The sequence below is a fragment of the Pantoea sp. USMM079 genome (assembly GCF_037153115.1).
GTDB classification, from domain to species: Bacteria; Pseudomonadota; Gammaproteobacteria; order Enterobacterales; family Enterobacteriaceae; genus Pantoea; species Pantoea communis.
The window spans coordinates 1-56,448 of sequence record NZ_JBBCKX010000015.1; the positions used below are offsets into that span (position 1 = coordinate 1).

General features: G+C 52.3%; 62 protein-coding genes and 1 pseudogene (1 of these 63 only partly in view). 46 read left to right on the forward strand and 17 right to left on the reverse strand.

The annotated features are described in order from the left end of the window. The 14 genes from WFP70_RS17730 to WFP70_RS17795 form a co-directional block, all read right to left on the reverse strand. On the reverse strand, positions 1-351 hold a 351-nt coding region (locus tag WFP70_RS17730), incomplete at its 3' end, for a MarR family transcriptional regulator (protein WP_337023961.1). A 174-nt stretch (positions 352-525) separates the two neighbouring features. Continuing rightward, entirely contained in the window at positions 526-1,788 is a 1,263-nt protein-coding gene (gene fabF, locus WFP70_RS17735; RefSeq protein WP_337023962.1) for a beta-ketoacyl-ACP synthase II, read from the reverse strand. A gap of 9 nt (positions 1,789-1,797) precedes the next feature. Next, positions 1,798-3,354 (reverse strand): DHA2 family efflux MFS transporter permease subunit, encoded by a 1,557-nt coding sequence (locus WFP70_RS17740; protein ID WP_337023963.1) that lies wholly within the window; start codon positions 3,352-3,354, stop codon positions 1,798-1,800. Continuing rightward, the gene (locus WFP70_RS17745; RefSeq protein WP_337023964.1) at positions 3,351-4,391 is read right to left on the reverse strand and encodes an HlyD family secretion protein; all 1,041 of its coding nucleotides are present in this window, start codon (positions 4,389-4,391) and stop codon (positions 3,351-3,353) included. The genes WFP70_RS17740 and WFP70_RS17745 overlap by 4 nt, the downstream gene beginning before the upstream one ends. Further along, a complete protein-coding gene (locus tag WFP70_RS17750) occupies positions 4,388-4,930 on the reverse strand; it encodes a winged helix-turn-helix transcriptional regulator (RefSeq protein ID WP_337023965.1) in 543 nt (180 codons plus the stop codon). The genes WFP70_RS17745 and WFP70_RS17750 overlap by 4 nt, the downstream gene beginning before the upstream one ends. A gap of 223 nt (positions 4,931-5,153) precedes the next feature. After that, positions 5,154-5,846, reverse strand: a complete 693-nt coding sequence (locus tag WFP70_RS17755; protein ID WP_034823323.1) for an amino acid ABC transporter permease — start codon at positions 5,844-5,846, stop codon at positions 5,154-5,156. Positions 5,847-5,862: 16 nt separating this feature from the next. Further along, a complete protein-coding gene (locus tag WFP70_RS17760; RefSeq protein WP_197080186.1) occupies positions 5,863-6,552 on the reverse strand; it encodes an amino acid ABC transporter permease in 690 nt (229 codons plus the stop codon). A 79-nt stretch (positions 6,553-6,631) separates the two neighbouring features. Next, complete coding sequence (locus WFP70_RS17765; protein WP_034823325.1) at positions 6,632-7,447, reverse strand: transporter substrate-binding domain-containing protein; 816 nt, start codon at positions 7,445-7,447, stop codon at positions 6,632-6,634. Between the two features lie 20 nt (positions 7,448-7,467). After that, the gene (locus WFP70_RS17770) at positions 7,468-8,205 is read right to left on the reverse strand and encodes an amino acid ABC transporter ATP-binding protein (RefSeq protein ID WP_097118092.1); all 738 of its coding nucleotides are present in this window, start codon (positions 8,203-8,205) and stop codon (positions 7,468-7,470) included. A gap of 12 nt (positions 8,206-8,217) precedes the next feature. Further along, positions 8,218-8,784, reverse strand: coding sequence for a peroxidase-related enzyme (locus WFP70_RS17775; protein WP_045814738.1), 567 nt, complete (start codon positions 8,782-8,784; stop codon positions 8,218-8,220). Further along, positions 8,781-9,263: a CMD domain-containing protein gene (locus WFP70_RS17780; RefSeq protein ID WP_337023966.1), complete on the reverse strand. Its 483-nt coding sequence runs from the start codon at positions 9,261-9,263 to the stop codon at positions 8,781-8,783. Before WFP70_RS17780 ends, WFP70_RS17775 begins: the two co-directional genes overlap by 4 nt. Then, positions 9,260-10,714, reverse strand: a complete 1,455-nt coding sequence (locus WFP70_RS17785; RefSeq protein ID WP_337023967.1) for an NAD(P)/FAD-dependent oxidoreductase — start codon at positions 10,712-10,714, stop codon at positions 9,260-9,262. The genes WFP70_RS17780 and WFP70_RS17785 overlap by 4 nt, the downstream gene beginning before the upstream one ends. Before the next feature lie 412 nt (positions 10,715-11,126). Next, a complete protein-coding gene (locus tag WFP70_RS17790; RefSeq protein ID WP_337023968.1) occupies positions 11,127-12,089 on the reverse strand; it encodes a LysR family transcriptional regulator in 963 nt (320 codons plus the stop codon). A 160-nt stretch (positions 12,090-12,249) separates the two neighbouring features. Continuing rightward, complete coding sequence (locus tag WFP70_RS17795) at positions 12,250-13,158, reverse strand: LysR family transcriptional regulator (RefSeq protein WP_337023969.1); 909 nt, start codon at positions 13,156-13,158, stop codon at positions 12,250-12,252. 130 nt (positions 13,159-13,288) lie between these two features. Between WFP70_RS17795 and WFP70_RS17800 the strand changes: the two genes are divergently transcribed. The 13 genes from WFP70_RS17800 to WFP70_RS17860 all read left to right on the forward strand — a co-directional run bounded on the left by WFP70_RS17800 (position 13,289) and on the right by WFP70_RS17860 (position 26,183). Next, positions 13,289-14,599: an MFS transporter gene (locus WFP70_RS17800; protein ID WP_337023970.1), complete on the forward strand. Its 1,311-nt coding sequence runs from the start codon at positions 13,289-13,291 to the stop codon at positions 14,597-14,599. A 14-nt stretch (positions 14,600-14,613) separates the two neighbouring features. Continuing rightward, positions 14,614-15,708, forward strand: coding sequence for a tartrate dehydrogenase (locus WFP70_RS17805; RefSeq protein WP_337023971.1), 1,095 nt, complete (start codon positions 14,614-14,616; stop codon positions 15,706-15,708). 460 nt (positions 15,709-16,168) lie between these two features. Further along, on the forward strand, positions 16,169-16,948 hold the full coding sequence (locus tag WFP70_RS17810) for an MrpH family fimbial adhesin (protein WP_337023972.1): 780 nt from the start codon (positions 16,169-16,171) through the stop codon (positions 16,946-16,948). Between the two features lie 154 nt (positions 16,949-17,102). Then, the gene (locus tag WFP70_RS17815; protein ID WP_337023973.1) at positions 17,103-18,497 is read left to right on the forward strand and encodes an MFS transporter; all 1,395 of its coding nucleotides are present in this window, start codon (positions 17,103-17,105) and stop codon (positions 18,495-18,497) included. 540 nt (positions 18,498-19,037) lie between these two features. Beyond that, positions 19,038-19,577: a fimbrial protein gene (locus tag WFP70_RS17820; RefSeq protein WP_337023974.1), complete on the forward strand. Its 540-nt coding sequence runs from the start codon at positions 19,038-19,040 to the stop codon at positions 19,575-19,577. A gap of 72 nt (positions 19,578-19,649) precedes the next feature. Continuing rightward, on the forward strand, positions 19,650-20,201 hold the full coding sequence (locus WFP70_RS17825; protein ID WP_337023975.1) for a fimbrial protein: 552 nt from the start codon (positions 19,650-19,652) through the stop codon (positions 20,199-20,201). 14 nt (positions 20,202-20,215) lie between these two features. Then, positions 20,216-22,738, forward strand: a complete 2,523-nt coding sequence (locus WFP70_RS17830; RefSeq protein WP_337023976.1) for an outer membrane usher protein — start codon at positions 20,216-20,218, stop codon at positions 22,736-22,738. A 36-nt stretch (positions 22,739-22,774) separates the two neighbouring features. Further along, complete coding sequence (locus WFP70_RS17835) at positions 22,775-23,551, forward strand: fimbria/pilus periplasmic chaperone (protein ID WP_160832999.1); 777 nt, start codon at positions 22,775-22,777, stop codon at positions 23,549-23,551. Positions 23,552-23,566: 15 nt separating this feature from the next. Continuing rightward, positions 23,567-24,187 (forward strand): fimbrial protein, encoded by a 621-nt coding sequence (locus WFP70_RS17840; RefSeq protein WP_337023977.1) that lies wholly within the window; start codon positions 23,567-23,569, stop codon positions 24,185-24,187. Then, positions 24,180-24,698 (forward strand): fimbrial protein, encoded by a 519-nt coding sequence (locus WFP70_RS17845; protein ID WP_337023978.1) that lies wholly within the window; start codon positions 24,180-24,182, stop codon positions 24,696-24,698. Before WFP70_RS17840 ends, WFP70_RS17845 begins: the two co-directional genes overlap by 8 nt. Positions 24,699-24,707: 9 nt before the next feature. Beyond that, on the forward strand, positions 24,708-25,193 hold the full coding sequence (locus WFP70_RS17850) for a fimbrial protein (RefSeq protein WP_337023979.1): 486 nt from the start codon (positions 24,708-24,710) through the stop codon (positions 25,191-25,193). A gap of 8 nt (positions 25,194-25,201) precedes the next feature. Further along, positions 25,202-25,741 carry a fimbrial protein gene (locus WFP70_RS17855; protein ID WP_337023980.1) on the forward strand — a complete coding sequence of 180 codons (540 nt, stop codon included), beginning with the start codon at positions 25,202-25,204 and terminating at the stop codon, positions 25,739-25,741. A 118-nt stretch (positions 25,742-25,859) separates the two neighbouring features. Continuing rightward, entirely contained in the window at positions 25,860-26,183 is a 324-nt protein-coding gene (locus WFP70_RS17860) for a gamma-glutamylcyclotransferase family protein (RefSeq protein WP_337023981.1), read from the forward strand. Here WFP70_RS17860 and WFP70_RS17865 read toward each other — a convergent pair. Then, positions 26,175-27,128 carry a MurR/RpiR family transcriptional regulator gene (locus WFP70_RS17865; protein ID WP_337023982.1) on the reverse strand — a complete coding sequence of 318 codons (954 nt, stop codon included), beginning with the start codon at positions 27,126-27,128 and terminating at the stop codon, positions 26,175-26,177. The two genes, WFP70_RS17860 and WFP70_RS17865, sit on opposite strands and share 9 nt — an antisense overlap. Before the next feature lie 292 nt (positions 27,129-27,420). On the opposite strand from WFP70_RS17865, the gene WFP70_RS17870 reads away from it, so the two are divergent. The 7 genes from WFP70_RS17870 to WFP70_RS17900 all read left to right on the forward strand — a co-directional run bounded on the left by WFP70_RS17870 (position 27,421) and on the right by WFP70_RS17900 (position 34,304). Next, a complete protein-coding gene (locus WFP70_RS17870) occupies positions 27,421-27,726 on the forward strand; it encodes a PTS sugar transporter subunit IIB (protein ID WP_160832993.1) in 306 nt (101 codons plus the stop codon). Positions 27,727-27,787: 61 nt separating this feature from the next. After that, positions 27,788-28,129 carry a PTS lactose/cellobiose transporter subunit IIA gene (locus WFP70_RS17875; protein WP_337023983.1) on the forward strand — a complete coding sequence of 114 codons (342 nt, stop codon included), beginning with the start codon at positions 27,788-27,790 and terminating at the stop codon, positions 28,127-28,129. Next, positions 28,122-29,438 carry a 6-phospho-beta-glucosidase gene (locus tag WFP70_RS17880; RefSeq protein ID WP_337023984.1) on the forward strand — a complete coding sequence of 439 codons (1,317 nt, stop codon included), beginning with the start codon at positions 28,122-28,124 and terminating at the stop codon, positions 29,436-29,438. Before WFP70_RS17875 ends, WFP70_RS17880 begins: the two co-directional genes overlap by 8 nt. A gap of 193 nt (positions 29,439-29,631) precedes the next feature. Further along, a complete protein-coding gene (gene celB, locus WFP70_RS17885) occupies positions 29,632-30,984 on the forward strand; it encodes a PTS cellobiose transporter subunit IIC (RefSeq protein ID WP_337023985.1) in 1,353 nt (450 codons plus the stop codon). A 222-nt stretch (positions 30,985-31,206) separates the two neighbouring features. Continuing rightward, positions 31,207-31,824 (forward strand): glutathione S-transferase family protein, encoded by a 618-nt coding sequence (locus WFP70_RS17890; protein WP_337023998.1) that lies wholly within the window; start codon positions 31,207-31,209, stop codon positions 31,822-31,824. Between the two features lie 10 nt (positions 31,825-31,834). Beyond that, on the forward strand, positions 31,835-33,877 hold the full coding sequence (locus WFP70_RS17895; RefSeq protein ID WP_337023986.1) for an FAD-binding oxidoreductase: 2,043 nt from the start codon (positions 31,835-31,837) through the stop codon (positions 33,875-33,877). A gap of 85 nt (positions 33,878-33,962) precedes the next feature. Further along, the gene (locus WFP70_RS17900) at positions 33,963-34,304 is read left to right on the forward strand and encodes a hypothetical protein (protein WP_337023987.1); all 342 of its coding nucleotides are present in this window, start codon (positions 33,963-33,965) and stop codon (positions 34,302-34,304) included. Positions 34,305-34,435: 131 nt separating this feature from the next. On the opposite strand, the gene WFP70_RS17905 is transcribed toward WFP70_RS17900, so the two are convergent. Continuing rightward, positions 34,436-34,603 (reverse strand): DUF4223 family protein, encoded by a 168-nt coding sequence (locus WFP70_RS17905; RefSeq protein WP_072050557.1) that lies wholly within the window; start codon positions 34,601-34,603, stop codon positions 34,436-34,438. A 634-nt stretch (positions 34,604-35,237) separates the two neighbouring features. Between WFP70_RS17905 and WFP70_RS17910 the strand changes: the two genes are divergently transcribed. The 9 genes and pseudogenes from WFP70_RS17910 (at position 35,238) to WFP70_RS17950 (ending at position 42,727) form a co-directional block, all read left to right on the forward strand. Next, positions 35,238-35,501 carry a hypothetical protein gene (locus tag WFP70_RS17910; RefSeq protein WP_337023988.1) on the forward strand — a complete coding sequence of 88 codons (264 nt, stop codon included), beginning with the start codon at positions 35,238-35,240 and terminating at the stop codon, positions 35,499-35,501. Position 35,502: 1 nt separating this feature from the next. Next, positions 35,503-35,631: pseudogene (locus WFP70_RS17915) on the forward strand (type VI secretion system tube protein Hcp); the annotation flags it as partial. A gap of 334 nt (positions 35,632-35,965) precedes the next feature. Next, positions 35,966-36,850 carry a ParA family protein gene (locus WFP70_RS17920; RefSeq protein ID WP_058959274.1) on the forward strand — a complete coding sequence of 295 codons (885 nt, stop codon included), beginning with the start codon at positions 35,966-35,968 and terminating at the stop codon, positions 36,848-36,850. Next, positions 36,843-38,222, forward strand: coding sequence for an SPI-7-type island replicative DNA helicase (gene dnaB-PI / locus WFP70_RS17925; RefSeq protein ID WP_058959273.1), 1,380 nt, complete (start codon positions 36,843-36,845; stop codon positions 38,220-38,222). Before WFP70_RS17920 ends, dnaB-PI begins: the two co-directional genes overlap by 8 nt. After that, entirely contained in the window at positions 38,219-39,745 is a 1,527-nt protein-coding gene (locus tag WFP70_RS17930) for a ParB family protein (RefSeq protein WP_072226480.1), read from the forward strand. The genes dnaB-PI and WFP70_RS17930 overlap by 4 nt, the downstream gene beginning before the upstream one ends. A gap of 48 nt (positions 39,746-39,793) precedes the next feature. Next, complete coding sequence (locus tag WFP70_RS17935) at positions 39,794-40,378, forward strand: DUF2857 domain-containing protein (protein WP_058959346.1); 585 nt, start codon at positions 39,794-39,796, stop codon at positions 40,376-40,378. Continuing rightward, entirely contained in the window at positions 40,375-40,629 is a 255-nt protein-coding gene (locus WFP70_RS17940; protein ID WP_058959271.1) for a ParE family toxin-like protein, read from the forward strand. Before WFP70_RS17935 ends, WFP70_RS17940 begins: the two co-directional genes overlap by 4 nt. 90 nt (positions 40,630-40,719) lie before the next feature. Beyond that, positions 40,720-41,904: an STY4528 family pathogenicity island replication protein gene (locus WFP70_RS17945; RefSeq protein WP_058959270.1), complete on the forward strand. Its 1,185-nt coding sequence runs from the start codon at positions 40,720-40,722 to the stop codon at positions 41,902-41,904. Positions 41,905-42,004: 100 nt separating this feature from the next. Beyond that, a complete protein-coding gene (locus tag WFP70_RS17950) occupies positions 42,005-42,727 on the forward strand; it encodes a PFL_4669 family integrating conjugative element protein (RefSeq protein WP_082678094.1) in 723 nt (240 codons plus the stop codon). Between the two features lie 297 nt (positions 42,728-43,024). On the opposite strand, the gene WFP70_RS17955 is transcribed toward WFP70_RS17950, so the two are convergent. Beyond that, positions 43,025-43,315 carry a hypothetical protein gene (locus tag WFP70_RS17955; protein ID WP_153012252.1) on the reverse strand — a complete coding sequence of 97 codons (291 nt, stop codon included), beginning with the start codon at positions 43,313-43,315 and terminating at the stop codon, positions 43,025-43,027. Between the two features lie 26 nt (positions 43,316-43,341). On the opposite strand from WFP70_RS17955, the gene WFP70_RS17960 reads away from it, so the two are divergent. The 17 genes from WFP70_RS17960 to WFP70_RS18040 form a co-directional block, all read left to right on the forward strand. Then, positions 43,342-43,833 (forward strand): STY4534 family ICE replication protein, encoded by a 492-nt coding sequence (locus tag WFP70_RS17960; RefSeq protein WP_058959268.1) that lies wholly within the window; start codon positions 43,342-43,344, stop codon positions 43,831-43,833. Positions 43,834-43,975: 142 nt separating this feature from the next. Then, positions 43,976-45,067, forward strand: a complete 1,092-nt coding sequence (locus WFP70_RS17965; protein ID WP_058959345.1) for a nucleoid-associated protein — start codon at positions 43,976-43,978, stop codon at positions 45,065-45,067. Beyond that, positions 45,060-46,343 carry a hypothetical protein gene (locus WFP70_RS17970; RefSeq protein ID WP_058959267.1) on the forward strand — a complete coding sequence of 428 codons (1,284 nt, stop codon included), beginning with the start codon at positions 45,060-45,062 and terminating at the stop codon, positions 46,341-46,343. Before WFP70_RS17965 ends, WFP70_RS17970 begins: the two co-directional genes overlap by 8 nt. A 140-nt stretch (positions 46,344-46,483) precedes the next feature. Beyond that, entirely contained in the window at positions 46,484-47,185 is a 702-nt protein-coding gene (locus tag WFP70_RS17975; protein ID WP_058959266.1) for a TIGR03759 family integrating conjugative element protein, read from the forward strand. Then, complete coding sequence (locus WFP70_RS17980; protein ID WP_058959265.1) at positions 47,164-47,799, forward strand: transglycosylase SLT domain-containing protein; 636 nt, start codon at positions 47,164-47,166, stop codon at positions 47,797-47,799. The genes WFP70_RS17975 and WFP70_RS17980 overlap by 22 nt, the downstream gene beginning before the upstream one ends. Beyond that, positions 47,796-48,302: an integrating conjugative element protein gene (locus WFP70_RS17985; RefSeq protein WP_337023989.1), complete on the forward strand. Its 507-nt coding sequence runs from the start codon at positions 47,796-47,798 to the stop codon at positions 48,300-48,302. The genes WFP70_RS17980 and WFP70_RS17985 overlap by 4 nt, the downstream gene beginning before the upstream one ends. A 161-nt stretch (positions 48,303-48,463) precedes the next feature. After that, positions 48,464-50,548: a type IV conjugative transfer system coupling protein TraD gene (traD, locus tag WFP70_RS17990; RefSeq protein ID WP_058959263.1), complete on the forward strand. Its 2,085-nt coding sequence runs from the start codon at positions 48,464-48,466 to the stop codon at positions 50,546-50,548. Continuing rightward, a complete protein-coding gene (locus tag WFP70_RS17995; protein WP_058959262.1) occupies positions 50,548-51,309 on the forward strand; it encodes a TIGR03747 family integrating conjugative element membrane protein in 762 nt (253 codons plus the stop codon). The genes traD and WFP70_RS17995 overlap by 1 nt, the downstream gene beginning before the upstream one ends. Before the next feature lie 213 nt (positions 51,310-51,522). Further along, positions 51,523-52,695 (forward strand): AAA family ATPase, encoded by a 1,173-nt coding sequence (locus tag WFP70_RS18000; protein ID WP_072226478.1) that lies wholly within the window; start codon positions 51,523-51,525, stop codon positions 52,693-52,695. Then, a complete protein-coding gene (locus tag WFP70_RS18005) occupies positions 52,695-53,321 on the forward strand; it encodes an HNH endonuclease (RefSeq protein ID WP_337023990.1) in 627 nt (208 codons plus the stop codon). The genes WFP70_RS18000 and WFP70_RS18005 overlap by 1 nt, the downstream gene beginning before the upstream one ends. 139 nt (positions 53,322-53,460) lie before the next feature. Beyond that, complete coding sequence (locus tag WFP70_RS18010) at positions 53,461-53,793, forward strand: integrative conjugative element protein, RAQPRD family (protein WP_058959259.1); 333 nt, start codon at positions 53,461-53,463, stop codon at positions 53,791-53,793. Beyond that, complete coding sequence (locus WFP70_RS18015; protein ID WP_008107119.1) at positions 53,784-54,026, forward strand: TIGR03758 family integrating conjugative element protein; 243 nt, start codon at positions 53,784-53,786, stop codon at positions 54,024-54,026. The genes WFP70_RS18010 and WFP70_RS18015 overlap by 10 nt, the downstream gene beginning before the upstream one ends. 46 nt (positions 54,027-54,072) lie before the next feature. Next, positions 54,073-54,450, forward strand: coding sequence for a TIGR03745 family integrating conjugative element membrane protein (locus tag WFP70_RS18020; protein ID WP_337023991.1), 378 nt, complete (start codon positions 54,073-54,075; stop codon positions 54,448-54,450). 10 nt (positions 54,451-54,460) lie between these two features. Then, a complete protein-coding gene (locus WFP70_RS18025; RefSeq protein WP_034892368.1) occupies positions 54,461-54,823 on the forward strand; it encodes a TIGR03750 family conjugal transfer protein in 363 nt (120 codons plus the stop codon). Next, positions 54,820-55,476 carry a PFL_4703 family integrating conjugative element protein gene (locus WFP70_RS18030; protein ID WP_058959258.1) on the forward strand — a complete coding sequence of 219 codons (657 nt, stop codon included), beginning with the start codon at positions 54,820-54,822 and terminating at the stop codon, positions 55,474-55,476. Before WFP70_RS18025 ends, WFP70_RS18030 begins: the two co-directional genes overlap by 4 nt. Further along, positions 55,476-56,339, forward strand: coding sequence for a TIGR03749 family integrating conjugative element protein (locus WFP70_RS18035; RefSeq protein ID WP_058959257.1), 864 nt, complete (start codon positions 55,476-55,478; stop codon positions 56,337-56,339). The genes WFP70_RS18030 and WFP70_RS18035 overlap by 1 nt, the downstream gene beginning before the upstream one ends. Next, a protein-coding gene (locus tag WFP70_RS18040; RefSeq protein WP_058959256.1) for a TIGR03752 family integrating conjugative element protein crosses the window boundary here: on the forward strand, positions 56,329-56,448 show its 5' end (the start). It continues 1,371 nt past the right edge of the window; the window shows 120 of its 1,491 coding nt (coding positions 1-120); its start codon is at positions 56,329-56,331; its stop codon lies off the right edge, out of view. The genes WFP70_RS18035 and WFP70_RS18040 overlap by 11 nt, the downstream gene beginning before the upstream one ends.

Consider the following 56,448-nt stretch of genomic DNA (forward strand, 5'->3'; position numbering starts at 1 on the left):
GGTGTGATGAGAAAGCTGGTGCATATCTGCTTCGGTGTGCTGATGAAACAGCAGAGATATGACGAGAATTACGCAGTAGCGGCTTGACGTGCAAGACGGTAGCTGCGGGCTCTTTTCCCGCAACACCATGCCCTGCTGCTCCAACTCGTTGATCACCAAACGCATGCTCTGATGCTTCACGCCGCGCAAGCGTGCGAGATCGGCGATGGAGAGCGCCTGATGGGTATCCAGCAGATCGAGGGTTTCATGCTGTGAAGTGCGCGCCGTGGCGGTAGCAACACGTACATTGCGCACAAAGGCGCTGACAACCTGGCGCAGTTCATCAGCCAGCTGTTGGGTTTCCGAGGTCAAAGAGACGGCTCCAAAGGGGAAATAGAGAGGGCACAGTATATAAAGTTTTGCCGTTGCATCCAGTTACCCATTTCATTTGTCTGGGCGTGCAGGCCATCGTAACGATGGCCTACTCCATCATGCCCTTTATAACAAACATGCACTCAAGCTCATGAGCAGTCTGGGGCCTGTAGGTTATGCCCAGCCCTTAAACAGCAAGCTGGCATTGACGCCGCCGAAGCCAAAGCCGTTGGACAGCACATACTGCATCGCCATCGGCAGGGGTTTTAGCGCCACCAGATTGAGCCCCGCTGCGGCTTCATCGGGATGCAGCAGATTGAGCGTGGGCGGTGCGATTTGATCGCGCAGTGCCAGGATCGATAAGATCGCCTCCACGCCGCCCGCGGCACCCAGCAGATGCCCGGTGGCGGATTTGGTCGAGGTGATCGCCACATTGCTGTCCGCAAACAGCGTGCGAATGGCCGCCAGCTCGCCTTTATCGCCCACCGGCGTGGAGGTGGCATGAGCGTTGATATGCTGCACCTCGGCTGGGGTGATGCCCGCCTGCGCCAGCGCGGTTTCCATCGCACGACGCGCACCCTCACCGGTTTCCGGTCCGGCGGTGAGATGGTAGGCATCGGCACTGGTGCCATAGCCGACCAGCTCCGCCAGCGGTGTCGCACCGCGTGCCTGTGCATGTTCCAGAGATTCAATCACCAGCAGACCCGCGCCCTCACCCATTACAAAGCCATCGCGGTCACGATCAAACGGACGAGATGCCTGTTCAGGATGATCGTTAAATCCGCCTGACATCGCTTTCGCAGCCGCAAAGCCCGCCAGACTGACGCGATGGATCGCCGCCTCGGTGCCGCCGCACAGCGCGATGTCTGCCTCGCCGCTGCGGATCAATCGTGCCGCATCGCCAATCGCCTGCGCACCCGCCGCGCACGCCGTGACAGGGGCGCCAATCGGGCCGCGAAAACCGTGGGCAATCGACACATGTCCTGCCGCCAAATTGGCGAGGAAAGAGGGAATGGTAAACGGCGATAAACGACGCGGGCCGCGATTGGCGGTGGTTTCAACCGCGTTGGCAATCTCGTTGAAACCACCAATGCCAGTGGCGATCACCGTCGCGGTGCGCTGGCGATCCGCCTCATCCTGCGGGAACCAGTTGGCTTGCGTCAGCGCTTCATGCGCCGCCACCAGCGCAAACTCAATAAAGCGATCCATTTTCTTGCGATCTTTTGGCACGATCACGCGCTCGGGATCGAAGCCATGCTGTGGATCTTGCTCCAGCGTGGGCACTTGACCCGCCACTTTGCAGCTGATGTCCTGCACCATCTCGTCCGGTAAGGCGCTGATGCCGGATTTCCCTGCCAGCAGTGATTGCCACACCGCTTCTGTACCGCAGCCGAGCGGGGAAACCATCCCCATACCTGTAATCACAATACGTTTCATCGATAACTCCTAAGCTGCGGGCTTTTTCATCAAAGGCACCAGCAGCGCAGCGATACAAAATCCGACCATGATCAGCCAGAATGCGTCCGAAAAAGCCTGCGTGCGCGCCTCGCGCAGGGTGAGTGAAGCCAGCGATTGCAGCGCCGCCGTGTGCGCCGCATCCGGGCTGAGTCCGTTAAACATCAGGGCTGCGGTGCGCGATTGCAGATAGTCGCCGAGCGACAAACTGGCGCTGTTGAGGTGATCGGCCAGGCGGCTGAAGTGCAGATTGGTGCGGTCATTCAGCACAGTGCCGCACAGCGCAATGCCGATGGCACCACCGAGATTACGCATCAGATTAAACAGTCCTGAGGCTAATTTTAGTCGCGCGGGTGGCAAGCTGCCGAGCGTCAGCGTCACGGTGGGCGCCACCGCAAACTGCTGCGCCATGCCGCGAAACGCCTGCGGAAACAGCAGCTCTTTTGCGCCCCAGTCATGGGTAATCGGCACAAAGAAAAACATCGATACACCAAAACTCATCAGGCCAAACGCCAGCAAAATGCGCAGATCGACGCGGTTCGCCAGCCAGGCATAAAGCGGGATCGACAGGATCTGAAAAATGCCGGTGGAGAAGATCGCTAACCCGATCTCCAGCGCACTAAAGCCACGCACCTGGCTGAGAAACAGCGGCGTGAGATAGATGGTGGCGAAGATCCCCACGCCAGCCATAAACGAGAAATAACAGCCGAGGCTAAAGCCTGGATCTTTTAACGCGCGCAGATCCATGATCGGCTTGGCGTGGTTTAGCGTGCGGAAGATAAACAGCACGCCGCACAGCAATGCGATCCAGCCCGTGGTGGTGATGGTGCTATCGTCAAACCAACCCCAGCGCGGCCCCTCTTCCAGAGTGTACTCCAGACAGCCCAATGATAGCGCCAGCAAAACAATGCTGAAGTAATCCGCACCGCGCAGTAACTCGGGATTCGGCGAATCGATCCTGACCAACAGCGGCACCGCGATGGCGATGTAAATACCGGGAATGATGTTGATGTAAAACAGCCAGTGCCAGCTGAAGTTATCGGTGATCCAACCGCCGACCGTGGGCCCTAGCGTCGGGGCTAATGAGGCCAGCGCACCCACGGTGGCGGCCGCAATCACCCGCTGCTTACCCTGGAAAAAGGCAAAGGCGGTGGTGAACACCAGCGGAATCATCGAGCCGCCCGCCAATCCCTGCAAGGCGCGAAAGGCGATCATGCTCTGAATATTCCACGCCCAGGCGCACAGCAAGCTCATTACCGTGAAGCCGCAGGCGGAGACGGCAAACAGCCAGCGTGTAGACATCACGCTCGCCAGCCAACCGGAAAGCGGGATGATGATGATTTCCGCGATCAGGTAGCTGGTTTGCACCCACACGGTTTCATCATCTCCCGCCGACAAACCGCCGCCGATATCCCGCAATGAGGCGGAGACAATCTGAATATCCAGCAAGGCGATGAACATGCCGATGCACATGGTGGCAAAGGCGAACACCTTCTTGCTGACCGGCATCTCCGCCGGTGCCACCAGCGGTGCAGCCAGGCTGCTCATCGCGCGCTTCTCTCATCCACCGTCACCGTGACGGAAAGACCAGGGCGTAACAGACCCAGCACCGCCGCGTCGCCGTCCAGCACAATGCGCACCGGCACGCGCTGGACAATTTTGGTGAAGTTGCCAGTGGCGTTTTCTGCCGGAAGAATGCTGAAGCGTGAACCGGTGGCTGGCGACAGGCTGCCAACGTGGCCATTAAACGTGCGACCGGGTAACACGTCCGCGACGATGCGAGCCACCTGCCCCGGCTTCATATTGGCCAGCTGGCTCTCTTTGAAGTTGGCATCGATCCACAGCCCTTGCGCCGGCACCAGCGACAGTAGCTGCGCGCCGCTGCTGACATAAGAACCTGCCCAGGCGCGACGATTGCCCACCACACCATCAAAGGGGGCGCGGATTTCAGTGTATTCAAGATTGAGCTTCGCCATCGCCAGCCCCGCTTGTGCCTGAGTTAAGGCGGCTTTGGCCTGCTGCTCACGGGCATCCAGCACCTGCAACTGGCGCTCGGCAACGGTTTTGTCGGCGCGGGTTTTGCTCTCTTCCGCCATCGCCTGATGGTAATCGGCCTGAGCATGATCGCGGATCTGCTGTGACACCGCGGAGCTGCTGGCCAGCGCACTGTAACGGCGCTGATCGGAGGTGGTTTTCAGTGTCACCGCCTGCGCTGCCAGCAGAGAGGCGTGCGTGCCCGCAATAGTGGCAAGTTGCAGCTGGCGCGTGGCGGCGATATCGCTTAACGCGGCTTGCTGTGCTGCCACTTCACCCGTTGCCTGATCCACCGCCGCCAGATAATCACGGTTATCCAACTGCACCAGCAGATCGCCTTTTTTCACCTGTGCGTTGTCCTGTACCGCCAGCGTGTGAATGTAACCGGAGACTTTGGCGGAGATGGCGCTGATATCTGCCCCGACATAGGCATCATCGGTGGAAGGCATAAAGCGCGCGGTGTGCCACCAATAGTAGCCGTAACCTGCCGCCGCTAAACCGCCGATCGCCACTGCCAGCAGCAGAGCGGATTTTCTACGCGTGCGGGTCATGGCTGTTTCTCTGTAACAGGGGGAGAAAACTTCAGCGTGCCGTCACCCGCACGTTTTTTCTGCAAATAATCATGGCGATAGTGCATGATCGGCGCCGCTGCCGGGCCGGGCACCATTTGGTATTTATCGCTGGTGAGTGGTTGGCCGTTTTCGCTATCGACGAGCTGCGGTTTCACTGGACGCTGGGTGGCGGTTTCCACCAGCTGCATCTGCCTTCCTTCCGGCGAGAAGTGGGTGCTGCCCCACTCGGCCAGCGCCAGGATAACGCCACGCAAATCACGTCCGGCGGGCGTAAGGTGATATTCGAAGCGCATCGGCGTAGTGCTGTAACACACCTTTTCCAGCAAACCGTCTTCCACCAGCTCTTTCAGGCGGCGCGACAGGATGTTCGGCGCCACGCCGCTGTTTTTCTGGAATTCGTCAAAACGGGTAAAACCGGCCAGCGCATCGCGCATGATTAGCATGCTCCAGCCATCGCCGACGCGGCCAAGGCTGCGCGCAATCGGGCAGGCCATTTGATAAAGCGGTTCGTTTTTCATGGTGGGTATTCCGCAAAGGATCTTATGCGGCATAATGTTGCAGAGTGACTATCATTTTGCAAGTGACTTGCATAATGATAGCAAGGAGTGTTCATTGTGAAGCGTAATGAATTGCGCCGCTACCCAACCCGTGCGGGCCTGTAGCAGCAAGATTTATCGCGCAAATTTGCCAAAAAAAACGGCAGCCACACTGGGCTGCCGTTTCATCACAACTTAGCCATCTCTAGGTGCGCACGCGTAGCGCCGCCTCAATCTTGTCGGCGATCTTAGTGACCACATAAGCAATCACCATGTAGAACACCACCGCAATCAGGAAGGCTTCGAGGTAGTAGAAATTCAGCGCCGCCGTCAACTGCGCCTGGGCAAAGATATCCACCACTTCAATCGCAAACGCCAGCGACAGCGCTTTCATGATCACCATAAACGCATTCGCCAGATCGGGGATCGCCGCCACGATAATCTGCGGGAACATCACCCGACGGAACAGCTGTCCACCGCTGTAGCCGAGCGACAAAGCGGCATCGGATTGTCCACTGTCGAACGAGTTCAGCGCGCCTTTCCACACTTCGGCCTGGAATGCCGCGACACAGGCACTCAGTGCCACAATGATGATCACCCAGTTCGGCAGTGAATGGGCATTCACCTCGACGCCAAACAGCGTGGCAACAAAGTGCAGCGCCGGTGGCAAGCCGTAATAGGCGAGGAAAATCACCACCACCATCGGCACGCCTTTGAAGGCGATTTTGTAAGTGATCACCAACTGGCGCAGCACTGGAATGCGGCGATGTTCGATAAAGGCAAACAACCCGCCCAACAGCGTCGAACAGATAAACACCGTCACCGCCATCAGCAGCGTCACCGGTACCGCATCGAGAATGCTCCAGAAGTCCGGCAGCAAAACCTCAGCATCAAACATGGTTTGTCTCCCCGACTCAGACGCTGGTGGTGAACTTCACGCGCGGTGCAGACTTAGAGCTGTACTTCGCATGACGTTGTTCAAAGAAGCGGATAACCAGCCACGCCACACCGCACAGCAGTGAATAGAGTACGGCCAACACCAGATAGGTGCCGAACTGATACTGGTTGTAATCGCGTTCCATAATCAGGTGCGCGGTCGCCATCACATCTGCCGCACCGATGTACATCACCAGCGCCACGTTGTGAATCAGATAGATAATCGCATTGCCGTAACCCGGCAGCGCAAAGTGCACCGCCTGCGGGCCAATCACCCGCAGCATTTTCTGGCGGAAGCTGTAGCCAAGGCTGTCGGTGGCATCGTGCTGACCCCGTTCCACCGCAAGGTATGCCGGGCGCATCACTTCCGACAGATAACCGCCGTGATACAGGCTCAGGCCGATCATCGCCGCCACATTGGCGGTAAAGAAGTCACCAAAGCCGAAATTATCGGTGATCAGCGGCATGCCGTAGAAGGCCACAAACAGCTGCAGCACCACGGGCACGCTGCGCGCATAGGAAACATAGAGATCGGCCAGCTGGCTGATCACGGGAATACGGCGCACGCGAAAAACGGTGGCGATCAGCGCCAGAAAGAACCCGGCAATCATCGCGACAAACATGATGCCGAGCGTCAGTGGCAGCGCCGACAGCAGTTCTGGAATCATGGAGGATAGATTCACGGTGAAACACTCCTGCTAAAAAGGACAGCATGCGCCCGGCTCAGCACCGGGCGCAGTGAATCTCTTACTTCATGTACTTAGTGACTTCTTCGCCAAACCACTTCTGCGCCAGCTTATCCAGCGTGCCGTCGTCTTTCAGTTCTTTCAGCGCTTTGTTCACGTCATCGTTCAGGGCCTGGTTTTCGGCAGAGCGGTGGATCAGCACATAGGTATTGTTGATCACCACTGGCTCACTGGCTTTGATCGCCAGCTTCTGGTTGTCGATCACCGTCTGCTCACCGAGGTTTGAAGGCAGGATCAGCGCATCGTATTTCCCGTTCTGCACTTCTTTCAGGCGATCCGGGTAAGGCACGCCCGCGCTGGACGCTTTGATGGTGATTTTGTCGTTCGGGTTATCCTGCTGCCACTGAGTGACGAATTTATACACGCCGCCGCCTGCGGTCACCGGCACGATATTCTTGCCGACCAGATCCTTCATGCCGTTGATATTGCTATCGCTGCGGCTGTAGATCTTCATCAGGCTGGCACCGATCGGTGCATCCGGAATCAGGAACTGTTTGCTGCGCGCAGGCGCTTTGTAGTAACCGCCGGTCGCCATGTCGTACTTGCCGGTCACCAGGCCCGTTTCCTGTGCGATATCCGCCGCGCCTTCCATCACAAACTTGTACTGTGGCAGTTTGGCGTTGATGGCTTTCAGCACGTCCGGCTCGTAACCCTCAGGTTCGTGACCGATCGCGCCCCATGACAGCGGTTTGGATTCCGCAGCGGTGGCGATTTTGATGGTGCGTACCGCGTCAGCAAAGCTGTTACCGCTGATCAGAGCCAGGGCGATGATGCCAGGCGCGGCCAGGCGACGTAATGTGGTTTTGATTGCAGGCATGTCTTTGATTCCTTTAATTATTAGAATGCTCGTTCTGAACTGAGGAACTGTGCAAGGCGCGGCAGGGTTGGGTTATCAAACATCTCTGTCGGACTGCCCTGCGCGGCCACGACACCCTGATCCATAAACACGATGCGATTCGAAATGCTCTTCGCGAACTGCATCTCATGCGTCACCAGCAGCGAGGTAATGCCGGATGACGCCACGTCTTTAATCACTTTCAGCACTTCACCCACCAGCTCAGGATCGAGCGATGAGGTCGGTTCATCAAACAGCATCACATCCGGACGCACCGCCAAAGCACGGGCGATACCGGTACGCTGTAACTGGCCGCCAGACAGCTGCGACGGATAGTGATCGAGCTTGGCACCCAGACCCACACGCTCCAGCTCCTGCACGGCGATGTCGCGCGCTTGCTGTTTGGTTTTACGCTGGATGACGATCAGCGGATCCATCACGTTTTCCAGCACTGTCATGTTTTTGAACACGTTAAACTGCTGGAACACCATGGCGGTGCGCAAGCGGATCGCCTGGATCGCCGCTTTATCCGGTGACTGATAATCCATGCGGATCTGATCCAGCTGAATGGTCCCGGCTGACGGCTTAGCCAGATAGTTAATGCAGCGCAGCAGCGTGGTTTTACCGGTGCCGCTTGGCCCGATGATCGACACCACATCGCCGCGTTTTACCGACAGATCAACCCCTTTCAGGATCGGATTGCTGCCGTAAGCGAGCGTAATATTGTTGAGTTCTAACATCCGGTGCAGCCCTTATTTGTTCAGGTCAGCATGGCCGAGCACATGCATCAGACGGTTGGCCCAGCCGAAAATGGCGATGGCGTGGATCAGATCGATAATCTCCTGATCGTTCATGCCGACGGCACGCAGTGCCGCCACATCTTCCGGCGTGGCCTCAGAAGGCGTAACCGATAAACGGCGGGCAAAGCGGTAGATCGCCGCATCGCGTTCACCTAATACATCCGCTCTATCAAAATAGATGGCACTGACCACGGCGTCACTGTCAGCTAACTGTGCATGACGTCGCGCATGCACCACCGCGCAATAACGGCAGCCGTTGACGATCGAAGCCCCCAGCGCGCCCAGCTCACGATCGGCACGATCGAGGCCACCTTCAACATACATAATGGCGTTGAACAGCCCGGTACGTGCGGTGTAACTCTCGGGATCGTGCACCAGCGTGCGCACGTATTCTGAGATCTTCTTGTTGGACGGCGTGACTTTCATCGCATCGAGCTGCGCCGGTGTCGCCTGTTCAACATCGACTGGCGTGATGTATGGATGCCAGTGCAGCGGCTTGAGATTTACCGACGGAATCATGCGGACCTCATCAAACGTAAGCCAGCCGCCACGCGCGTCTGGAAGTTAACAAAGGCGATCAGCTCAGAGAGCGCAACAATTTGCGGGTTGCTCAAACCGGCCTGCTCCAGCAAGCGTATATGCTGTTCGGTAGCCTGAATGGGCTGCTGCGTGGCCATGTCAGCATGGCGCGCAATCGTGGCCAGCGGCTCTTCCGCTACGGCGCAACCTGAGGCCAGCGCCAGCAAGGCTTCAGACGGATTTAACGCCGCCAGCTGCGCCTGGTAATCACGTTGCAGCGGCGCATCGTAGTTCAACACCGCCATACGCTGCGCCAGTGCCAGACGCAGATCCGCAGGTAAACCCTGATCCTCTTCTGGCGTGAGTACTGACACACGGCACGCTTCCGCGCCCTCAACAAATTCGGGACGCAGGCGGCGCGTCTGATACAGCGCCTCTTCTGGTGTTAATCCGGCTGCTTGATCAATAGCGTCGCTCACAACGCGTTCTCCTGTTTTAGTAACGGGGTTGAATCCACCCATTCATCGCCCTGTAATTCAGGGGTGTCAAAAGCTTGTAAGTTGGCGTAGTGCTGCTCGACGTCCTCGGCAAACAGCGAGGCGGTAATACCGCGCACCAGGCGATCGGCCCCCGCGCTCACCGCAGGAATGTCGCCGGAGACTTTGCCGTGCGTCAGCATGGCGGCATCGTTGAAGCAGTGGATGTGTGCCAGCATCGGGCAGGCATCAGGCGTCAGTTCGCGGAACTCGAATGAAGGGCCGAGATCCGGCGCTTCCAGCAGGCTGTGGCGCGGATTGCCCATCTCAGGCTGATAGCGACCATCGGACCAGCTGCGAATATGCGGCGCAATGGCGGCAAACTCCGGACGACCGTGGAAATCGTTGGTAAAGCCGGTGGCAGCGATCAGGAAGTCGTAGCGCAGTGCACCCTGGGTGGTTTCAATCAGCAGGCCGTTTTCTTCCTGTTTGACGACGTTGATGCCGCAATCGAGGAAGAAGCGTGCATTGTCATGACGGGACACGCGCAAGGTTGAAGAGCGCGGCGGCGGGGTTTGCGTTGCGGCGGTGTAATCGACAAATTTCCATTTCCACGCATCCGGCAACTGATGCATGCCGTGCACCACGCCCTGACTGCCAATGCCGGTCATCTTGTTGATGCGCGGCATTTCTTTGCGGCGAATCAGCAGATCGACGGCAGCAGCGCCCTGTTCCAGCGCGGTGGCCGCGTTATCCATCGACGAGGCGCCTGCACCAATCACCGCAATGCGCTTGCCTTTTAAGGCCGTGAAATCGATGTCATCAGCGGAGTGTGCCCAGAACTGGCGATCAATGCCCCGCAGGAAATCCGGCACGGCGAAGCCACCGAGGCCAGAACGTCCGGTGGCCAGCACCAAACGGCGCGTGTAAACACGATCGGTTTCGGCACCTTCCAAATCCAGCGCAATTAAATCCCCGGCCTGCGCAATGCTGGTGACACGCACGTTGTTCTGTACAGGCAGATTCAATACCTTGCGGTACCAAATCAGGTAATCCATCCACTGCGCTTTAGGGATTTTGTCCAGCGCCTGCCACGCCTCTTTGCCCCACTGCGCCGTGAACCAGGCGCGGAAGGTCAGTTGCGCGAGGCCGAGAGCCGGGCCGTGCAGCGTTTTTGGTGAGCGCAGGGTTTCCATACGCGCAAAAGTGATCCACGGCCCCTCCAGCCCAGCGGGTGCGGCGTCATAAGCCACCGCATTGCTGATGCCGGTGAACTGTAATTTGGCGAGTGCCGCCAGACCGCACATGCCCGCACCGATCACCACCACATCACGGACCGGCGCACTCTGGAAGGTGCGTTCCGGTACCCAGGATTTGGCGGGCAGTTCCAGAAATTCCAGATCCTGCTGAAGCTGAGCTTCTAATGCAGCAAGACCTTTGGCGGCATACGTCATAGAGAGATTTCCCTGGTGTCAGCGATCGCGTTGAGAGCGAGCGAAAACGATGAAAACACGCCGATGATCCTACCTTTTTAATTATCTATAAAACGCATAATAGGTAGCTAACAATCATCAATACGCATAATAGGAGCTAAGTTTTCGCATAATCCTCTTGCCCTAAATGTGAGTCAAGATTTTCGCTCAGGATTTGACCAATGGATTTCTTATATCTTATGCCGAAAAAGTTATAAGCGTTGAAAATGAAGGGATTCATCGCGCATGATAAGTCAGGAAGCCGCGGTACTTTATCCTGCCGCTGTAGTGTAATAGGGCTATTGCGTGCCTAATGCATTCGGTTCAGATGCGTAGCGATGTGCTTCATCTATAATTGAAGCGCTAATGCTGTTGGATGAACTCAATCGCCTCGCTACGACTCCTGGTTTATCACTCGCATGATGCGCGGATGTTCACTGGCGGGCAGGCGTTCAAATCCTGGCAGCAGCTGAGCAGCGGCGTCTGCCAGCGCTTCTACCAGCGCCTGCGCGGCGCTGGAAATCTGGCGGCCTTGCGGCGTGATCACGCCAAAGAAGTAAGGAATATCTTCCTGAATCGGACGGATCGCGACACCGGCCAGCGGCATGCCCCAGCCGGTGACCGGTTCGAGGATCGCCACGCCCAATCCAGCACGCACGCAGCCCAGAATATTTGCCGATGAGTTGGTTTCGATGGTTTCCAGCAGCGGCGCTTTGACTTTCTTCAGCGCTTTTTCGTAACGACTACGCAGGCGTTGCGGACTCCACGGTGCAATCAAACGGCGGCCAGCAAGCTGGCTCAGCGAAAGCGAACTGTGTGCCGCCAGTTCATCCTCTTCCGGTAGCGCAATTACGCACTGTGATTGCCCAATCCAGTGCAACTCCACCGCATGATGCTCCAGCGGCAAGCTGCACAAACCGATGTCTGCTTCAGCGGTAATCACCGCATGTGCCGTCTGTACGGCGGACTCACTGATGATTTGCACTTTGTTCTGTAAATTGAGTGCGGCCAGTGCCTGCGGCAATAACCCGGCGGCCAGCGCGGGCGTGGCGGCAATACTGAGCGGACGATGCTGCTGATGGGCGATCTCTTGTGCACGGAGTCGGATCTGTTGCAGCGACAGCAGCGCTTTCTGCACATACTGATGCAGCTGCAGCGCCTCTTCCGAGGGATGAATACGCGGACCATTGCGGATAAACAGCGGATAACCCAGCGACTGCTCCAGCTCCTGAATCAGGCGGGAAACGGCGGGCTGCGAGCGGTTTAGTGCTTTGGCGGCCGCCGTCACGCTGCCGGCTGAAATTACCGCCGAGAAGGCTTCCAGCTGACGCAGATCGAGGTCGTTTAATGGAGTCATCGCGTGGTTACTTCCCTAAGTCATTGATCGTTCCCGACAATCATCCGGGAAAAAATCCATCATAGAGAGAGTCTGTGTAATTCGCTACTATGGCGAGGGTAATATCAGAACGCGGTGAGTTTGGTACCTCACCTCAAAATGGGCACTGAGCAATTGATGATCATAGTTTATCCGTTAGCTCGCGCTTGTTGTCATTTAGCAGGCGCAGCATCTCACGCAAACAATCATCTTCATTGCCTTTTTGCCAGGCAATACTCAGTGGCAGGCCCTTTATTTGCTCCGGCAGATCCAGTGCAATATAGCTGACGCTGTCGCTGTTCATGGTGCGATAAGAGGCTGGCACCACCGCCAGGCCTAGTCCCGCGCTGACCAGACTCAAAATGGTCTGCTTCTCTTCGGCGAATTGTGCGATATGCGGCGTTAATCCGGCGAGTTTAAACAAGCTCATAGTGAGTTCATGGCTGTGTGGCCGAGTGCGGCGATCGGGAATAATCATTGCCTCGTGCTGAAAGTCGCTTACCGCCACCTGCGATCTGCCCGCCAGTGGATGATTAAGCGGCACCGCCAGCACGCAGCTTTCTCGGGTAATAAAGCGAATTGCCAATGATGCATCCATCACCTGTGGCGCACGAATTATAATCATATCCAGCCAGCCTGATTTTAACTTCGGAATCAGATTTATGGTCTTATCTTCAATAATATGAATATCACTGGTGGGATAAAGGGGAACAAATAAGTTTAACAAGGCGGGCACTAATCCACGCGCCGCACTATCAATTGCGCCAATACGTAATGTACGACGCTCATCTTTTAACCCTGATTTAAATCTACGCGCCAGGGCATCAAATTGATCAATAAGTTTACTGGCTTCATCAAAAAATATCGCCCCTTCCGCTGTTAATGAAACATTGCGCGTTGATCGGTTCAATAAGCGCACGCCCAGGTCCTCTTCGAGTATTCGGATAAAGCGAGAAAGTGACGCAGGCATCATTTCCAGTCTTTGGGCCGCCCGGCCGAAATGGAGTTCTTTACCCACTGTCACAAAACAACGCAGTTGATTTATATCCACATTTTCCTCGCCATTCGATTATTCAAATACTTTATATAATCCACGATTAATGATTCGCCAAGTCAAAACTGCATACTGAACTCGATGACAAAAAAATAACACTACCCTACACAATCTGGAGCACTTTAATATGAACTCTCACCTCGAAAAAAGGGTGATGCGTAAAGTGACGTTACGCATTGTGCCCTTCATCATGCTGCTCTATTTCATCGCATTTCTCGATCGCGTCAACATTGGTTTTGCCGCGTTAACCATGAATCAGGATTTAGGATTCTCACCCACGGTATTTGGTTTGGGCGCCGGGATCTTTTTCCTCGGTTATTTTTTATTTGAAGTCCCCTCGAACTTAATTTTGCATAAAGTGGGTGCGCGTATCTGGATTGCCCGTGTGATGATCACCTGGGGATTGGTCTCCGGCTGCATGGCCTTCGTGCAAGGCACCACCAGTTTCTACATCCTGCGGTTCCTGCTCGGTGTGGCAGAAGCCGGTTTCTTCCCCGGCATCATCCTCTATCTCAGCTACTGGTTCCCGGCAGCAAAACGGGCGCAGGTCACGGCCATTTTCATGGCCGCGGCGCCACTCTCGACCGCGCTGGGATCGCCGATTTCCGCTGCCTTGCTGGAAATGCATGGCTTCCTGGGCTACGCAGGCTGGCAGTGGATGTTTGTGCTGGAAGCCATCCCCGCCCTGGTGCTCGGCGTGGTGGTGCTGTTCTTCCTCACCGACCGTCCGGCCAAAGCCAAATGGCTGACTGATGAAGAGCGCGCGTGGCTGGAGAACACCATGCAGGCTGAAGAGCATGCGCGGGCGGCTAAACAGAGTCACAGCAGCGCATGGCGTGGGCTGGCCGATAAGCGTGTGCTGGCTCTGGCGCTGGTCTACTTCGGCACCTCCGCCGGGTTGTATACGCTCGGCATTTGGTCACCGCAAATCATTCGCAGCTTTGGCGCTTCCTCGCTGGAGATAGGTTTCCTCAACGCCTTCCCGGCCGTGATCGGCGTCATCGCCATGATCCTGTGGGCACGTCATTCCGACCGCACCAAAGAGCGCAGTTGGCACGTGATGGGTGCCTGTCTACTGGCCGCAGTCGGGCTGATTTACGCCGGTAACGTCAGCACGCTGTTTACCGTGATTATCGCCCTGACGCTGGTGACCGTGGGAATCAGCGCATCGAAACCGCCGTTATGGAGTATGCCAACGCTGTTCCTCAGTGGCCCGGCAGCGGCAGCGGGTATCGCTACCATTAACTCCATTGGCAACCTCGGCGGTTTTGTCGGCCCGATGATGATTGGTGTCATCCGTCAGCAAACCGGTAGCTACACCTGGGGGTTGTACTTTGTCGCCGGATTACTGGCGCTCTCCGCCCTCGTGGTCCTGATTCTTTCTGCCGGGGCGAATAAGCCGCAAACGGCAGAGATTCCTCATCCTCATACTCATTGACTGGAGAAATAACCATGCGTAATTACAAAATTGCTGCCATTCCCGCTGACGGTATCGGTCCGGAAGTGATTTCGGCAGGCGTGGAAGTGTTGCACGCTGTAGCGCGCCACGATGAACAACTGAAGTTTGAGATTGAAACTTTTGACTGGGGTTCGGATTACTACAAGCAACATGGCGTGATGATGCCTGAAGACGGCCTGAACACGCTGAAAAAATTCGATGCGATTTACTTCGGCGCGGTAGGTGCACCGGATGTGCCAGACCACATCACCTTGTGGGGCCTGCGTCTGCCGATTTGCCAGGGCTTCGACCAGTACGCCAACGTGCGTCCAACTAAGATCCTGCCGGGCGTGACCTCGCCGCTGCGCAATCGCGGTCCGGGCGATCTCGATTGGGTTATCGTGCGTGAAAACTCTGAGGGCGAATACTCTGGCAACGGCGGCCGTGCGCATCGTGGCTTGCCGGAAGAAGTGGGCACCGAAGTGGCGATCTTCACGCGCGTTGGTGTCACCCGCATCATGCGTTATGCCTTTAAACTGGCGCAGTCGCGTCCGCGCAAACTGCTGACCGTGGTGACCAAATCCAACGCCCAGCGTCACGGCATGGTGATGTGGGATGAGATTGCCGCTGAAGTGGCGCTGGAGTTCCCGGATGTGGAGTGGGACAAGATGCTGGTCGATGCGATGACGCACCGCATGACGCTGCACCCGCAGACGCTGGATACCATCGTTGCCACCAACCTGCATGCCGATATCCTATCCGATCTGGCCGGTGCGCTGGCCGGCAGCCTGGGCGTGGCCCCGACCGCTAACATCGATCCGGAACGCCGCTTCCCGTCGATGTTCGAACCGATTCATGGCTCAGCATTTGATATTACCGGCAAAGGCATCGCCAACCCGATTGCGACCTTCTGGACAGCGGTGCAGATGCTGGAACATCTGGGCGAACATAATGCGGCAGCGTTGATCATGGCTGGGATCGAATATGTGTGTGAGAAAGGCATTTTGACGCCGGATATCGGTGGTACGGCTAATACCGCTGATGTGACCCGCGCTGTGGTGCAGTTTATTGAGTCCAGGGCAAAGGCAAAAGTGGCTGAGACCACATAACCATGAGAAATGAACAGTGCGCAAAACTGGCCACTTTTGTACGCTGCGGCTGGAGCAATGATGCCCCAGTAATTTGGGTAAACGAGGTGAAAAAGGTTCGCGAGTCGTCATCTGCGGTTAAGAAGTAAGGTGTTGGTGCGTTTACGTCTGGAAGAAAGGCGTAAACGCTTATTTGGTATCTTATGCAAGGATAATCAATATTAATTAACGACCACTTGGTCTACTTTTATAGGGCTTCAGCCATCAATAATTAACAAACCCCATTAACCTCAAGGGTAAACATTAACCTCCCGTAGGGGATTTATTACATCCTTCGCATTAAAACACTACTTTAACCCCATCCAAAAATTACTTATCAAAAATTAATAAACGATCATAATAAATATAATTATTACAGCCTAAAAACTCACAATCATCACTTGATACCATTCCTCAAGCAAATCCTTTAAACAGGAATAACATGAAAGCGCTATATTTACTCATCACGTTCTTTTTATCTATCCTTTCAAACACCGCGAATGCAGTAATCAGCATCACACGAGCGAATGTTCCTGCGGGTACCAATATCCTGGAAATTAGTTATAGCTCGTCAGGCAGCAACTCTACGGCCTCAATAGGATGTGCAACGCGTTATTGTCAATTTGGTATTTGGGTATTAGATGCGACAGGTAAGGTGGAAAGAGCGCCACGAACCGTGCTTGATAGTGGAAGTGGCGGTATACCAGGGACCGACACATGGTCAAATGCGAATATTGTTTTTTTAAGAAACTATCCTGCAAGTGGTTCATTTAATGCTTCGTTTTCCGTATTTGGGCCCGGACCTCATTCTGTATGCGTCGGTGGCGCTTCAAATAACCTAGGAGCGCAATATAGGAATCAGCCCGGGACTTCATGCCGGACTGTTTCCGTCCCGCCCATTCCTACCAGTTGCGCCTTCTCTGGTTCACCCAACATCGATCACGGCACACTTCAGGCAGACAAAGTGAACGGTAAGCAAGATAGCGTATCAATCAATGTGAACTGCAATCGTGCGACCAATGCGACGATTGGCAGCCTGGGTGGCACCATTAACCTCGGCGGTGGCGTGACTTCAACGCTGACTTTTGATGGTCGTAGCTCAGGAGCTATTTATCTGCCCAGCGGTGCCTCCACTCACACGGTAGCTTCAACTTTGGCAGCCACAAATCCTACGCCCGGTGATAAGAGCGGCAGCGGTACCATTGTGATCAATTTGCCGTAATGTCATCGATGTAAAAGCTGCGTTTAGCCATTTTCAGGTTTCACCGCCCGGCAATTGCCGGGTTTTTTATCGCTACACTTGCATAGAAAACGATTGCGCCCGAAACTATTCTCTCCCTAATCCTGATTCACATGGAAGAGAAAGGAATGGCGTTATGACGCAGAATGGCATCCCAGCTAACCGCACCTTGTTGCTCGCACTGCTGGTTGCAGTCACCTTCTTTATGGAAAACCTCGACGCCACCGTCATTACCACTGCTATTCCACAAATGGCGCGCGATTTCGCTGCCAGCCCGGTGGCGCTTAACGTGGGTGTGAGTGCTTATTTGTTAGCAGTAGCGGTGGGTATTCCGATGAGCGGCTGGTTAGCGGAACGCTACGGAGCGCGAACGGTGTTTGCCAGTGCGATTCTGGTATTTACTGTTGCGTCGATACTGTGTGGGCTCAGCGATACCCTGCCAATGTTCACGTTAAGCCGCGTTTTGCAGGGCATTGGCGGCGCGATGATGGTGCCAGTCGGTCGTATGGTAGTGCTCCGTGTGACCGAAAAAAAAGACATGGTGAAAACCATCGCCTTTATTACCTGGCCGGGATTGATTGCCCCGGTGCTCGGTCCACCGCTCGGTGGCTTAATAGTGACTTACGGACATTGGCCGTGGATCTTCTGGCTCAATATCCCACTCGGCATTATCGCCATTATTGCCACCGTTTATCTGGTGCCCCAGTTTAAAGCAGAACAACCGCGTCCGTTTGAAGTGCGCGGATTTGTGCTGACCGCTACCGCCTGCACCGCGCTGATTATCTCCCTGGAAGCGCTAGGACAAATGCATCTCAGCCTTGGCATTCCATTGCTGTTACTTGGCATGTTGTGCAGTGTGCTGGCCTATCGCCACAGCTTCAGCCATCCGCAACCGCTGTTGCCGTTCAGTGCCATGACTATTGATACCTTCCGAAATGCCGTTGTCGGGGGATCACTGTTCCGCGCATCCATTAATGCCGTCCCTTTTCTGTTGCCATTGCTGTTTCAGCTTGGATTTGGCTGGAGCGCCGCGCAGGCAGGCGCCATGGTGCTGTGGGTATTTGCCGGCAATCTGGCAATGAAACCCGCGACCACCTGGCTGATGAAACGCTTTGGCTTCCGGCGGGTATTGATGGTTAACGGCATCATCAGCTTGGGCGCAATGCTGGGCTGCTTGCTGCTCAGCCCTTCACTTGGGTACTTTGCGATTGCTGGGATTCTGTTTATAGGGGGCTTGTCGCGCTCGCTGCAGTTCAGCTGCTACAACAGTTTGGGTTTTGCTGATGTGCCACAAGCGAAAATGAGTGATGCGTCTGTGGTGTTTAGTATTTTCTTCCAGTTCAGCATGAGCGCCGGCATTGCGCTAGCCGCCCTGTTCTTAAGGGGAGCCATGCTGTGGCATGATCATGCAACCATTGAGCAGAATGATATTCACATCGCATTTGCAGGTGTGGCTTCATTGGTGTTGATGTCTCTGTTTGATGTCTGGCGGCTGGAGAAAAATGCTGGTGCGCAGGTGCTGAGCCGTTAACAACAAAGTTGCCTGTGCGGGGATTGCTGTGGGCAGTCTTATTAACATTTTAAAGATGAAGATATTTTATCTTTTAGTAAACATACTTAACTGATCTCGTAATATTTACGACTCTGCTCACATTAATCTCACGCTCGCAATGTTATAGTTTTCATCAATTGGACCAATAGGTCATTCAAATTAAGAACGATGAGAAACCTCTTCTCATTAATGCTTATCACTTCGCTTGTAATACCCCCCTTACAAACACCCCATTCGCTCACTACACCAACAGAAAATAAATCTTATTTTCAATAACGGACCACCTGCCCATAATACCTTCCAACGACGCAATGAAAAAATAAAACAAAAAGCTCAGAGAAATAAATCATGCAGATCTGAATTTGCATGTTTAAGGAGCACCTGATAGCAGTGTGTAAATACTGATATTTTTTCATATCAGAGGCGTAACTCATCGCTCAAACGCCGGATGAAATCTCAGTGAAAGCATATTTCTTAAAACAAGAAAATGTGGATACAAACCAAAATGGAAGATATTAAATGAAAAAGTGTATTATCGCTCTGTCTGTATTAAGCCTGTTTACCGCTTCCTCTGTCTACGCTGCAGGTGGCACCGGTAAAGTCACCTTTACCGGTTCTATTATCGATGCGCCTTGCTCAATTGCACCGGGTTCTTTAGACCAAACTGTCCCACTGGGCGCTATTTCTAATGTGGCACTGGCGGCCAACGGAAATACCGGTTCTTCCAGCCCTAAGCCTTTCCACATTGAACTGGAAGATTGCGTCATCACTACACCAGGAACGAAAGATAAAGTCAGCGTCACCTTTACCGGAGCAGCCTCTCCACATGACTCTGATAGCCTGGCTCTGGTCGGTGGTGATGCCCGTGGTGCTTCTATCGTGCTGACTGATGGTGATGGCGTTAAAGTTAAACTGAACACCGCGTCCACTGGCCAGACCGTTATCAATGGCAATAACACCCTGACCTTCACTGCGCGCGTTCAAGGTGGTGGTGCAGCAGCCACAATCGTACCGGGTACGTTCCAGGTTCCTGCTAACTTTGTACTGAATTACAACTAAGCAATAACACTTTTACTAACCTGCGGCGAGCCTGCCGCAGGTTTTTTCTCTCCTCTATTCTGGAGTGCGCAAATGTTATTTAAGTCATTATCCTCACGATATTCGGCCGTCTATTTTTTACTTTTAGGTGTTTTGCTAATAACAAAAAAATCCTTTGCAAACGCTGAAGGATTTGGCCGCGTGAATATGACTGGTTCAATAGTTGAGACACCTTGCGCAATTGAAGTCGGCGATCGTGACCAGACCCTTTATATGGGAAACCATCCTGTCAGCAAAATCATTCGGGAAGGACAAGGACCAAAGAAAGAATTTTCCATTCGTTTATTTGGTTGCACCCTCACCCGATTAGACCCCAGTAAACCTGACTGGAAAAATTTTAAAGTCATGTTCGATGGTGAGGAAGATAAAGGCCATTTCAAAACTTCAGGCATGGCCAGCGGTGTCGCGGTAAGAATCAGTGACCATGTGGGCAACATAGCATCACCGGGCGTACATCTGCCTGAAAGAGATCTCATGGCAGATAACATGCACCTTAAATACACACTGAACTTAGTCGGCAATCAGGAAATATTACAAGCTGGCGATCACCAATTAACGATTCGATTCAGAATAGATTATAACTAATGAGGCTCGCGATCATGCTGTTATGCCTTCCGCGTCAAGCGGCTTCAATCTTATGTTTTACCGCCATTGGGACAATCTTATTCATCGGAAAGCTGACATCATCGATTGCAGCTAACGAAGTACAGTTCAATACGGATGTTCTCGATCTTAAAGATCGCAGCAATATCGATCTCAGCCAGTTTTCACGTAAAGGTTTTATTCTGCCCGGGACTTATTCCCTGTCTATCAACCTGAATGCCATCCCTCTTTCCGAGAGACAAATTCATTTCTATCCTTCCGAACAGGATGCCAATGAAACGGTTGCCTGTGTGACCCCCGAAATGTTGCCGCAATTTGGACTCAAGGATTCTTCTTTAGCCAAACTCACATGGTGGCGGGATGGACAGTGCCTTGCGCTGGAAAGCATTCCAGGAATGGAGGTGCGCGGTGATTTAGGCAAATCGACGCTGTTCGTAAGCATTCCGCAAGCTTACCTTGAGTACAGCAGCCCTTATTGGGATCCCCCCGCTCGCTGGGAAGAGGGGATTTCCGGCGCCCTGTTTGACTACAACCTCAACCTGCAAACCTTGCAACAAAACGGCGCGGGCGGTGGAAGTGGCACCAATTTGTCAGGCAACGGTACCAGCGGTGCGAATTTCGGGGCATGGCGTTTGCGCGCAGATTGGCAGGCACGTTATGACCGTCGCAGCGGCAATAATCATGAGTCCGGAACCCATAACTGGGACTGGAGCCGCTTCTATGCCTATCGCGCCCTGACTAAAATCGGCGCGAAATTCAGTTTGGGTGAAGATTATCTCAGCTCTTCTCTTTTCGATAGCTTCCGTTACACAGGTCTAAGTCTGGTATCAGATGACAATATGTTGCCACCCAATCTGCGCGGCTATGCTCCGGAAGTCAGCGGTGTGGCAAAAAGCAATGCGAAGATCATCATCAGCCAGCTGGGCCGCATCATTAAAGAAGTGCAGGTCGCGGCCGGTCCCTATCGTATTCAGGATCTTGATAGCGCCGTTTCCGGCAATCTTGATGTTCGTGTGGAAGAGCAGGATGGCAGCATCACACAGTATCAGGTGAGCACCGCAACCATTCCCTATCTCACCCGCCCGGGCCAGATACGCTACAAAACGGCATTGGGAAAACCGACCGACTGGAAGCATCGTGTGGAAGGCCCCCTGTTCGCTGCCGGAGAGTTTTCCTGGGGAATTAGTAACGGATGGTCGCTTTATGGCGGTGGAATGGGTGGCGAGGAATATAACGCGCTATCGATGGGGATTGGCCGAGATCTCCTTTCATTAGGCGCGCTGTCAACGGATGTCACGATGTCGCAGGCTAAAGCCCCCAATCAGGACGTCCAACGTGGCGGTTCTTATCGTCTGAGCTATGCTAAACGCTTCGAGGAGACAGGCAGCCAGGTCACCTTTGCTGGCTACCGCTTTTCTGATAGTGGCTATCGCTCTATGGCGGAATATCTGGATTCCCTGGACGGAGACATCAGTGCTGGCCGCAGCAAAGAGATGTACACCATTTCGCTTAACCAGCAGTTTGAATCGCTGAACCTGACGGCGTATTTGAATTACAACCATCAGACCTACTGGAATCAAGCCGCGAACGATCGTTATGACTTATCACTCTCACGCTTTTTCGATCTGGGTCGCTTCCGAAATCTCAGCCTGTCACTGACCGCCTATCGCAATAAATTTAATAACACCAACGATGACGGCATGTATATGTCGCTGTCATTGCCGTGGGGTGAGTCTGGCACGGTGAGTTACAACGGTTCCTATTCGAAAGGCGATAACCGCCAGAGTGCAAGTTATTACAGCCGGGTCGGCGCGTCAGATTCTTATCAAGTCAGCACCGGTGTTGCACGTCAGGGTGCCGATCTCAGTGGCTATTACACCCACAATGGCACCCTCGCGCAGATTAACAGTTCGGCGAGCTATCGCGAGGGGCAGTACAGTGCACTGGGCGCTTCCATTCAAGGTGGTGCCACACTCACTGCGCAGGGCGGCGCATTGCATCGCACCAATATTTTAGGAGGCACACGTATGCTGGTTGATACCGGTGGCGTGGCAGGTGTGCCAGTGGGAGCCTATGGCAATGCCGCTTACACCAACCAATTTGGCAAAGCTGTTGTGAGTGATATCAGCAGTTACTATCGCAACAGTGTGCGCATCAATGTTGATAAGTTGGCAGATAACGTAGAAGCCCCGCAATCCGTAGTGCAGGGAACGCTGACAGAAGGGGCAATCGGCTATCGTGCATTCAACGTTATTTCTGGTGAGAAAGCGATGGCGGTCATACGCCTGGCCGATGGTTCTGCTCCGCCTTTCGGCGCCACCATTTTAAATATGAAAAATCAGGAAGCCGGTATCGTAAATGACGATGGCAACGTCTATCTCAGTGGAATTAATTTGGGTGAAACAATGGTAGTGCGCTGGAATAATGAAGAACAATGCAAAATATCGCTACCTAAAAACCTGCCATCAAACATGATGAACAACATATTACTTCCATGCGAACTCATATCGCAGTTATAAAAAAATTCATCCACCAACTGACTCTGCAGGAAAATAATGAACAGAAAAAATATAGCTTTCATCTTTACGGCAACCACTATAAGCCTGATCACTCATTCGGTATCAGCAGCTATTTCACTCGACCGAACGCGGGTCATATTTCCTGGTTCAGAGAAATCAGTCAGTTTGACGGTCAGCAACCAAAACACGGAACTGCCTTATTTAGCGCAAGGTTGGCTGGAAGACGAACAAGGTGAAAAGCTCAATACCAGCAGTCCACTCACCGTGGTGCCACCGGTACAGCGCATTGAACCTAAAGCTGAAAGCCAGGTAAAAGTGCAGGCGCTGACTTCAGCGGAATCTTTCAAGAAATTACCTCAGGATCGTGAGTCACTGTTTTATTTTAATCTGAGAGAGATTCCTCCTAAAAGCGATAAACCAAATGTTTTGCAAATTGCTCTGCAAACGCGCATCAAACTATTTTACCGTCCGGCTTCATTAGCAGAGGCAGCAGCGGCACAGCATGCGTTGCCTTTTCAGGAAAAAATAACCCTAAGTAAAAGTGGCGATAAATATACCGTGATCAATCCAACGCCCTATTACATCACGCTAATTGGTGCCAGCGCCAAAAAAGAAGGTGATGTCATTAAAGGGTTTGATGCATTGATGATTTCGCCTAAAAACCAGACTGTATTGGGTGGCAGCGCAGCGGCATTGGGTGCTACTCCGGTATTGGTCTACGTCAATGATTACGGCGGCCAGACAGCACTAACCTTTAAATGCAGCGGCAATGTTTGCAATGTCGATACCAGTAAGCGCGCAACACCTAAATAATCAGGAAAGAAACTCATGCAAAAAATCGTCTTTACCGCGCGCCCGGCAGTGATTATCAGGAACGTGCAAGGCTCAGCGATCCTGGCTGGCACACTGTTATTTTCTTCTATCACACAGGCAGGATTTACTGATGGTCTGGTCGATGGCAATTACGGCGTTATCCGCGCGCACGGTACTTTGACCGAAAGTGCATGCCGGTTGGATATGCGGTCGGCCGACCAATCTGTATCTTTAGGCAATGTCGCCACAGCCGACTTACAGCGCCCCGGTGACAATGGCAATTTAGTCCCTATTGCCCTCTACTTACATGACTGCCTACGCACATCCTCTGCGAATCGCGATACGAGAGGAAATCTTGCATGGAATGCCAGTCAACCCGCGGTTTCCTTCACCTTCACCGCAGTTGAAGACTTAGTGAATCCTCAATTGATCAAAGCACAGGGCGTCGACGGGATGGGATTGCGCTTAAAAGATGCGCATCGTAATAACGTTATCCTTGGGCAAAAAGAAAAACCCTTGTTATTAACACCGGCCAATAACGTTGTAATCTATTACATTGCAGCGGAGCGAACTCGTGACGAACTGCGCGCAGGCGTTTATTCAGCCAATGTGAACTTCAGGTTGAATTATGATTAGTCTGCACTCAGGAAATAAAGTTCGTGCAATGGGGCTCTGGTGCGCTATGGCAGTTTATTTTTGGCCACTGACATTGTCTAACTCCGCACTGGCATTCTCGACGACTGCCACGGTCAAAGTCAAAGTCTTAGCGCCGCCTTGCATCGTCAATGGAAATAGAGATATTCCAATTGATTTTGGTAACGATATTATTGTCTCACGCATTGACAGTCGTATTTATGAACGTCCTATACCCTATGTACTTGACTGTTCAGCGGGTACTTCAAAGGCACTCAAGATGCAAATTTTAGGAGGCGGTGCTTCTTTTGATACGACAGTACTGGGTACAAGCAAAGCCAATCTTGCTATTGAATTAAAAAGTAACGGGACAAAGATGGCAGTGAATAGCTGGCATAATTTTACCGACCCTGCACGACCGTCATTAAGTGCGGTTTTGATTAAAAATAGAAGTGGTGCCGTCACTGGCGGAAGCTTCACGGCGACCTCAACGTTGCTGGTTGATTATCAATAAGAAGATGAGATGAAAAAAATCAAACATCCCAACAGAAAACAGATAACTTCATTTTTATGCCTGTTCATGATTTTCCCATTGGCGCAAGCAACAAATGTCAACTTCAGAGGAACCCTCGTGGAGTCTATTCCTTGTGAGATTAATAGAGGCGGACTCATTGAAATAGACTTCGACACCGTAATTATTCGCGGTATCGATGGTAACAAATATCGTCAAACTGTACCGTATACCGTAACTTGTTCGGGAACCGGAAGCGTGCGTTTAGCCGTTCAGGGAACTGCAGCAAGCTTTGATAATACGGCTATTGTCACAAATAAAAGTGGTTTAGGCATCAGGGTTGAGCAAAATGGCTCTCCATTACGTATTAATCAATTAATTTCAATCAACTTGTTACGGCCGCCGACTTTGACTGTCGTCCCTGTTGCTAATCCGGCCTCCTTACCTACCGCAGGCCCTTTTACATCTCAGGCGACCATCATCGCTGATTATCAATAGGGCAAGTTATGAAGCGAATCATTACATTGTTAATTATCCTATGCACACCGGGCTTTGGAGTGATGCTTCCTGCGCGAGCCTTCGCTGCAGAAAATCTTATTATGCGTGGGACGCTTGTTGATACACCCTGCTTCATACGTCCGGGGGATGAATTAATTAAGCTAGATTTCGAGGAGGTGATCGATAAATTTCTGTATCGCTATACTCGCACACCCAGCAGACCATTAAAGATTCATCTAGAAGACTGTGACATCAGTGTCTTTAACGAAGTTGAAGTGACTTTTCAAGGCACAGAAAATACCTCTTTGCCGGGATTTTTGCGCCTCGATCCGGGAAGTGTTGCCAGTGGAGTTGCGATCGGAATTGAAAGTATTGACGGTTCAACGATAGGAATTAATAAAGCAGCACCTGCGAAAAAATTGCAGGCTGGCGATATGGTGCTGGCATTTCAGGCCTATGTGCAGGGGGAACCTAATGCGATTCTTAACAAACGAATTGGGCACGGACAATTTACTGCCACGGCAACATTCGTGTTGAATTACCTCTAAATCAGAAACCTGTAACGTCTGCTTTACTTTTCACTAATCGGGCAGACGTTGCACTCCATTGGCTAACCTCACCTCTCGCGCTAGATTTGATGCCTTTCCCTGGTTGCTGAGGTAGTTAATGCATAGTCTCTTCGTTTACGGCACGCTCGGTCCAGGCCGCCCTAATTCGCATATAATGGAAAATATTGGCGGAAGCTGGCAGCAAGGTTACGTGCTGGGCAATCTACGTGAAGCGGGCTGGGGCGCAGCGATGGGTTTTCCTGGTATTGAACTCTCTGCCGAAGGCACACAGGTCAACGGCTTTGTCTTCAGCTCGGAAAATCTTCCGGCAAACTGGTCGATGCTTGATGAGTTTGAGGGCGAAGGCTATCAGCGTGTGTCCGTTGAAGTGGTGCTGCAAGATGGCAGCACCCTGATATCAGAAATCTACGCGCTAAAATGACCTAAGCGCCGTTTCCAGCCGATCCAGCGCGCAGAGAATGCCATAGCTGCGCGCCTGCTGATCATCCGGCAACGGTAACCAAATATCAGCCTGACTCGCCAGATCCAGCTTCGTTGGACAAACGGCAATCACTGGCGTTTTTTGAATATGTGCATGATGCACCGCGCTGAGCACGCTGCTGTTAACCGCATCCGGCGCGAGAATCAGCAATAAATCATCCGGCTGCAATCGGCTTAACGTCATACGCAACAGGTTATCGTCCTGGATCCATGCCAGCGCCAGACCTGTCGCCGTTAATCGCTGGTGTACTTCAGCCACCAGGGGCGTAGTCTGCCCTGCCGCACCAATCAACAGCACGCTGCGAGCTTTAACTAGCATTCGCGCCGCCCGCTCCCAGGTCTCGGTTTCAGTCAATGACCACTGCTGGGCTAACGCCTGATGAATTGCCTCCAACTGCGGAATACCCTGCGCAGTTGGGGTTGAAGGTATCGAACTGGCCCTGGCCAGCCGCATACGCAATTCGCGAATATCTTCACAACCCACAGAACGGGCAAAGCGGGTGATGGTGGCTGCACTGACTTCGGCGCGTCCGGCTAATTGCTCGATGGTGGCCGAGGCGGCAAACGCGATATCGTTAAGAATTGCCAGCGCCACACGGTTTTCCTGCTGGCTCAGCGATGACTGGCGCTGCCGGATGACATCGAGAAATGCCCCTTCCTGCTGTCCTGCTTTGCGCACCTGATGCAGGAAATCATCCAGATCGCGACAGCCCGCTGAAGCGGCAAAACGGTGCAACACATCCGTGCTGACGCCAGCCTGCTTAGCCAGACTCTCCATGGTGGCCTGCGCGCTGACGTGCAGGTTTTCCAGAATAAAACGCGCCAGCTTAGATTCCGGCGCATCCGCGCGTGCCGACTGCTGCCGCAGTTGCCAGACAATATCCATCCGCTCACCACATCCTCTCGTTGCGAACACTCATCATGCATGAAAATATTTTTCAGTGTGAGTTTTTTTTCAGCAACTCCACCACTACCAGCGTTAAAAACCGCTTATGTTAACGATAAATTACAGCACCGATCACAGTCATGAAAAATATTTTCACAAGCAATCAGAGCATAACTCATTAATTTTAAATCGTTAATTATTCATTCATCAGAAAACCGTCTGTCCGGAGGGTATTTACACCGTCTTCAACACGGGTCTTTAATGGCCCCGACAAATCACAGGAGGAAATCATATGCGTATCGTACTTTGCTGTGCTGCAGGGATGTCCACCAGCATGCTGGTCAACAAAATGCAGAGCGCGGCTCAGGGGCGCGGGCTGACCATTGATATCAAAGCGGTGCCGGTAGCGGAATTCGAACGCATCCTGCCGGATGCCGACGTGGTGCTGCTCGGCCCGCAAGTGAAGTTTGAAGCCGCCCGCCTGACTGCCATCGCCGAGCCACAGGGCAAAGCTGTCGCCGTCATCGACATGATGGATTACGGCATGATGCGTGGTGAACAGGTGCTGGATACCGCCCTGGCGTTGCACACCTCGTAATACCTCCGTTTTACCCTAACTGACCGAAATATACACGGCCTTGTGCTGTGGGGGATTCTGCATGTCCGAAGAAGTGATTATCGAGTTTGAAGAACAAATCATGCTGCTGCTGGTACAGGCCGGTGCCGCTCGCAGTGCAGCACTGAGCGCCCTGCGATTGGCGCGCGAGGGCCAGTTTGCTGCTGCCGAGCAACAGCTCATGGCGGCGAAAGAGAGCGTTAATGGCGCGCATCAGCAGCAGACGGCATTGATCAGTCTCGATGAAGGCAGCGGCAAACTGCCCGTCACCCTGATTTTGGTACATGCCCAGGATCACCTGATGAACGCCATGCTGGTGCAGGATCTGGCGGGCGAAATCATTGAACTCTACCGCCGCACTGCGGCAGGAGGAACCGATGCTTAAGATAGCCATTATTGGTGGTGGCAGCAGCTACTCACCGGAACTGGTCGAAGGGATTATCAACCGTTACGCGCAGTTGCCGGTGACTGAACTGGCCCTGGTGGATGTGGAATCGGGTCGGGAGAAAGTGAATATTATTGCCGACCTCACCCGCCGCATGCTGCAGCAGAATGGCTTAGAACAGGTCAACGTCAGCGTGCACTTTGAGCTGGATGATGCCATCCGTGGTGCCAGTTTCGTGCTAACCCAGCTGCGTGTCGGCCAGCTGGCGGCGCGCGCAGCCGATGAACGCCTTGGCCTGAAATACGGTCGTCTCGGCCAGGAAACCACGGGCGTGGGCGGTTTTGCCAAAGCCCTGCGCACTATTCCGGTGATGCTGAACGTGGCGCGGAAAGTGGAAGAGCTGGCGCCCGATGCCTTTATCATTAACTTCACCAATCCCGCCGGGATCGTCACTGAAGCGGTATCGCGTTACAGCAACGCCAAAATCATCGGCCTGTGTAACGTACCGGTGAATATGCATCATATGATTGCCGGTATGCTCGACGCGCCATGGGATGATGTGCAGTTGCGCTTTGCCGGGCTCAATCATCTGGTGTGGGTGCATCAGGTCACTTGCCGTGGCGAAGATGTCACCAAACAGGTGATTGACCAACTGTGTGATGGCCAGTCGCTGACCATGAACAACATCAAAGATATGCCGTGGTCACCGCAGTTCCTGCGGGCGCTGAATGCCATTCCCTGTCCGTATCATCGCTACTACTGGCAGACGCCGCAGATGCTGGCTGAAGAACAAGAGAAAGCCAAAAACGGTCATGAAGGCACCCGCGCTGAGCAAGTGATGAAGGTCGAAGCGGAGCTGTTCGCGCTGTATGCCGATCCGCATCTGGCGCATAAACCGGAGCAACTGAGTTTCCGCGGTGGTGCTTATTACTCTGAAGTGGCGGTTGAGCTGATCAGCGCGATTCACAACAACAGCGGCAAGAATCTGGTGGTGAACTGCAGCAATCAAGGCGCGATTCACGGCCTGCCCGATGACGCGGTGGTGGAAGTGAACTGTCTGGTAGATGCTCAGGGCGCGCACCCGTTAGTGTTTGGCGAGTTGCCACCGTTGATGAACGGCCTGACACAGCAGATTAAAGCTTTCGAGCGCTTAACCATCGAAGCTGCGGTACACGGCGATCGTAATCAGGCATTGCTGGCGCTGCTGGGCAATCCGCTGGTCGGCGATGTCGCAACAGCGGAAGCCCTGCTGGACGAAGTGTTAACCCTGAACAAGCCGTGGTTGCCGCAGTTCTCATCGGCTCAATAGCGCCGTAACGGTGCAATCGCGAGAATGTGGCTCCAGATATGCCCGATAAAACGTGCCGCTGCACAATTGAGGGCATCTGGCAATGTAAGGTCACCTGCACCAACGCTAACAGCGCGAATGATCCGCCGCTAGCGTTGGTGCAAATGGACCGCTTATTATCATTTTGTTGCGCCATTGAGCCTGAGGAGGCCCTGTGTCCAACCGTACTCTTATTGAACGTTATGTGTTGCCCGCAGCGCTGAAAGTCGCCGGACAAAAGCATGTACTTTCGGTGCGTGACGGCATCATTCTCAACATGCCATTTATGCTGATTGGCAGTTTCTTCCTGATTTTCGCCTACCTGCCAATTCCGGCGTGGGGCCATTTGATGGCGGATCTGTTTGGCGACACCTGGCGCAACAAATTGCTCTATCCGGTGCGCGCCACCTACGACATCATGGCGCTGATCTCCAGCTTCGGCATCGCCTATCGTCTGGCGGAGAAGTACCGCACGCTGGATCCGCTCACCAGCGGCGCCATGGCGTTAGTGGCTTTTGTGATGACTATTCCGCAGCAGACCTTGTTTGCCCCAGTCGAAAATGCACCCGCACAGCTGGTGACCGGCGTGCTGCCGATCTCGATGATTGGCAGCCAGGGCTTGTTCGTGGCCATTGTGATTGCGCTGATGTCGACGGAGATTTATCGCTTCGTCCACTGCCGCAATCTGGTGATTAAGATGCCGGAAGGCGTGCCGCCTGCGGTGGCAAAATCCTTCCTCGCACTGGTGCCCGGCTTCTGCGTGCTGGCGGTGGTGCTGATCATCCGTCTGGCAGTGGAAGCCTCGCCGTTTGGCGACATCAACAACCTGATCGCCACCGTGATTGGATTGCCGATGCACCACGTCGGCGGCACGTTGCCGGGCATGATCTTCTCGGTGCTACTGATCGGGATTCTCTGGACGCTGGGGTTGCACGGCGATGCCATTGTGCTGGTGTTCATCCAGCCGGTCTGGCTCTCCAACATGAGTGAAAACCTCGAAGCGTTCCAGCATAACCAGCCGATCCCGCACATCTTTACGCAGCAGTTTTATGATCTGTGGATAGCGCCTGGCGGCACCGGTGCTTTGCTGGGTCTGGTGATCTTTATGCTGATCCGCTCTCGCAGCCGCCAGATGAAACAGCTGGGTAAGATTGCCGGACCTGCCGCGCTGTTCAACATCAGCGAGCCATTGGTATTTGGCATTCCGCTGGTGATGAACCCGTACCTGTTCCTGCCGTTTATTCTCACCCCGGTGGTGCTGGTGATTGTCTCCTGGGCGGCCATGACCACCGGACTGGTTGCCCCGCCAGCCGGCATCGCCCTGCCGTTTACCACGCCGATATTTGTCAGCGGCTATCTGGCAACTGGGGGGCACATTTCCGGCACGGTGTTACAGGTGGTTAACCTGGCGATCTCGATGGTGATTTACTATCCGTTCTTCCGCGTATGGGATCGTTTGAAACAGCGCGAAGAACAGCAAAGCGAACAGCAGGCTCAGGCTGTAGCAGGGAGTGCGGTAGTTTCATAATTTCCGGCCAACCCCGCGCGGCAATAGCGATACGCATGACTGCGCGCCCTGCAAAATAGGTTTAATGATTTTGCAGGGTCGCCGTGCATCAACACCGCCCGCCATTCTTCCATTTTCCGCAATAATGACTTCGCAAACCCGGCTATTCTGCCGCGCCACAGGCTGTGCCAACCTTTAGACAGGGTTCGGGATCATCCCGGCCACCACGAAAGGACACTGATGATGAAACTCTACCACTTCCCGCTTTCTGGTCATGCGCACCGTGCACGTCTGCTCCTGTCCCTGCTCGACCTGCCACACGAGGTGATTGATGTTGACCTCGCTAACGGTGAACACAAATCCCCGGCGTTTCTCGCCATCAACCCGTTCGGCCAGGTGCCGGTGCTGGAGGATGACGGCGTGTATATCTCCGACTCCAACGCCATCCTGGTTTATCTGGCGAAAAAATCAGGCCGCAGTGAGTGGCTGCCCGAAGATGCACTGGGCGCGGCGCAGGTGCAGCGCTGGTTATCGGTGGCGGCAGGCGAACTGGCTTATGGCCCTTGTGCGGCACGCTTGATTACCGTGTTTGGTCGCCCGTTCAACCCTGACGAAGTAATCGCTCGTGCGCACACCATTTTGGCGTTAATGGATCAACATCTTACCGGGCGTGAATGGCTGGTCGGCGATCGCCCGACCATCGCGGATATCGCGCAGTACAGCTACCTGATCGGCGCGCCGGAAGGCAATGTGGATCTCTCTGGCTATCCGGCGGTCAATGCGCTGTTACGCCGTATTGAAGCGTTGCCGGGCTTTGTTCCCTTCCCGCAAACCGCTGCCGGTCTGCGCAGCATCGCGTGAGTTAACTATCATGGGCGAGAAACTTCCGGTATGGCATGCAGGTGAAATAGCCCTGCAGCAGCAAGCGGGCGTAGCCGAACGCATGGCGGAAGTCGGCCAACGTGTGATTCGCGACTACATGCCCGATCAGCATCGTGACTTCTACGCGCAACTGCCGTTTATCGTGGTAGGCAGCGTGGACCCGCGAGGCGATGCCTGGGTTACGCTGCTGGAAGGCCAGCCCGGTTTTATTTTCTCGCCCAATGCCACCACGCTGGATATTGCCGCCCAGCCGGATCCCCGCGATCCGGCTGCTGCCGGGTTCACTGATGGCGCTCCGGTTGGCCTGCTCGGCATTGAGTTGCACACCCGTCGCCGTAACCGCATGAATGGCATGTTGAGCGCGATTGGCGGTGGCTTTCGGGTACAGGTGGAGCAGAGTTTCGGCAACTGTCCGCGCTACATTCAGCTGCGCGACTTCCGCTTTGCTCGTTCGCCCAATGCGCCTGCTATAGGTGAGGTTGAAGTGCTCAGCACGCTCGATGAGGCGGCCCGCAACACCATCGCCACCGCCGATACGTTTTATGTCGCGACTTATGCCGAGCATCAGGTTGATGCCTCGCATCGCGGCGGCAAACCCGGTTTTGTGCGTGTGGATGACGATGGCCTGCTCACCATTCCCGATTTTAACGGCAACCTCTTCTTCTCCACGCTCGGCAACATCCACCAGAGCGGGAAAGCCGGACTGCTGTTTGTCGATTACCACAGCGGCGATACGCTGCAAATGACCGGCGATGCCAGCGTGATCCTCGACTCGCCGGAGATAGCTGCATTCCAGGGCGCCGAACGGTTGTGGACATTCCGCCCGCGCCGCATCGTGCGTCGTCATGCCGCCCTCGCCTTGCGCTGGGAAACGGAAGCAGGCGGTATCTCACCGGCGTCAGAAATGACGGGTGACTGGCAATCGGCTGCCGAACGCCTGCATGCCAGCGAACTGGCGCGACGCTGGCGGCCTTTTAGGGTGACGAAGATTGTCGATGAGAGCGCATCGATTCGCTCGTTTCATCTGATGCCAGATGATGGCGCCGGTTTGCTGGCGTATCAGGCAGGACAGCACTTGCCGATTCGCGTGCAGTTGCCTGGTACAGACAAACCGCTGATTCGTCACTACACCCTGTCGGTTGCGCCGTCGGACGGTTTTTATCGCATCAGCGTCAAACGCGATGGCGTGGTCTCGTGCTATCTGCACGAACATCTTCGGGTTGGTGATCGAATTGATACCCGTGCGCCAGCCGGTGATTTCACTATCGATGCACAAGAGACACGCCCAGCGGTGTTGATGGCAGCGGGTGTCGGCATCACCCCGATGCTGGCGATGCTGCGCCATCTGGTTTATGAAGGACGCCGCAAACAGCGGATGCGCCCGACCTACTTTTTCCAGTCCGCGCGCAACAAAGCGGAACGCCCTTTTGTCCGTGAACTGGATGCGTTGCTGGTGGCCTCACAGGGCGCATGCAAAATGGTGCGCGTGTTGAGCCAGCCAGAGAATGCAGAATCAGGATTCGATTACGATGTCGTAGGACGCATCGATATGGCGCTGCTCTCCCGGGTGCTGCCCTTTAACGACTACGATTTTTACCTGTGCGGTCCGCCGCAGTTTACGCAGGCGTTATATGACGGGCTGCGCAGCTACAATATCGCCGATAAACGCATTCACGCCGAAGCCTTTGGCCCGTCCTCGCTTCAGCGTCACAAAGATGAAGCGGACCCCGAATTGGCGCTGCCAGCGGTCGCAACGAGCGACGTACCGATTAAATTTATGACGTCGCTGAAAGAGGCGCCCTGGACACCGCAAAGTGGTTCACTGCTGGAGCTGGCCGAGGCGCGTGGCCTCAGCCCGGAATACAGTTGTCGTGAAGGGCATTGCGGCAGTTGCAAAACCCGGTTGCTGCGAGGTGCAGTCACTTATACAACCCGCCCGAGTGCCAGTGTGGCTGAGGATGAGGTGCTGATCTGCTGCGCGGTTCCGGCCCAGCAGGATGGGGACGTTGACGAAATTCATCTGGATATCTAAGTGTGCGCGACTGCCCGACCTTCAAATTAAAGTCATAACGCGCAGTAACCGATAACAGAATCATCACCTGAATCGGAGCAGTACGATGCGCATTCAACCACTGATTTTACTACTATCCATGTGCACGAGCGGGCTGACCCTCGCGCAAAGTGTTGAATTACGCGTCACGGGCGTCATTCAACCGTCAGGTTGCAAAACGCAGGTCATTCAGCCAACACTGTCGGCATCATCACTCAGTACGCCTTATACGTTTCAGTGTCAGCCAGGAAATAATGCGGTATTACGCCAGGCTTATACACCTGATGGAGCGAAGATCGACATGACCGCTGCCAGGGGTAAAGCCGGTGAAACCCATGGCCAACTGACTTTACATCGTATGCCCGCCACAGGTACGCATAATGCTTACCTTGAGGTTTATTACTATTAGCGACATGCGTAATGTTTATACGTTTGAGCATTGGCGTTGTAGTTGAAGTGAAATTAAGACGAGAAAACCGAACAAGATTATAAATATCGCGGCTGGCATGAATTTAAAACCAGCCGCACATGACACATGCTTTATTTATCTACCGGCCCACAACCACCGATGATTTTAGATATAGATACTGCCGGATGAAGCAAGTAATCGTAGTCACAGTTCTTTTCTTTGTTGTATACGCTTCCAGTACATCCAGACAACAAGGCGATTGCCGCAGCGGCAATTGAAAACTTGATGAGCTTATTCATAATAACGCGTCCATTTGTTAAAAGTGTTTTTGAAGATGTTGAATTACTGTTCTCATGCATTTAAAAATCAAGAAATCGCTGAGAATAGCAAGTAACAGGACATAAGAACCTTACAGCGCTTATGCGATAAATTATTAATTAAATATATAACTAAAGACAACATGACGAACCATCTCATGGTTATCATTTTTTGATTAAACTTTTGTAGTAAAAACCTGACAACTTCCATTAATGTCAGAAAACCCTTCAGGTTGATAATATTAATCATCAATTAAAGAGTTAGCAGGAATTTTAGGAAAATGACTACACTAGTGTTTAAACTAGTTATTTCGTTGTGAAGAATTAATCAGCATCCATACCAAATATGGCCTTCAGACGATCATATAATGTTGGCGACTACACAAATTTGAAAACACATCATTATTCTTACTGGCTCAAAAAATTATCATATGTAACATTACCTACAGTTACTGCATGAATGTTAAATAGGGATAGGTAATGGCACTTCAGAGAAAGTTGGCTTTAAACAGTGAAATCTGTGCGTTTACCCGCCAGGCGTTTATGAATACTTTAATGGTATCCGTACCAGGCAAGCCTTCACTTATGGCCCGAGAATTAATTGAGGTCGTGGCCAATGGCTCAAGTACTTGCCCGTAGAATCGCAAAATGCGTTTTCTTTATACTGTTGTCGCTTGTTGTTGGCAGATCGATCGGTTGCGCTGAAACGTATATCTCTCAGGATTTCGCCGATAAGATCGCAGTATTTATCAGCGGTGAATCCAATATTGAAACTCTCTATGATGCCTATTTCTATATTGATTTTTCCATCGTGATGTCCATCACTACAGCTGTTTACTTAACAATCGCGAAGTTAATTAAAAAAAAAAGGAGCAAGTAAAATGCCAATCCCTACGTATATGTGGCTAAAAGACGGTGGTGGAGCAGATATTCAAGGATCTGTCGATGTTCAGGATCGTGAAGGCAGCATTGAAATTATCGGCATGAGCCATGGCATTAACCTGTCGGTGTATGGATCTGACTGTAGATACCGTCACCTGGCAAGCGCTCTGTATCTGGTGAGCTACTGCTGAGCATACCGTTAAAGCGCAGGCATCAAGATTAATGCTTTTGATGGCGCTGAAGACGTAAAGGTGTTTTAGAAACCCACAAAAGCAAAAACCCAGCCATAAAGGCTGGGTTTTCAAAATGTTGGTGCCCGGACGCGGAATCGAACCACGGACACGGGGATTTTCAATCCCCTTGCTGAGAATTTCAGGTTGATTCCCTGCGGGAAAATGAGTCTTTAAACGGGTTTTACAGAATTGACGAGATGCATATTCGAACTTACTTCGGATGTGCAAAATGAAAATACTTCCCGTAATTTCCACCAAAGGTGGAGAAGGCAAATCTACGCAAGCCGCAAACCTCTGTGGCTTCCTCGCTGATGCAGGACTGAAGACGCTTTTAATCGATGGTGACTTCGGCCAGCCCACTGCCAGCAGCATCTATCAACTCACCTATGAAGCGCCGTGCGGCATATATGAACTGCTAATGCAGTCGGTAGATCTCGGTGATTCAACCAACATAATTTCCAACAGTTTCATCCCTAATCTCGACGTCATCATCTCCAACGACCCGCAAGCCCACTTGCTGACTGCCATGCTGCACGCCCCAGATGGTCGGTTACGCATGCGTAACGTGCTGCAGCATCCGCTGTTCAATGAGTACGACGTCATCATCATTGATTCACAGGGCGCGCGTTCGGTGATGTTGGAGCTTATTGCGCTCGCCGCCACTGACACAACCATCGGCATAGTGAAGCCGGTGCTGCCCGACATCCGCGAGTTTCTGCGCGGTGCTATCGCGATGTTCGAACAGCTACGCTCACTCTCCTCTTACGGCATAGCGCTACCGGCGATTCGCATTCTGGTGAATTGCATGGATTACACCTCGCTGGCCAAAACCACACTCGGGCAACTGGAGACGATTGTCAGCGAAGGGAAATATAGTCCCTACGCTGACGAGATCCCCGTGTCGTTGCTGAACACTCAAATCTACGATCTCGACATCTATAAGGCGGGCCACTTTGCTGGCGAGCCTGCGCACCGGCTTGAAACGCAGACCCGCCGCAAAAGCGATTCGGCGCTGCAAACCATGCACAACCTAGCGTGTGAATTGTTCCCGGAATGGCGCAATCAGTTTGGTGCGCTACTTTCACGCTCAGTGAAGGAGGTGAATCATGTCTAAGTCCAACAATTATCCAATCGAATTGCCGCATTCCATCGATGCTGAGCAGGCAGTGTTGGGCGCGCTAATGCTCGATAACGATCGCTGGGATGATGTGGTTACGCTGATTCAACGCGAAGACTTCTTCTCCGGTCCGCATCGCTCGATTTTTAAAGGCATCGACGAGCTGGCCAAAACCAACAGCCCGTTCGACCTGATCACGCTCAGCGAACTTCTGGAGCGTCACAACCTCATCGATCAGTGTGGTGGATTTGCTTACCTCGCCGAGCTGAGCAAAAACACGCCGAGCGCCGCCAACATCCTCGCCTACGCGCGGATAATTGCCGAAAAGAGCCAGCTGCGTCAGTTGTATGTGCTTGGCAACCAACTTACGCGCGATGTGCAGCTACCCAACGCCACCGCCAACAACATCACCGAAGTCGCCGAAAGCCAGCTGTTCAACCTTGCCGAGAAAGGCCATGCGCGCCAGCACCAGGAAATCACTGTTCTCGATGGCATGTCGCAATTGCTTACCCGGCTAGAAGAGACCACCGGCGGCAATGGCATCACTGGCACGCCGTCGGGTTTTCGGGAGCTCGACCAGATGACCTGTGGTTTGCAGGCGGGCGATTTAATTCTGCTGGCCGCGCGTCCTTCGATGGGCAAAACGGCGCTGGCATTGGCGATGTGCGAATCGGCGCTGGATGCACTGGAGAGCAATTTAGTTTTTTGCTTTAGCCTGGAAATGCCCGCTGAGCAGCTGATGATGCGGCTGGTTGCAATGCTGGGTAAGGTGGAGCTGAATTTGCTGCGCAGCGGCCAGCTCGATGATGAATGCTGGGCCAGAATCAGCATGGCAATGGAGCGCGTCACAGCCTGGAAAGATCGGCTGATCATCGATGAAAACAGCGACCAGACTCCTGCGCTGTTACGTGCCCGCGCGCGGCGTTACATCCGCAAATACGGACAACCGAGCCTGATTCTGGTCGATTACCTGCAGCTGATGCGCGCGCCTGAGCAGGAGAATCGCACGCAGGAGATATCAGAGATCTCGCGCTGCCTGAAAGCGCTGGCCAAAGAGTTGAAATGTCCACTGGTAGCATTATCCCAGCTCAATCGCCAGGTTGAATCGCGCCCCAATAAGCGGCCAAACAACGGCGATCTGCGTGATTCCGGCGCGCTGGAACAGGACGCCGATCTGATTCTCTTCATCTATCGCGATGAAGTTTATAACGAGAACTCCATCGAAAAAGGCATCGCCGAAATCATCATTGGCAAGCAACGTCAGGGCCCTATCGGCACCGTTAAAACCGCCTATGATGGCCGCTACACGCGCTTTTCAAATGCTGAAAACAACTCCTATCACTTCGGTTATGGGAGGGCTCAGGCATGACAGCGATGACAAAACAGCGCACAACCGGCCTGACAGATGCGCTTTTAAAACGCGGTCGTCAGGCCGAAGCAACATTAACCGTGGCAACGCCAGATGCGCCAGGCAGCGAAATGCCAATGGTGCTGACGCTGGAGCAGTTACGCCCCAATCCAGATAACCCACGCACTAGCCGTAATCCACGTTTTGATGACATCAAGGCATCGATTCGCGCGCGCGGCCTCGATACCGTGCCGAAAGTCACGCTCGATCCCGACAATCCAGGCTCTTACATCTTTAGTGACGGCGGCAACACGCGTTACCAGGCGTTGAGTGAGTTGTGGGCGGAGACGCATAGCGAACATTTCTACCGCGTGCATTGCTTGTTCAAACCCTGGCCAGGTCGCATCAAATGTGTGATTGGTCATCTGGCGGAAAACGAACTGCGTGGTGAGCTGAGCTTTATAGAGAAAGCGATCGGCATCCGCAACGCCCGCCAAATCATTGAGGATGAATCGGGCAAAGCGGTTTCCCTGCGAGAGCTGGCAACGGTGCTGACAGATCAAGGCTATCCGGTTAGTTACTCCAGCCTGAGCCGCATGGACAGTTGCGTCCGTCATCTCTATCCGCATTTACCGGCGCTGCTGGAGTCGGGTCTTGGCCGTCCGCAGATCAACGCGTTGTTGGTACTGCGCAGCGATGCCGAGAAATTATGGAATCACTATGCGGCAGAAGCCAAGCCGGAAGTGACGTTTGAAAACGTGATGACCAAAGTGTGCCCGCATTTCAATTCACCGGAGAGCTGGTCGCTGGAGATGTTCCGCGACGAGTTTATCGGCGAGCTGGTCAGCGCGTTGCCGCATCCATCGCTCAACTACGATCGTTGGCTGATTGAGCTTGATCCCAGTGAACAAAACCGTCGCCAGCTGTTTGGCGAACCCGAACCGGTTGCACCGCAGCTTCAGCAGCAAAACCAGCAGCCTGAACCGGAAGCAGCACCGCGCGCGCCTGCGCCGGTTCGCAAGCCAACTCCACCACCCACCACGCCCGGTGTTGCCAGTGGCAACACCTCCGAACCGAATTCCACTGTTGCCACTGGCAACACCTCCGAGCCGAGTTCTACTGTTGCCACTGGCAACACTTTAGAGATGGTTTCTGATGTTGCCAGTGGCAACACTCAATCAGCCGCACCAGATTTCTGGTCCATTCCGACTCTGCAGGATGACGCTGATCACCTGCGCAATATCGCCTTTCGCCTTGCCTTTGAGCTGGCCGATTCGGACAGCGATGGCGAAGCCGTCGTACCGGATAACAGCACGGCTTCAGCGGGCTATCGCATTGACGAAGAGCTCAGCGCCTCACCGATTTCATGCCTGCTTTCCTCACTGGCAGGCGGCGCGTGCGATGAGGATTTGCCTGACCTGATGCGCGAGCTGCTAATCGGCAGCAGCAATGCCGCACCTAGCTTTGATGATGCCCTCACCCAGACGTTCATGAAGTTAATCCGCACGTTGCGGCGGCTGCGCGAGCTGCAGCGCCAGAGCTGAGCGGCATTTTTAGTCGATTGAGATTACTGAAAACCGGAGATCACGATGATGAGTAACAGCTTGTCTCAGGCCACCAACGGCCTGCTTACCCAGTTAGTGATGGAACTCAAGTCAGGCTACATCCGCCGCTGCGAAGCGCTGGGTTTGATGCCAGAGGAAATGCAGATGCTTCATGGCCTCACCATTGAAGATTTGCACTACCTGATGAACAGCCCGGTATCGGTGCTGACCTTCCGCATTCACCACGAAAACCTGTCGCTGATGTTGCAGCAGGCACGGCGCGAGCAAAGACGCCTGCAGCGCATCGATCGCGCGCTGGCGCTCAACGGCTCTATCGAGTTGATGCAGCACTACTTCGGCCTTTCTACGGTTGAAGTCGCCGCACGCCGCCGCATGGCCGGTATCGAAGTGCGCAAGGGGCGCGGCGTGGTGCTCAACGACGAGGACAACGCCGAGATCTGGCGCAAGTGGCAGAAAGCCAGCATTGACGATCCCGACAGCGCCGATGGCCTCGACGTGATGATGCTGTGCGCTGAGCAGATGGATTTGTCGCTGACCGCTATCTGGCACGCCGTGCATGGCTGGCACGGCAACAAAAAGCCTGAGCCCGCAGCCATGCGGAAGATGGCATGAGTCGACGCAACCAGACGCTGACTGAAGGTCTTGTCGCGCCGGTCAACGTGCCAGAGCCCTGCCGCCGCAAAGCGGTGAGGCAACTGACGCTGTTCCGGTGCGGCAAGAACAACTTCACGCGCATCAAAGCGAACGGAGCGGACTATCTCAAAATCGACATTGGCCTGTTCTGGCGGCTGTTAAGTAAAAACAGCGGCAAAGACTGGGAACTGATGACGCATGAGAGATACAGCAAGGCGATCTGGAAATAGCGAGTGTTGTCACTCTGTATCCCGCGCGGGGTACAGCAATAACAGCATTCACCCGATGGCACGTAGCGATCGGCGGCAAAAGGAAATGACATGAATCTCCCCTCTGACAGCTTAATCGCTTTCACGATGGAAAAAATGCAGGCGCGCCTGGCGGAAAAGTCCAGTGACGATGGCGTCTCGCAGCTGCGAAGCGGTTTGCTGTATCTCGGCAATGTGCAGGATGCTTACCCGCGCCAGCTGCTGCTTGATACGCGGCTCTCACCGCTCGATAAAATGGCGTGGATGATGATCAGGCTGTACGCGCAGCAAAACCACGGCGCTGTATTCCCCAGCTATGACGAGTTGCAACTGCAGCTCGCTTCCCCGCACAAAGGCAAGGCATCGCGCGAAACGGTCAGCCGCGTGCTGCTGATGCTGCGACTTACCGGCTGGCTCAGCCTGTGTAAGCGCGTTCGCGACGATCAGGGACGCGTGCGCGGCAATATCTATGCGCAGCACGACGAACCGCTAACCTGCTGCGACGCTGAAATCATGGACCCGGCGTGGCTCGATACCGTCGCTGAAGCGTGCCGCAGCGGCAATAAAACCATCAAGCAAACTGCGTTGCAGGTGCTGGATGAAATCAAAAATGACCCGCAGATGCGCCACTGCAAAAGCCATATTAGCCAGATCGAAAGTCGTCTGGGCAAGCCACAAACGCCGCAGGAAATGGCCGTAGTCAGGAAGTTCACTCACCCGAATTCGGTTTCCGAACCGGGTATAAAAACACCGAGTTCGGAAGCCGAACCCATTATACCGGCGCATTCAAATTCACTGAGTTCGGTTTCCGAACCCTCGCTGATACCAAGGCTTCGGCCCGGAGTTCGGAATCCGAACGGTAACGTACGTTGTTTTACACAAGGTGTGAAAAAAAACACGTATACACCGGCTGCGCCAACATCGGAACTCATCCCCGAACGCTACCGGCAGCGTTTCAGCCAGGAAGATCTCACCATGCTTGAGCACCGGCTGGCAGCGTTGCCCGCTGAGCAGTCGCAGCAGCTGCTTCACCAACTTGGCCAGAATCTTGATGCCGGTTCAATCCAGAACCCAACCGGCTGGCTGCTGACGATTATCAAAAAAGCGAGAACCGGCCAGTTCACTCACGTTGCAGACCCGTCGCCTGTCGCCACACCGACTAAACCGGCACAACCTGAACCGACGACAAGGGCAACCAGCTCTGCCGCTGACATCGCTGAGATCGTGCAATCGATACGCCAACGCCTGAAAAGCTGACGAGCCAGATAACTGGCAGCTGTGTGAATGGTTTTACGATAGATGTTGCCTTAACGCTCCTGAAAACTGGTGCAGCATCATCAACTATATGGAGTGGGAAATGGCTGAAGAAAAGAACGAAACCGATACGGCCAAAGCAGGCGCGTTACGCTCCTCTTTGACCATTGAACTGCACTCGCATTATGCGATTCGATTGTGGGAAGGCCGCCGACGCCAACCTGATGACCTGCGCGAACGTGGCAGACCACAAATCCTCAGCATGCCGCGCGTGATTCAGCGCGCCGGTTTGATGAGCCGTGACGCCGAGGGTGATAACCCTTATGCAGATATGGCGCTGTTGAAGCTGGAGAACGCGCTGGATCTGGCGACCACTGAGATCCAGAAGTTGGTCGATGAGCTGGAAGCGACGCTTAAAGCCATCCCTGCGCGGATCTCACTGACGGATGTATCGTCGGTGTCGCCGCTCAATATTGGCGTCTTCAGCCGCACGCCGCTGGGTTATCGCTGCGTCTGGCTGTTGGTTGGTTATGATCAACTGGCAATGAAGGTGTTCCAGGCATCCCATTACGGGCTGATCAGCGGAAAAGAGCGCGATGAAATGCTCAGCAATGGCGGCCATCTGGTGCGCAAGGTGTATGGCATCGCACAGCACTATCGTTCGTTCGCTGTAACGCGCGCCGATCTGGAACAGAAGACGGTGATTGCCAGCGAAGCCGTCAAGCTGCTGGGCGATGTTGATCTGGAGGTGATGAGGGGAAAAATGCTCTCCACCTTCTCTCCAAACCTGAAAAAACTGGCGGATAGTAGTGAAGCTTCTGAATAACTTTCCGGCTCTTCAGCAAAGCCTTTTATGTCCTCAGCGATGCTGATAAGGTTAACAGGCTTCGATGTAGCACCCCGTGACTGCGGGATGGTTGGATGTCTTTTACGGGGACAGAAAATCATCAGTCCGGCAGGCAAATCACCGCACATCCGATTTGGTCTGTAAGGCGCACGCCCTCCGTGAAAACCGCGCCGGAGCTTTAACTCCCGGAGTAACGAATACACCATCGGTCTGCGTGCAGGCCCTGAGCGCTGGCAATTGCTGGCGCTTTTTTATTTTCATATCCGCAAAACTACTTTATCGCTGACATCCGCTTTTAGCGGCAGGACACTGGAACGGCATTATTGTTGTTGTCTCAACAACCAGCCAATGTTTCAGCAGCCTGAGAGAAACGCTTACGCGGTTGCCATCTAAAACTTCACGACCTGAGAGAAGTGCTGCTTGTGCAGTGGTCGATCCGCTCAACCTCTTAATGCGGATGTCACCTGTGTGATGAGGTTCTTTGTACTGACCAGCCAGCGCGGCATAGCTATCCGCGCTTCCTGACGGAAAGCATTTATCCGTCAGGGATGAATGTTTCTCCGTCACTATTTCCCACTCCCGGAGTAAACATCATGACTGCTACCACTACTAACAACGCTGCAAACAACGCCAACACGGCTTCTACCAAACCTGAATACTTCAATCTCAACATCAAGGGCCTGGGTTATCTGAGCAACATTCGCAGAATTGAAACCCTCACTGGCAGCTTCCTCAGCGTGGTGATTAATGCGCTGAGCGGCCCCACTGACAACCCTACCTATGTGCGCTTTGATGCCACTGTCGCCGGTAAGGAGGCAACGGACCTTATAAGCCGCTGTCAGAAAGCCGTAGACGAGGACCAGAAAGTGCTGCTTGGGTTTACTCTCAGCAACCTGACGTCTGACATTTTCACGCTCAACAAAGGTGATCATGCGGGCGAACAACGGGTTAGCCTGAAAGCTAGGCTGATTAAAGTTGATTGGATCAAGATTGGCCAGCAGATGGTTTTTAAGGCAGAAAAAACTGAAACGACCCCACCGAGTCATGCTGAAGGGCAACGCTCATATGCTAAAAATTCCTTTTAGCACAAACGAAACGCCGTGACATGTGTCACGGCGTTCTTCATCGATGAGCAAGCTCCACGCTTTAGACAAATTTAACTATGGAAACAGTGAACTTGGTGTTATAAAAACTAAAAATAAATTTCTTTTTCACAAGGACAGTAGAATGTCATTTAAACTTCGCCATTGCGTCATTCATGATTTAATTAAAGAGTCTGGAAAGCAGGCGGTTGAGACTAAAATAAAAACTAAAGTTCTTCCAAAAAATGACATCTACGTTCAAACTTTAATTGAAGAGCTTTATGGGCTTATAGGAAAAAAGGAAAGCCAAGCAGCTCGTGGCACATTCGATTCTAATGTTGACATTTATAAAGTACCTGCAGCTTTCAATAAATATTATGAAAGCAATGCAACTAGTGAAGATTTTATTTCTTTCTCCAAAACCTGTATGAATGAGCTTTCAAAGCAAGCAAAAGACCCACACAGGATAGCAGCAAGTGGCGGAGCGATTGTGTTCTCACACTTTGAAGTAAAAGGCTCTAATTATTTTTTGGTTACAATGATAAAGCAGAAAGATGCTTTAGGTTTAAATGATGATTTAATCCCAGTCAAAACTGTTGAAATAGATTTATCTAAAATTCATCAGGCCGCCAGAATCAATTATGATAGATATTTCAATCATATAACATCTCAGGATGAAGATAAGCCTAATTACTTAGCCTTTGTAAGCCCCAAGTCAAACATTGATGCCTCTGGTTACTTTGTATCGGCTTTAGGGTGCTCGGATAGCTTGCCTCCCTCAAAAGCAACCGAATTAGCTTTAACGGGGGTAAGACAGTTTTTTGAAGCAAACGCTGATCTCAAACCCTATAAACAACCAGCTTATGAGGCGGTTTTCACTTATTTGAAAGAAAAGGCGAATGGGGAAACTGCGAGTATAAATGATATTGAACATGTCGTCCGTGGCATAATTCCTCCAAAACTTGGGAATGCTATTGATAATCTTACCGAGTTCCTGAATAGCGATGACATTGGATTGCCTAATGAATTTGGCGTTAGCCAAGCTACTCTTACAAGGCGTTCCCGCGTTAGAACTAAGTCAGATGGTTGGGAATTGGTTTTTGAAAAAAGGGTGTTGGGCACTAGAGATGGTGCGGATATTAGATATGTTAAAGCTGAGAATAAGATTATCATATCTAATCTAGATGAAGACACTAAGGCAAAAATTGAAAAAGCCTTGGAAGAGAAAAATGGTTGATTTCAATGAGTTCAAGCTTTTAGTTAAACTCTACAGGCTCATTAACAGGCCTGAGTTAGATAATAATCAGTGTACCTTTGATGGCATTCTAACGCAGGATGCGCATGTCATTTTGAATGAAATTTGGTCAAATGATAATTCATTATCAGAGTTTACATTACTTAATGGTGCTAATGAGATTAGCACTACATTTGGAGACCCTTGCCCTCAATACTCCAGCGATGTTGTTAAACTATCTATTGTGTTTCCTTCGGGTGATTTTACCTTCAAGAAAAATATTTTATCTTATCTTCAAGGTAATAATCATTTGAATAAATCTGAACCCTCCTATAATGTCTATTTGTCGGATGAGGATTATGATTTCTCTGAATCAGATGAAAACGTTACCGGAAATCTAAAGTCTGCTTTAGGATTAGCTAAAATAATCAATGGGTTAAAGTTATTAAGCTCTTACTATTACGATGATAAGATATCTGGATGTCTGAATTTAGTTTTCATTGACTCAAATCCAGAGATAAAAGACACAAGTGCTCCAATAGTGATCACACCAAAGATAACTAGTGATCACTTGGAAAAGCAACTTGATAGTGTCGATATTATTGATAATATTATGTCGTCCGATATCGATAGGCTACATAAAGAAGAAAAATCATCCTTGTTTAGAGTTTCAATTCTCGAGCTTTTGAACATTGAAAGATCTGGTGGCAATCCATTTGATAAAATCGTAAACAATTGGGATGTTTTATTAAGTATTTACAGAGGGAACTTTGAAGCTTATCTGACTAAATTCTCTTTTTTAAAGCAAAAGAAGGCTGCATCTGAAAATTATATTGAATTATCATCAAAAATATCGTCCTGTCTATCTGGAATATCAGGTAAGTTATTTGGCCTTCCTGTATCGCTAGCTGTCCCTTTGGCTATATTCAAATCGAAGGATTCTTTTGAATCACTACTTCTCTTGTTAGGGGTTTATGCTGCGTCACTGTTGATTTTTATAACCACGCAAGAGCAAAGAAAAATAATAAATGCAATCAGCTCCTCTATTGATAGTACGTTTAGTTACTCTGAGGCAAATAACGGAAGCGATCTCTTTAATTTAATAAACAGTCAAAAAGAAAAGCTTAAGTCACAAGCCAAAAAGCTTAAGTTCTGGATGGTCATTTTTTCCTTTATCGCTTGGGTTCCAAGCTTGATATCAACAAAAATTTACTTCAATAAATTCATTGATTACGCGACCATTGAAAATACATTAAAATATTTATGGTCACTTATTTAGATAACCATAGTGACATAAATATACTAAGTAGTTTTTAATTTAACCTTTCACACTTTCACTTTATCGTTCATTTAAATCACGTTAATCATTACTCTTCCTTTATTTCCACCTCATAACTTTATGTTCATTTGGGAGAAGCAATGAGACGATTTTTTTTGATTTTAATTACTGTACTACTTTTACCTTTGAAGTTTGTCATTGGGGCTGAAAGTGACAATTCAGATTTTACTAAAGGCACTGTAAAATTTTCGGAAGAAAATGTAGGCAACCTTTGGGGAATTGGCAAACAAGATTATCAGCGCTTTGAAGAGCTTAAGAGTGGTAAAAGAGGAACACTGTCTCCAAATTTAGATCCATTAAGCACATTGGGCATAGAAGCCCGCAGCGACGCCGAGCGCCGCCACTACGCCGAACTCTGGGTAAAACAGGAGTACGAGCGCACCGAAAAAGAGCTTAAATTCCAGCGCGAAGTTGATGCTGCCTGGAAACGCATGATGCCCAACATGCTACCTGTGAATATGGGCAACGCCGCTGGTATCGCGCATGACTCAGGCGGTCGTCTCGCGCTGTTCGTGCGCGAAGCAGATTGCCAGCGCTGCGATGCCAGACTCTCCGCCGTTCTCGCCGATAAACGCCCCGTTGATATCTACCTTGTCGATAGCGAAGGCAGCGATCAGAAACTCCGCAACTGGGCACAACAGCACCGCATTCCCGCCGAACAAGTACGCGAACGCCGCATCACCCTTAATCACGATGCAGGCCGCTGGATGCGCTACGGCAACGGCATCATGCCGGTTCTTCTCCAGCAGGGGGAAAGCGGATGGCATATCGCAGCGTTCTAACCGCCGCGCTGATGCTGAGTGCCGCTAGCTCTCTTGCATCAACCAGCATGCAAAGCGTGCCGTCGGGTTATCAGAAAGTAGCTCTGCAACATGGTATTCCAGCTGAATCGCTTTACTCGCTGGCGCTGGCTGAATCATCGCGCAAGCTACCACAAGGTACGCGCCCGTGGCCCTGGACAATCAATGTCGCAGGCAAAGGCTACCGCTATGAAAGTAGGCAAGCGGCCTGGCAAGCGCTACAGCAGTTCATGAAAAACCATCCATTGAAGCGAATCGATGTCGGCATCGCGCAGGTCAATCTTGGCTGGAATGGCCATCACTTCAGCTCAACGTGGGATGCGTTTGACCCGTATATCAACCTGAACGCGGCTGCACGCATTCTTCGCGAATGCTGGGAGCGTAGCCCCGGCAGTTGGTTGAAAGCGGCTGGCTGCTATCACCATCCGGCTGGCGGTAAACCTGCAGCGCGCTATCAGCAGATTGTCAGCCAAAAGTTGGCTTCGCTAGCGCCTATTCAACCTCGTCCAATCGCAACACAGGCACCCGCTAATCTCGCGAGCAACCAAATACCTTCAACCGAAATCATCTGGACAGAACCCCGGAGGCAGCAATGAACAAATTGATGCTGGCTGGCGCGATCGCCGCATTGCCATTTCTCTCACATGCGGAACTCAACGTTATCGCAGATCTCGGCGGTCAATCAGCAGCGACGTTCTATGAAGGCATTAACGCTGAACCTCAGCCGCAGCAGCAGTCAATCCAACCTGATTACAGTGAAGGTTCAGTGTTGCCAGTGGCAACACCTGAACTCACTCCCGGCATCATTGAGCCACGCGTGCTGAAACTGCCGGGAATTGGTGCGCTGTTTCTGGTTGGTGATGATGAGCAATCGCAGGAATGGCTATCGCGAAACGCTGGACTGCTCAAGCGACGTGGTGCGGTTGGGATGGTGGTGAACGTCAGCAGCTCGTCATCATTGCAGCAATTGCGCCAGATTGCGCCCAATCTCCAGCTGGCTCCGGTATCAGGTAGCGATCTGGCGCGCCGCCTCAAGCTGGAACATTACCCGGTGCTGATCACCGAGCATTCAGTGAGCCAGCAGGTTTCAGCCGAGTGATGGGATTCGTCGGATTGCATGGAATCCCCCACGCAGCGCTGATGCTCCTCCCTCTGTTCTTCGTCCTTTTTCTGGCTCTGCTGCGCGCTTACTGGTGCTGGCGTAATCTGCATCACACCACGCTCAGCATGCCTGAATCCAGCCAAAAGTGAGTCACTGCTATGAGCGATCGCTATGTCATTGAAGCACTACTGCGTCCCGCAGTTGAGTTCAACACCACGCTGGTAGCCGCCACCGCCAGCTATGTTTGTGTTGCAGCGCCCTGGGCTGTCGCGCTGTCGCCTTCGGTGAGTTATGTCACCGCTACGGGCTTTGCGGTGCTGGCCGTCGTACGCGCCCGTCAGGGGTGTCAGGTGATCAGGTATCGCAGAAATCTACGCCGATTGCCGCGCTATGTGATGACCAGCCGCCAGGTTCCAGTAAGCAATCACCGGCTGTTTTTGGGTAAAGGTTTTCTTTGGCAGCAAAAACACACTCAGCGCCTACTCGATACGCGTCGGCCAGAAGTCGAAAAGTACGTGCAGCCAGCGAAGGTCTATCAGATCGCGCGCAGGCTTGAACGTGCGTGCGAGCATTCTCTGCCCTGGCTGTCATCGATGATTTCGGCTGATACGCCGATGAACCCGGTTCGCCCGCTGCCACCGGTTGGTGGCAATCCGGCGCTGCACGGCATTGAACCGAATGAGCGCGATGTATCAATGGATCTACGAGAGCGCGTTGGGCATACGTTAGTCGTTGGCACCACGCGCGTGGGCAAAACACGGCTGGAGGAGTTGCTGGTTACGCAGGATATTCGGCGCGGCAATATCACCATCGTCTTCGATCCCAAAGGCGATGCCGATTTGCTAAAACGCATGTGGGCTGAAGCGCACCGCGCCGGTCGTCAGGATGACTTCCACGTTTTCCATCTTGGCTGGCCAGAGATCTCGGCTCGTTACAACGCGGTTGGCCGCTTCGGGCGCGTGTCGGAAGTGGCTTCGCGCATTGCTGGTCAATTAGGCGCTGAAGGTAACAGCGCCGCGTTTCGCGAGTTTGCCTGGCGATTCGTGAATATCGTAACGCGCGCGCTGGTTGCGCTTGGCCAGCGCCCCGATTACTCGCTTATCCTTCGCTACGTCACCAACATAGGCGAGCTCTATCAGCGCTACGTGGAACATCTGGTTGATAAGCATTTGCCGGAGCTGCGCAGCAAAATTGAGAATGGCAGCAATGTGCTTAAGGAAAAAGATCTGCCGCGCAATATGCAGGGGCAGTCAAACGCCACGCGCATTTGGGCAATGGAGCTGGCGCTAAGTTCTGAAGCCGGTAAAAAGCTCTACGATCCCATTCTGGAAGGTCTTCGCTCAGCTGTACGTTACGACCGAACCTACTTCGATAAAATCGTCGCCTCATTGCTGCCGCTGTTGGAAAAACTCACCACCGGCAAAACGGCGGCGCTGCTCTCGCCTGACTATAAAGACCTCGACGATCCGCGCCCGATTTTCGACTGGCAACAGGTGATTCGCCAGCGCGGCATCGTTTATGTCGGGCTGGATGCGCTTTCTGACAGTGAAGTCGGCGCTGCCGTTGGCAACAGCATGTTTGCTGATTTGGTGAGTATCGCGGGGCATATCTACAAGCACGGCATCAATGATGGCTTACCGGAAAATGGCGACGGCAAGCTGCCGATCAGCCTGCACTGCGACGAGTTCAATGAACTGATGGGCGATGAGTTTATTCCGCTTATCAACAAAGGCGGTGGCGCGGGCATCGAAGTGACGGCGTACACCCAAACAATTTCTGACATCGAGGCGCGCATTGGTAGCAGCGCCAAAGCTGCGCAAGTCACGGGCAACTTCAATACGCTGATCATGCTGCGCGTGCGTGAGAACCGCACCGCCGAGCTGCTCACCAGCCAACTGCCTGAAGTGGATGTGTATTCCAAAACTCTGGTTTCGGGGTACACCGATATCACCAACCAAGAGCAAGGCACTGATTTCACCTCCAACACGCAGGACCGCGTGAGTATGGTGAAAACGCCGATGCTCACTCCGGCTGACATCATCAATCTGCCCAAAGGCCAGGCGTTCGCACTGCTGGAAGGCGGCCAGCTATGGAAGATTCGTATGCCACTGCCCGCTGCTGATAAAACCGATTTGATGCCGGAAAGCCTGGAGAAAATCGCTGCTGAAATGCGCCGTAATTACCGCACCAGCGAAGCATGGTGGTCTGGTGCTGCTGGCGCAGAACCGCCGGGAGGTGAATAATGCCACCACCAAACACCACTGCACCGCCCGCCCGCGTTCAGCAGCCTAAAGAGCATGGCTTTCTGTTTAATCTGCTATGGGAATGGCCGTGGAAGCTGATTGGCATGCTGCTGGCTTCGCTGTTTTTTAGCCTGGTAATGGAGTACATCGGTATTGCATTCTTCTGGCCAGAACAAGGTGCAGCGCATAGCCAGCAGGTAATGCAGATCGAGAGCGGCTATCTCTCCACTGAGTTTACGCGCAGCCTGCTACTGTCACAGCCCACGGTGACGGTCACTACCGGGGTAACACAGGTTTATCAGTGGCTGGTTGTCGATAGCGGCCTGCAGGGATGGATTGCCCAGCAAAATCAGGCAATGGAAAGCGGCGGAAATGCTGTTGCTGCCGGATTGAGTGCCGGTAGCCGCTGGCTGGCATCGGCTCTGCAAGAATATATGCTGGCGACGGTTTATGTCGCTGTGGTGACATTGATTCGTGTGACGATTCTGGTGTTATCAATACCGCTGTTTCTGATGGTGGTGTTGGTCGCTGTAGTTGATGGTCTGGGGCGGCGAGACCTACGGCGCTACGGCGCGGCATATGAATCCAGCTTTGTTTATCACCATGTCAAACGCTTCGTTAAACCCGCGTTCTATGTGCCCTGCATGGTGTATCTGTCGTGGCCATCGGCTGTGTACCCAAATCTGTTATTGCTACCTGCTGCGCTGATGTTGGGAATGGCGCTGGCGGTGTTGACCGCATCGTTCAAGAAATACCTCTAAGCTGGACGACAGCGTGCAAAGCTCGACTTTGTGCGCTGTCGTCAGCAGGCAAGCCGCATAGGCGGCGCGACAGGTAAAGTTAAATTAATGCTCCATACTGTCAATTTATAAATTAGGGCTGAAAATAAAGTAGACATCACTCATTTTCATGAATTAACATCGAAATCAATGCGGAACTCACTATCAACTATAAAGATTCACTTATAAAATAAAATGTTAACTACTGATGAACTAATTAAATCTTATGAAGGCTACTACCTTCTTGTAGGAAAAAATGGAAGTGGTAAAAGTAGCATGCTAAATTTCTTGTCAGAAGATATATATGAGCGAGGATTAGACACGATAACAGTTTCAAACACACTGTTCGATAAGTTTAAGTTACATCCTAAAAGTCAGAACTACAGTTATATTGGCAATCGTATAGGGAGATATTTCCCCCAGCAAGCAATTAAGAATAGCCTTTCTAGTAACAATGAAATTGTCATGAATAAATTTTTTAGCGTACTTGATTATTTGGGTTATGATCAGTTGTTAGGGATTAGAATAAACTTCAAAAAGAAATTCATTAACTCAACTAGGTACGGGCGCGATTCGAAAGGTAATGCATACCCAATATATTATGATTATTCTGATGAGGTAATTGATGATGAGTTGAAATTTTCCATCGACAGAGCAATTAATGAATCAGTAAGAACGCGCGGCGGTATTCTGTGGTTAGAAAGTGAAAGCAGTTCATTTAGTGAAGGTTTTTTTTCGGATTTTTACAAATTAATTCAGAGTGAAAAGCTACTTAAGAGAGCTGGTTTCATATCTGGCATTGATATTTATTTAGGCAAGAATGGAAGGCAATTTCCAGTAAATCATGCTAGTTCAGGTGAGTTGTCGTTCATTGCTTTATTACTTCATCTTGCTTTAAATTTAAGAGGCAAGTCTTATCTCTTTATCGATGAGCCAGAAAACAGCCTTCATCCTAAATGGCAGTCGGATTACTTCTCACTATTAAGGGGGGCCATAGGCTATAATGAATGTACGGTAGTAATAGCTACACACTCACCTCTTATTATTTCGTCAATGATTAGTAATAACAATGTGTCAGTATATAAAAGACTTAATTCCGACTTTGTTAAAATGCACGATAATGATGCCAATGCAGAAGAGGTATACCTTAATTATTTTGACACGCTAACACCAAAAAATAGAGCTCTTTCAAATAGGTGCGTTGATATACTTGACGATTTCACAGAGGGTAAAATCGGAAAAGAATTAGCTAAAAGCAGGATTGAATATTACAAGCACCTTACTGAAGATGAGGCACAGCAAGAATTTCTTTTCGGAGTGACAAATCTTATTGATGATATATCCTTCAACAAGAAGGAGTCATCATAATGCCCCTGGAATTTACGGATGAAGAAAAGATATTAATTACTCTTTCATTAAAAAAAGGTTATAAGTTCTGGGATGATAAAAAGCTAGACAAACTTAAAAGAAAAATAAAAAATCACCTTAGAGATATTCAACGTGAGTGCTGCTGTTACTGTTGCAGGAGTTTTGATGATGAATTCAATATGGTTTTGGATATAGAGCATATTATACCTAAATCTAAGATTGAAACAGAGATGTTTGAAATCCTTAATCTCGCAGTGTCTTGCAAAAGATGTAATATGAGAATAAAAGGCGAGAAAGTAGATTTCATTGAGGGTGGCTTTGATGAATTTAAAAGGGGCAATCAATATTACTTACCTGAAAAATATAAGTTTTTACACCCCAACTTAGATTCCTGGGATAACCATTTGGCATATAATATTAAACAGCTCAACAGAAACAAAATAGTTTACTATGACGTTCTAAATGACAGCAGCAAAGGGAAATACACTAAGGATTACTTTGAACTTGCAAAAATCCAAGTTAACACCTTTGATGAGGCCCAGGACGCTACTGAAAGGAAAGTTCCTGAAAGCCCTGCTGTTGCAAGAGCTTTCAATAGTCTTTTAAAACGTATGTTTAATTTATAGCGCCGGGGAAATTGCCAGTTTAAACATCTATGTATGTGAGGCCTGGCTTATAAATTTCTCATTGAGACGTTTTGTTTTAATGGCCAATCAACAGCAAACAGCATGCATATAATCAACCCCTTCATAGGAGGGTATTGTCATGCTTGTATTTTCAAAGAGATTAACACAAAAAATATCTGTTAGTTTATGTCTTATTTCATTATCGGCATTTGGCGCAGAATTTGACGAACTCGCCACTACCCAACGTCTACTAGACCAAGTCCAGCTCTCACTCGATCGCGCCCGCACCGTCGCCGCGCAGTCCGATCCCAATAGCCGCCGCCGTTACCTGTTCGACTACAAGAAAGCTAACGAGGACCTCAACACCATGCGTGCTGGCATTGATCGCTACACGCAGCCCTCGCGTGCGCAGCCGCTGGATTACGGCAAGGTCAGCGGCGACTACACGCGAGGCCGTCCGCTATGGCGATGACCGCCGCGCAGATCAACGCGTTTAAAACGGCATCCGGCAACATCGATATTAGCGTTCTGTATCTGGTGTCCGTTGGGCTACTACTGTGCGTGCTGTTTCTCTGGGCAGCATGGGCGGCGGTGGATGTCTGGCATGGCTGGGCAAACACCAAAGTTCGGGATGCCGCGCTTGCCCGATTTGTTATCCGTTCTGTGGCTTTATTGATCGTCTGCATCTGGATGTTCGCCAGTTAACGCAGACATTTTCGAAGTGCCTTTACCCGTCAAAGAGGAATGTTCCATGAAATCAAAGTTTGTTCGCTTGTCTCGCTTTAAAGACCGTCAGGTTATGCGTCTGGGTTCCGGATTGATTCTGGTTTGGTTGTCCTGCAAACCGGCGCTGGCCGATCTGCCTTCGGTTGAAGCGCCGGAATCCAGCGGTGGCACTGGCCTGATGGGCCAGATCAAAGGCTACGCGCAGGACTTCATTGTTTTCGCCGGTTTGCTGGTCTGTGCCGTGGCATTTATCAACGTCGCAACCAGCGCGGTGCATACGTTCGTTGAAGTGCGTAACGAGCGCGCCACCTGGACCAAGTTTGGTTCCATCGTCGCAACCGGCGTCGTGTTGTTGGTCGCGACTATCTGGCTGCTCGGTCAGTCTGCCGAAATCATTCTGTAAGGGGATAAGCATGCAGACCATCCGTTTCCTGCCCGATCGACTGAATGCCGAACCTGTCGTGTTTCGCGGTTTCACCACGCCGGAATTGGGGCTGGCGGCATTGATTGGATTAGCGGTTGGTGGCGTGGTGTGTCTGCCGTTTTTTCCACTGGTCGGCTGGGTCATCATCCCGACCGGGATGCTGCTCATGCCGCTGCTACTCATTGCGTTTGGCGGGCGCTGGATGGCCCGCCTTAAACGCGGCAAGCCTGAAAACTACATCTGGCAGCGGCTGGAGGAGAAGAAACGCCGGATGGGCTATGGCGATCGTTCTCTCATCATCAGCTCACACAGCTGGTCCTTGCGCCGTACACCTAAGGGAGCCGGAAAATGAGCCAGTTCCGCAACGCTATTCAACGCAGCGATCAGCACATCAAGTCGCTGCGCATCGCCTGCGCTTTCCTCATTCTGTTGGTGCTGATCACGTCATCTGGCTGGATGCTAGCGCCACGCAGCATGACCATTCATAACCCGCCAGACTTGCGCACCGGCAGCACGCGCCCCTGGTGGGAAGTGCCGCCGTCATCGGTTTACGCCTTTGCCTTCTATATTTTCCAGCAGCTTAATGCCTGGCCAAAAAACGGTGAGGTGGATTACCCCGCCAAAATTCGGGCGCTGTCGCCTTACCTGACGCCGGGCTGCAAAGACTTTCTGGAAAGAGATGCCACCGAGCGCACCAACCGCAACGAGCTGATTGACCGCGTGCGCGTGGTGTACGAAATCCCCGAGCGCGGCTACAGCACCAAAAGCGTCACTGTGCGCGACCGCGACAACTGGGTTGCGCGGCTGGATTTGGTAGCCGACGAGTATTTCCATACCGAGCCGGTTAAGCGCGCGATGGTGCGCTACCCGATGAAGGTCACGCGCTGGAATGGCGATCCCGAAACGAATCAGTTTGGCCTGGCGCTGGATTGCTACGACGGCATGCCGCAGCGTCTGGAGGCCGCGCCGCCTGCACCTAAGCCTGAGCATAAGGGGATGTTTTGATGAATACGCTCACCAGATTGCATGTTGCCTGCAGGCTGATGTTCGCGGTGTTGCCAGTGGCAACACTTACACCGAATCCGGTTCAGGCAGTTGAATTGATGAAGTGGGAGCGCATCCCGTTGCAGGTCACGCTCAAGGTTGGCCAGGAGCGTGTGGTATTCGTCGATAAAAACGTGCGCGTAGGCATCGCGCCAGCGCTGAAGGGTAAGCTGCGCGTGCAAAGCACCGGCGGCGCGGTGTACCTGAAAGCGAACGAAGCGTTTTCCCAGACCCGCGTCCAGCTGCAGGATGTGGAGAACGGCGAGATCATCATGCTCGATGTCACCGCAGGCGCGAAAGGCTCTGCCGAGTCGGTAAAGCTGGTTTATGAAGCTGGCGACAGCGAGGCTGAAGCCAGTCCTGAGCAAGCTGAAGTCGCCAAAGAAGAGAAGAAAGTCAGTTATTCTGCGCCGCTGCCGGTGCTGCTCACGCGTTACGCGTCGCAGCGATTGTATGCGCCGCTGCGCACGGTTGAGCCGGTTCCCGGCGTGCGTTCGCTGCCGCTACATTTACCCAGCCGTGTTACCACGCTCTATCCCGCTGAACCGTTAGAGATCCAGCCTATCGCCGCATGGGCGGTGCAAAGCCAGAACGTGGTGGCGTTTCGCGTGCGCAACATGACCAGCCGTAAAATCGTTCTCGATCCCCGCTCGCTGCAGGGCAAGTTTGTTTCCGCCACTTTCCAGCACCGTTTCCTCGGTTTAGTCGGCACGCCTGAAGACACTACCATGCTCTATCTGGTGATGGATTCGCGCCCCGAAAACGCATTGATTCCAGAAGCGAAGGTGAGCCGCAAAGCGCGAGGTAAACACCATGCAGATTAAATCGAACACGCTGGTCAAAGTGCTGGTGCCGGTCTTCCTGCTCGCGGGCGTCGCGGTGGGCATGAAAAGTTGCAGCATCAAGAATGAAACTGAGAAAACCAGCGCCACG

Coding starts and splice junctions, on each gene's coding strand:
- WFP70_RS17800 (WP_337023970.1), top strand. CDS start 13,289: ATGAACTCTCACCTCGAAAAAAGGGTGATGCGTAAAGTGACGTTACGC.
- WFP70_RS17870 (WP_160832993.1), top strand. CDS start 27,421: ATGCGTATCGTACTTTGCTGTGCTGCAGGGATGTCCACCAGCATGCTG.
- WFP70_RS17865 (WP_337023982.1), bottom strand. CDS start 27,128: ATGGATATTGTCTGGCAACTGCGGCAGCAGTCGGCACGCGCGGATGCG.
- WFP70_RS17940 (WP_058959271.1), top strand. CDS start 40,375: ATGAGTCGACGCAACCAGACGCTGACTGAAGGTCTTGTCGCGCCGGTC.
- WFP70_RS17975 (WP_058959266.1), top strand. CDS start 46,484: ATGAGACGATTTTTTTTGATTTTAATTACTGTACTACTTTTACCTTTG.
- WFP70_RS17815 (WP_337023973.1), top strand. CDS start 17,103: ATGACGCAGAATGGCATCCCAGCTAACCGCACCTTGTTGCTCGCACTG.
- WFP70_RS17890 (WP_337023998.1), top strand. CDS start 31,207: ATGAAACTCTACCACTTCCCGCTTTCTGGTCATGCGCACCGTGCACGT.
- WFP70_RS17830 (WP_337023976.1), top strand. CDS start 20,216: ATGCTGTTATGCCTTCCGCGTCAAGCGGCTTCAATCTTATGTTTTACC.
- WFP70_RS17750 (WP_337023965.1), bottom strand. CDS start 4,930: ATGAAAAACGAACCGCTTTATCAAATGGCCTGCCCGATTGCGCGCAGC.
- WFP70_RS17875 (WP_337023983.1), top strand. CDS start 27,788: ATGTCCGAAGAAGTGATTATCGAGTTTGAAGAACAAATCATGCTGCTG.
- WFP70_RS18005 (WP_337023990.1), top strand. CDS start 52,695: ATGCCCCTGGAATTTACGGATGAAGAAAAGATATTAATTACTCTTTCA.
- fabF (WP_337023962.1), bottom strand. CDS start 1,788: ATGAAACGTATTGTGATTACAGGTATGGGGATGGTTTCCCCGCTCGGC.
- WFP70_RS17895 (WP_337023986.1), top strand. CDS start 31,835: ATGGGCGAGAAACTTCCGGTATGGCATGCAGGTGAAATAGCCCTGCAG.
- WFP70_RS17755 (WP_034823323.1), bottom strand. CDS start 5,846: ATGTTTGATGCTGAGGTTTTGCTGCCGGACTTCTGGAGCATTCTCGAT.
- WFP70_RS17840 (WP_337023977.1), top strand. CDS start 23,567: ATGCAAAAAATCGTCTTTACCGCGCGCCCGGCAGTGATTATCAGGAAC.
- WFP70_RS18020 (WP_337023991.1), top strand. CDS start 54,073: ATGAAATCAAAGTTTGTTCGCTTGTCTCGCTTTAAAGACCGTCAGGTT.
- WFP70_RS17740 (WP_337023963.1), bottom strand. CDS start 3,354: ATGAGCAGCCTGGCTGCACCGCTGGTGGCACCGGCGGAGATGCCGGTC.
- WFP70_RS17930 (WP_072226480.1), top strand. CDS start 38,219: ATGACAGCGATGACAAAACAGCGCACAACCGGCCTGACAGATGCGCTT.
- WFP70_RS17850 (WP_337023979.1), top strand. CDS start 24,708: ATGAAAAAAATCAAACATCCCAACAGAAAACAGATAACTTCATTTTTA.
- WFP70_RS17805 (WP_337023971.1), top strand. CDS start 14,614: ATGCGTAATTACAAAATTGCTGCCATTCCCGCTGACGGTATCGGTCCG.
- WFP70_RS18025 (WP_034892368.1), top strand. CDS start 54,461: ATGCAGACCATCCGTTTCCTGCCCGATCGACTGAATGCCGAACCTGTC.
- WFP70_RS17765 (WP_034823325.1), bottom strand. CDS start 7,447: ATGCCTGCAATCAAAACCACATTACGTCGCCTGGCCGCGCCTGGCATC.
- WFP70_RS17785 (WP_337023967.1), bottom strand. CDS start 10,714: ATGACGTATGCCGCCAAAGGTCTTGCTGCATTAGAAGCTCAGCTTCAG.
- WFP70_RS17920 (WP_058959274.1), top strand. CDS start 35,966: ATGAAAATACTTCCCGTAATTTCCACCAAAGGTGGAGAAGGCAAATCT.
- WFP70_RS17970 (WP_058959267.1), top strand. CDS start 45,060: ATGGTTGATTTCAATGAGTTCAAGCTTTTAGTTAAACTCTACAGGCTC.
- WFP70_RS17790 (WP_337023968.1), bottom strand. CDS start 12,089: ATGACTCCATTAAACGACCTCGATCTGCGTCAGCTGGAAGCCTTCTCG.
- WFP70_RS18010 (WP_058959259.1), top strand. CDS start 53,461: ATGCTTGTATTTTCAAAGAGATTAACACAAAAAATATCTGTTAGTTTA.
- traD (WP_058959263.1), top strand. CDS start 48,464: ATGAGCGATCGCTATGTCATTGAAGCACTACTGCGTCCCGCAGTTGAG.
- WFP70_RS17745 (WP_337023964.1), bottom strand. CDS start 4,391: ATGACCCGCACGCGTAGAAAATCCGCTCTGCTGCTGGCAGTGGCGATC.
- WFP70_RS17945 (WP_058959270.1), top strand. CDS start 40,720: ATGAATCTCCCCTCTGACAGCTTAATCGCTTTCACGATGGAAAAAATG.
- WFP70_RS17760 (WP_197080186.1), bottom strand. CDS start 6,552: ATGATTCCAGAACTGCTGTCGGCGCTGCCACTGACGCTCGGCATCATG.
- WFP70_RS17960 (WP_058959268.1), top strand. CDS start 43,342: ATGACTGCTACCACTACTAACAACGCTGCAAACAACGCCAACACGGCT.
- WFP70_RS17775 (WP_045814738.1), bottom strand. CDS start 8,784: ATGATTCCGTCGGTAAATCTCAAGCCGCTGCACTGGCATCCATACATC.
- WFP70_RS17825 (WP_337023975.1), top strand. CDS start 19,650: ATGTTATTTAAGTCATTATCCTCACGATATTCGGCCGTCTATTTTTTA.
- WFP70_RS17995 (WP_058959262.1), top strand. CDS start 50,548: ATGCCACCACCAAACACCACTGCACCGCCCGCCCGCGTTCAGCAGCCT.
- WFP70_RS17985 (WP_337023989.1), top strand. CDS start 47,796: ATGAACAAATTGATGCTGGCTGGCGCGATCGCCGCATTGCCATTTCTC.
- WFP70_RS17820 (WP_337023974.1), top strand. CDS start 19,038: ATGAAAAAGTGTATTATCGCTCTGTCTGTATTAAGCCTGTTTACCGCT.
- WFP70_RS17835 (WP_160832999.1), top strand. CDS start 22,775: ATGAACAGAAAAAATATAGCTTTCATCTTTACGGCAACCACTATAAGC.
- WFP70_RS17935 (WP_058959346.1), top strand. CDS start 39,794: ATGAGTAACAGCTTGTCTCAGGCCACCAACGGCCTGCTTACCCAGTTA.
- WFP70_RS17900 (WP_337023987.1), top strand. CDS start 33,963: ATGCGCATTCAACCACTGATTTTACTACTATCCATGTGCACGAGCGGG.
- WFP70_RS17880 (WP_337023984.1), top strand. CDS start 28,122: ATGCTTAAGATAGCCATTATTGGTGGTGGCAGCAGCTACTCACCGGAA.
- WFP70_RS17845 (WP_337023978.1), top strand. CDS start 24,180: ATGATTAGTCTGCACTCAGGAAATAAAGTTCGTGCAATGGGGCTCTGG.
- WFP70_RS18015 (WP_008107119.1), top strand. CDS start 53,784: ATGGCGATGACCGCCGCGCAGATCAACGCGTTTAAAACGGCATCCGGC.
- WFP70_RS17810 (WP_337023972.1), top strand. CDS start 16,169: ATGAAAGCGCTATATTTACTCATCACGTTCTTTTTATCTATCCTTTCA.
- WFP70_RS18000 (WP_072226478.1), top strand. CDS start 51,523: ATGTTAACTACTGATGAACTAATTAAATCTTATGAAGGCTACTACCTT.
- WFP70_RS18035 (WP_058959257.1), top strand. CDS start 55,476: ATGAATACGCTCACCAGATTGCATGTTGCCTGCAGGCTGATGTTCGCG.
- WFP70_RS17950 (WP_082678094.1), top strand. CDS start 42,005: ATGGCTGAAGAAAAGAACGAAACCGATACGGCCAAAGCAGGCGCGTTA.
- WFP70_RS17770 (WP_097118092.1), bottom strand. CDS start 8,205: ATGTTAGAACTCAACAATATTACGCTCGCTTACGGCAGCAATCCGATC.
- WFP70_RS17855 (WP_337023980.1), top strand. CDS start 25,202: ATGAAGCGAATCATTACATTGTTAATTATCCTATGCACACCGGGCTTT.
- WFP70_RS17905 (WP_072050557.1), bottom strand. CDS start 34,603: ATGAATAAGCTCATCAAGTTTTCAATTGCCGCTGCGGCAATCGCCTTG.
- WFP70_RS17910 (WP_337023988.1), top strand. CDS start 35,238: ATGGCTCAAGTACTTGCCCGTAGAATCGCAAAATGCGTTTTCTTTATA.
- WFP70_RS17980 (WP_058959265.1), top strand. CDS start 47,164: ATGGCATATCGCAGCGTTCTAACCGCCGCGCTGATGCTGAGTGCCGCT.
- WFP70_RS17860 (WP_337023981.1), top strand. CDS start 25,860: ATGCATAGTCTCTTCGTTTACGGCACGCTCGGTCCAGGCCGCCCTAAT.
- dnaB-PI (WP_058959273.1), top strand. CDS start 36,843: ATGTCTAAGTCCAACAATTATCCAATCGAATTGCCGCATTCCATCGAT.
- WFP70_RS18030 (WP_058959258.1), top strand. CDS start 54,820: ATGAGCCAGTTCCGCAACGCTATTCAACGCAGCGATCAGCACATCAAG.
- WFP70_RS17965 (WP_058959345.1), top strand. CDS start 43,976: ATGTCATTTAAACTTCGCCATTGCGTCATTCATGATTTAATTAAAGAG.